This window comes from Bradyrhizobium sp. USDA 4011, assembly GCF_054063415.1.
The window spans coordinates 6,971,023-7,026,473 of sequence record NZ_JBSSGG010000001.1 but is presented as its reverse complement, the minus strand read 5'-3'; the positions used below and the strand labels follow the sequence as shown (position 1 = coordinate 7,026,473).

Here is a 55,451-nt window from a genome sequence, read left to right as displayed (position 1 = left end):
AAACTTTCCCAATAGAGCCGCGCCGACGATGCGGCCGTCTCGGTCAACCAGTACAGCATGACATTGTCGAGCAGTTCGTCGCGGCTCAGGATGTTTTCCGGATGCCCGTCACAGTCGGTCCAAGCCCAGAACTTTTCCAGGATCCAGGCCGCCTGCCCGCTCGGCGAGTCCGTCAGGGCGTAACCGAGCGTCTGCGGCCGGGTGGACTGCTGCTTGGAATAGCCGGAATCCCAGTCCGCGTAGTATTTGATGCCGTTGAGCGCACGGGTTTCCTCCGGCGTCGGCTGGCCCTCGACATTGGGCCGGGTCGACATCGCAAGCGTGATGTGAATGCCGGCGCAGTGCGCCGCATCCTGTCCGCCGATCGCGGTCGTGACCGCGGAGCCCCAGTCGCCGCCTTGCGCGAAATACCTGGCGTAGCCCAGCCGCTCCATCAGGACGGCCCAGGCCTTGGCGATCCGGTCGACGCCCCAGCCTGTCGCGGTCGGCTTTGCCGAGAAGCCGAAGCCCGGGAGTGACGGGCACACCACATGGAAGGCATCGGCCGCGCTGCCGCCATGCGCCGTCGGATCGGTCAGCGGTTCGATCACCTTGTGGAATTCGACCACCGATCCCGGCCAGCCATGGGTGATGAGCAATGGCCGTGCCTCGGGATGCCTCGAGCGGACATGGATGAAGTGGATGTCGAGCCCGTCGATTTCGGTCGTGAACTGGCTGAAGCGGTTGAGCTGCGCCTCGCGCTGCCGCCAATCATAGGTTTCGGCCCAATAGTGGCAGACGTCCTTGATCCATTGCAGCGGCGCGCCCTGGCTCCAGTCGTCGACCAGCTCGGCCTCGGGCCAGCGGGTCCGGCGCAACCGGGCGCGAAGATCCTCGAGGACATCGTCGCTGACGGCGATGCGAAACGGACTGATGGCGGTATTCATGGCGTCTCCCCGGGGCTCGACATCTGCCTGGGAAACATAGGGCCGGACCGCGAGCCGATCAAACCGCCAGGTAACGCTACTTGCCGAGCGCCGTCGCCAACAGCGCCTGCGCCTGTTTGGTGGCTTCGGCGAATGCCGGCTGTTCAGGGGCGTGCTGAACGAAGCAGCGCTTGAACGCGTCATCGCCCTGCTCGCGCAGATCGCCGAGTTTGTCGTAGGCCTTCTTGTCGATCCGCTTCTGACGCAGCTTCTCGTCCGCTTCGTCGGCCTTCTTGTTGTAGTCGGCGCGGATCGCGGCGCAGGCCGGCACCTGCACGGTGGGCTCGATCTCGCCATAGGCGATGTAGAGCTTGCCGTTGGCAAGCGCCGCGACAAACACCTCGTCGGCGGCCGCGGGGGTTGTGTCCTGGGTGCGGCCGGCGAGGAAGCCGTAAGTCAGGATGGCCGACGCCGGTTTGACGACCGGCAGCTCGTTGAAGTTGATCACCGCCGCATCGGTCGAAATCGCCTGCGTGTACAGGCCCTCGAACTTCAGGACCGGTTCGATCTGCTGCGGCACATTCTTGCTGCCCTTGTCCCACCACGCCTTGTGCTCGCGCAGCCAGCGCGTGAACAGGGCTTCGGAGGTGACGATGATATGGGCTTTCGGTTCGACGAAGCTGCCGTCGGCGCGCTTCTCACCGATCTTGCCGCCGTCCCTGCCGGTGTCGGCATCGAAGCGCAGGCCGTCCAGCATGCCGAACCCCATATCGCCTTTATACAGAGTGTCGAGGTTGAGCTGGGCGGGGGCAAAGCCAGGCCGGGCGGGCTGGGACAAGATCACGACCAGCTGCCCCTTCAGTTCGTCGCGCACGGCCGCTTCCGCCTTGTCGACGGCCTCGTCGATCTTGCCGTCCTTCTGCTGCTTGGCGAATTTGGCGATCGCCGCGTCGCGCGCGGCAATATAGCGGTCCTCGGGCGATGTGGCGCGGACCGGCGAAAGGACCAGGATCGTGGATAGGACGAGGGCAAGGCGGAAAATAAAATGCATGCCCTGTGGTCGCCCGCAGGGCATACAAGGTTCAAGGTCACGGGTACTACCAGCATATCCGTCGCCGGCAGGCCCTCTGCCGACGCCGGATCTCGTCAGGGCCGGCCGGTCGTGCCGCCCTGGTCAGGCTGCCTTGATCAGGCTGCCTTTGATTTCGCCACATGGGTAGCAATCGCGTCCATCAACGCCGGCGACAGGCAGTCATAGGGCTCGAGCCCAAGCTCCTTCAGCCGCGACCTGATCCCGGCCATATCGGCCGGCTTGACGCCGGACTCGATCACCGACGACACGAAGGCGGCAAATCCCGGAGCCGCCGAACCGGACTCCTGGAACAGTTCGGGATGGATGAAGTCGAGGCCATAGAACGGATGACCCTTGTTCTCGATCCGGCCGTACATGTGCGTGCCGCATCCGGTGCAGGCATGGCGCTGGATCACCGCGGCGGTATCTACGATCTTCAGCTTGTCGCCGTTCTCCAGCACGGTGACGTTTTCGCGCGGGACGACCGCAACCACCGAGAAGATGGCGCCCGGAGGCTTCCAGCATTTGGTGCAGCCACAGGCGTGGTTGTGGGCGACGTCGCCCTTGACCCCGACCTTGACCTTCTTGTCCGCGCATTTGCAGACCAGCGTACCGCCGGCAAAACTGCCGGAACCTTGCTTGACGCCATTGTCGACTGACGGGTGGATATGAACAGTCATTGACCTATCCTCCTAGTGCTTGGTGTTTTGATTTTAGAACACGACGACCGAACGGATCGATTTGCCCTCGTGCATCAGGTCGAAGCCCTTGTTGATCTCGTCGAGCTTCAGCACGTGGGTGATCATCGGATCGATCTGGATCTTTCCGTTCATGTACCAGTCGACGATCTTCGGCACGTCGGTGCGGCCGCGCGCGCCGCCGAACGCGGTACCCTTCCAGACCCGTCCGGTGACGAGCTGGAACGGCCTGGTTGCGATCTCCTTGCCGGATTCCGCGACGCCGATCACGACCGACACGCCCCAGCCGCGGTGGCAGGCTTCCAGCGCCTGGCGCATCACGTTGGTGTTGCCGGTGCAGTCGAAGGTGTAGTCGGCGCCGCCGTCGGTTAGGCCAACTAGGTGCTGCACGATATCGCCGCTCACCTTGGTCGGGTTGACGAAATGCGTCATGCCGAACTGGCGGCCCCAATTGTCCTTGGAGTCGTTGATATCGACGCCGATGATCTTGTCGGCGCCGACCATCTTGGCGCCCTGGATCACGTTGAGGCCGATGCCGCCGAGGCCGAACACGATGACGTTGGAGCCCGGCGTCACCTTGGCGGTGTTGACGACCGCCCCGACGCCGGTGGTGACGCCGCAGCCGATGTAGCAACTCTTGTCGAACGGCGCGTCCTCGCGGATCTTCGCCACCGCGATCTCGGGCAGCACCGTGAAGTTCGAGAAGGTCGAGCAGCCCATATAGTGGAAGACCGTCTTGCCCTTGTAGCTGAAGCGCGAGGTGCCGTCGGGCATCACGCCCTTGCCCTGGGTGGCGCGGATCGCGGTGCAGAGATTGGTCTTCTGGCTCAGACAGCTTTTGCACTGGCGGCATTCGGGCGTGTAGAGCGGGATCACGTGATCGCCAGGCTTCACCGACGTCACGCCGGCGCCGACATCGCGAACGATGCCGGCACCTTCGTGCCCGAGGATCGAGGGGAAGATGCCTTCGCTGTCGAAGCCGTCGAGCGTGTAGGCGTCGGTGTGGCAGATGCCCGTCGCCTTGATCTCGACAAGGACCTCGCCGGTCTTGGGGCCTTCCAGGTCGAGCTCGACGATCTCAAGCGGCTTCTTGGCTTCGAATGCGACTGCGGCGCGGGTCTTCATCTTGGTCTCCACAAAACATCAAACAGGTTTGTCATTCGCGCCGGTCACGCTCAGTTCTTGTTGCCCATGCAGGCGTCTTCCGCCTTTGCATAGGCTTCCGACTTGTCTTCGTGCTTGGCCGGCCGGACGCGCCCGACCGCATCATTGGCGCGGGCGCGCAGGTACACATAGAGGTCGTCCATGTAGCAGGCAACGTTCGGGTTATCGCCGAATGCCGGCATGACATTTTCCTGCGACGTCGATACGTTCTTGCGTCCGCTCGCGACCACGCCCATGAAGTCGGCATAGCTCATGGTCTTCAGCGAATCCTTCAAAGCCGGCGCGTAAGTCGAGCCCATGCCGTCGGGTCCGTGGCAGACGTGGCACTCCGAATGATAGCGGCGGTAGCCCGAGTAGGTGTACCAGTCCACCGTACCGTCGGACGCGACCTTGAAAGTCGGGTTCCCATCCTTGTCGAGCCACTTGCCGTCCTCGGACTTGACGGCGGTTGGATCCCCCACGTCCTCGGCGGAGGCAACTCCACCCATTGCCACGACGAAGATCGCGGCAGTCACAAACCAGATCTTACGCAAAAGCATATCCTCGCGTGCTGATTGAAGGCGGACCGGCGCATGGAGATCTCTCCATGCGCCGGAACGAGGGTTGCTCAGCTCACTGCGGCAGCGAGAACACGGTGAGCGTTCCGCCGAGCGCGGTATAGTTGCTCAGCGCGGCGTAGCCGCCGACTGCACCGAGGCCGGCCGTAGGATCGGTCAGACCGGCGGCGAGGCCGATGCCTGCCCAACCGCCAACACCCGACAGCACGGCGACATACTGCTTGCCGCCGTTTTCATAGGTGGTGACGTTGCCGATGATGCCGGACGGGGTCTTGAACTTGTAGAGCTCCTTGCCCGTCTTGGCGTCGACAGCCTTCAGGTAGCCCTCCAGCGTGCCGTAGAACACCACGCCGCCGGCGGTCGCGAGTGCACCCGACCAGACCGAGAACTGCTCCTTGTTCGACCACACGATCTTGCCGGTCTTGCCGTCCCAGGCGATGAAGTTGCCCATGTTGGTCTCACCCGGAGGCGGATACATCGACAGCGTCGCGCCGACATAGGGCTGACCTGCGGTGTAGCTCACCTTGAACGGCTCGTAGTCCATGCAGACGTGGTTGGTCGGCACGTAGAACAGCTGCGTATCCGGCGAGTAGGCCGCCGGCTGCTCGTCCTTCGAACCCAGCGCCGCCGGGCAGATGCCCTTGACGTTGTGGTCTTCGCCGGCCTTGTCGGTCGACGCTGCGTCAAGAACCTTCGGACGACCATAGGTCGGCGAGCTCTTGTTCATGTCGACGCCGGAGGTCCAGTTCACCTTCGGATCATACTTCTCGGCAACCAGCAGTTCGCCGGTGGCGCGATCAAGCGTGTAGCCGAGGCCGTTACGATCGAAGTGCGTCAGCAGCTTGCGCGCCTTGCCGTCGATGTTCTGATCCGAGAGGATCATTTCGTTGACGCCGTCATAGTCCCATTCGTCATGGGGCGTCATCTGATAGACCCACTTGGCAACGCCGGTATCCGGGTTACGCGCCCAGATCGTCATCGACCATTTGTTGTCGCCGGGACGCTGCTTCGGATTCCAGGTCGAGGGGTTGCCCGATCCGTAATAGACGAGGTTGAGCTCGGGATCGTAGGAGATCCAGCCCCAGGTCGCGCCGCCGCCGATCTTCCACTGATCGCCTTGCCACGTCTTCAGGCTCGAGTCCTTGCCGATCGGCTTGCCAAGCTCGGTGGTCTTGTCGTCGACCAGAAGCTGGTCATCCGGACCTTCTGAGTATCCGCGCCAGACCAGCTTGCCGGTCTTGAGATCGTAGGCCGTCATGTGGGCCTGAACGCCGAACTCGCCGCCGGAGATGCCGACCAGGACCTTGTCCTTGACGACCATCGGCGCCGAGGTACCGGTCGATCCCTTGCTCGGGTCGCCGTTCTTGACGCTCCACTCCACCTTGCCGGTCTTCGCATCGAGCGCAACCAGCGTGGTGTCGGCCTGATGCAGGATGATCTTGCCGTCACCATAGGCGACGCCGCGATTGACCGTGTCGCAGCACATCACCGGAATGACGTTCGGATCTTGCTTCGGTTCGTACTTCCAGACGATCTGGTTGTCCTTGGAAAGGTCAATAGCGTAGACCTTGTTCGGGAACGGCGTATGCACGTACATCATGTTGCCGATGATCAGCGGGCCGCCTTCATGACCGCGCAGCACGCCGGTCGAAAACGTCCACGCTACCTGCAACTTTCCGACGTTCTGAGCGTTGATTTGATTCAGCTTCGAATAGCGCTGATTGCTGTAGTCGCCGGTCGGCATCACCCAGTCTTTCGGGTTCTGCGACATCTTGTGGAGTTCGTCATTGGCATTGGCAGCTCCGGCGGCGAACACCGCCATTGCCCCAAGGCTGGTCGCGTAAAGCAGCTTGCGCATCGTGGATTTCCTCCCAGGTTCATGAACTCAAGGGTTTCCGCCGAAACGGCCCCACTTCTTCCATTTTGGTACCTCACTGGTAGTCCTATCGAACCGCGCTGACTTGCCCAGCAGCGAAGCGCCGTTTGCTCAGAAGCGAAGCATCGTCAGATTTTTGCGGTCGGGCCGCGAACTGGCAGGTAAGGCTGCTTCATGTTGCAGGGCATCAAACGTCTTCAGTGCTGTTCCAGCGTCGGAGTAGAACCGGCCCAAGGTTGCGCTTGACGCGCCCAGAACTAAGTCGGAGGATCACCCGACATTATCCGGGAAGAAGTCCCGCCGCCTCCCTAAGCTGTTCAGAATCAGGGAGAAGGCGCATCATCCCGGGCCAGATTTCAGCTCGGTGAGCAGTCACGTTGGGGATCGAATCGGTGGCTGGAAAGATGTCCGATACAGTCCATTCACTCAGCACGAACGGATTGACGCCCAAGCGGCAGATCCAGCGCTGGTCGGATGCGCTCACTGACCTGTGCGGTCAGTTCGACGTCGATGCGCTGGAAGGTTCCTCGCTCGAGGGCCGGATCAATTTCACGACGGTATCGCGATTGAAGCTGTGCCAGATCGAGGCAAGCCAGCATCGCATCGCCCATACCGTCTCGCGCATCAGGCTGAGCGAGCATCCCTACATCAAGATCGTTTTCCAGACCCACGGCGTCTCGCATTTCGAGCAGGACGGTCTGCACTTCGACATCATGCCGGGCGACTGCTTCGCCTACGACGTGTCGTGTCCGCACACCATCATCAGCCCGTCCCTGACGCGTCACGAGGTCGTCATCGTTCCGAAGGACCTGCTCAAGGAGCGTGGCTTCCAGCTCTCCAAGATGGCGCCATGCAAGCTGTCGGCGCGCAATGGCACCGGCCGCATCGCTTATGATTTCGTGCATGCCGCGTTCGGCGAGGCGCCCACGCTGACCCCGGTCAACGCCGTCGGCGTGGCCGATGCGCTGATCGACCTGCTGCTGCTGCCACTGCGCGAGACCGGCGCGATGTTCGACCGCGGCAGCGCCGAGGCGACCTATGTGCGGGCACAGGGCTTCATCCGCGAGCATCTGCGCGATCCCGATCTCTGCATCGACCGCATTTCCGCGGCGCTCGGCTGCTCGAAGCGCTATCTGCACATGCTGTTCAGCGATCGCGGCATGACGGTCAGCGACTACATCTGGAAGGCCCGGCTGCAAAATTGCCGACAGGAGCTGGAATCCCAGAACGGTAAGACCATCACGGACGTCGCGTTCTCCTGGGGCTTCTCAAGCTCATCGCATTTCAGCCGCGTATTCCGGAAGTATTTTGGCATCGCCCCTTCCTCCGTGCACAAGGGTCTGCACGGTGGCATGCCGGTCGATGTGGTACTGGAATAGCGTTTCGCTTGGCGTGCAGGCGCCACGCCATGCCGTCCATCAAGCTATCCTCAATCAAACTTTCCTCAATCAAAGCTTGGGCGCGCGGCCTGAAACGAGACAGCGTTGCGCTGTATCTCGCGTCGCGTGATCCGCGCGTACCGTGGTACGCAAAGGCCATCGCCGTCGCCATCGCGGCCTATGCGCTCTCGCCCATCGACCTGATTCCGGATTTCATCCCGGTCATCGGTTATCTCGACGATCTGATCCTACTGCCGCTCGGCATCTGGCTTGCGATCTCGCTCGTTCCGGATGAGGTAATGACCGAATGCCGCGCCAAGGCCAGTGCCGTCTTGCAGCGCCCGACCAGTCGAGCGGGAATGATCGCGATCATCGTGCTCTGGATGGCCGGTGCGCTCGCGCTGGCATGGACCGCCGTCACATACTGGCCGCGAATCGGGCCCTAAGCCTGCGTAGCCTTTGGCACCAGCGCCTCGACCGTCACGCCATCATCGCTGGAATTGATCTTGAGCGCGCCTCCGAGCGCGAGGATTCGCTCCTGCATACCAGTCAAACCGCGGCCGAGCCGGTGATCCCTGAGCAGACCGCGGCCGTTGTCTCGGACTCGCACCAGCGCGCAGCCGCGGCTGCCGCGCGGGCCGGTCTGCCGCTCCGCAGGCTCGATCGTGATATCGACTGCCGTTGCGCCGGCGTGGCGGAACACATTGGTGAGCGCTTCCTGGACGATGCGATAGATCGTCAGATCGGCCGTCTCGCTGGTCTCGCCGAGATCAGGCGATATGCTGCTCTGGATCTCCACCTCCGGGTGGGTCTCGCCCCACAGCCGCACCAGCGCGCCAAGCGCTTCCGCAAGCCCAAGCTCCGCCAATCCCACCGGCCGCAATCGCTCCAGGATGCGGCGAGTGAACTGCTGAAGCGCGTTGACCTGCTCGAGGATGGCGCTGCCGTGCTTGCGTAGCGCAGCAGGATCGGGCTTATCGACCTCCGACAGCCGCGTCAGTGCGCCGGCATGCGCGCGCAGCGCGAACAGATAGGGCCCGAACTCATCGTGCAATTCGCGCGCGATCTCCTTGCGTTCGGAATCCTGCAGCGAGACCGCGCGTTCGGCCAGCTGCCGCTTGCTGTCCACGGCCTCGCCAAGGGTCGCCGCCAAATGGTTCAGTTTGGCACAGATCGCAGCCAATTCAGGCGATCCGCCGGGCTCGACGCGTGCGTCGTAATCCCCGGCCTCGATACTGGTCATGGCCTGCGACAGCGCTTCCAGCGGCGCAAGTGCGCGGCCGACCACCAGCATGGTCACCAGCAGCAGCGCCACCGCGATCGCGGAGCCGACCTCGATCTGGGTGACGATGCCGTCCCAGATCTCAGCCATCTCATCGTCGGGATGCGAGGTGATGACCAGCGATTGCGGCTTGCCGTGAACCGAGATCGGCACCCGCACCGAAGTCTGCTCGGGATGAACCAGCGCGACGAACCACTCAGGCGGGGCGCGCGGATCGCCTGCCTCCTCCAGGCGCTCGGCAGACTTTGCGGTCGCGTCATCCTGTCGCGTGATGCTGACATGACGCAGCCGGCTCAGATCCTGGACGATCTGGTCGAGCCGCGCATCGGGATCCGGCGCCTCGTCGAGACCGGCTACCATCGTCGCAACAAACTCGCGCGCCAGGCGGATCACGCTCTGGTCCTCGGCCTGGACGCGCGGCCCCGCTTCCAGCACGAGGCGCGCAATATTGATACCCAGCCCAAGCGCCAGTATCAGCGCCAGCAGCAGGTTGATCCGTGCGCGCAAGGATAGCTTTTGCCACATGACGTTGCCCCCGACCGCGATCCCTCCTCCGAGAGGATCGTTGACAGCCAAATTTGCCCGGCTATCTAATCGCACCGTATCGCAATCTCGTGCGAGGTGCACAACCGGTCGGAACCGAGGTTTTCTTCGTGCAACTCGATGTAACGATGAGCTAGTCGAAGCAGGTCGCCGGAACAACGCCATGCGCATTCTGATCGTTGATGATCATCCCATCGTTGCCTCCGGTTGTCGCACCGTGTTCGCCGACGATCCCGAGATCGTCCTGCTGGAAGCTGCGGATGCCGAAAGCGGCGAACGGGCGTTCGTCGCGGAGAAGCCCGATCTCTGCGTGATCGACATCAACCTGCCGACGGTCTCCGGCTTCGAGCTGGCCCGCCGCATCCTGTCGCGCGATGCATCCGCGCGCCTCATCATGTTCAGCATGAACGACGACCCTGTGTTCGCCGCCCGCGCCATCGACATCGGCGCCAAGGGCTACGTCTCGAAAACCGGCGACCCCAACGATCTGGTGGAGGCCGTGCGCGAAGTTGGCAATGGCGGCGTCTATCTGCCGCCGGCGATCGCACGCAACGTCGCCTTTGCGCGGCCGGGCTTTGCGCAAAATCCGCTCTCCAAGCTGACCTCGCGCGAGATGGAGATCCTGCGCCTGCTCAGTTCCGGCAAGAGCCTGTCGGAGATCGCCTGGCTGGTGCATTCGTCCTACAAGACGGTCGCGAACACGTCATCGATCATGCGCCAGAAGCTTGGCGTGCGCACCTCGGCAGAGCTGGTACGCCTCGCGATCGAGAGTGGCGTCGGCTGACGTCGCGCTCCAACACAGAGGATTATGGCAATGCAGACGGTTTCCCAGAACAAGTCGCATGGCGGCACGCAAGGCGTATACCGGCACCCAAGCCGCGAGACCAAGACCGATATGACCTTCTCGGTGTTCGTCCCGGATCATGCGGCCGGCGCCAAGCTGCCTGTCGTCACCTATCTGTCGGGCCTGACCTGCACGCACGCCAACGTCACCGAGAAGGGCGAATTCCGGCAGGCATGTGCCGAGCTCGGCCTGATCTTCGTCGCACCCGACACCAGCCCGCGCGGCGAAGGCGTCCCCGGCGATCCCGCCAATGCCTACGATTTTGGCCTCGGCGCGGGCTTCTATGTCGATGCGACCGAGCAGCCGTTCGCGACCAATTACCGGATGTGGAGCTACGTCACCGAGGAATTGCCAAAACTGATCGCCGAGCAATTCCCGGTCGACACGGCGCGGCAATCGATTCTCGGTCACTCCATGGGCGGCCATGGCGCACTGACGGTGGCGCTGCGCTATCCCGATCGCTATCGCGCGGCCAGCGCGTTTGCGCCGATCGTGGCGCCATCGCAGGTGCCGTGGGGCAACAAGGCGCTGGGCGGCTATCTCGGCAGCAACAAGCAGGCGTGGCGCAAGCACGACGCGGTCGCGCTGATCGAGGACGGCGCCCGCTTCTCCGATCTGCTGGTCGACTATGGCGATGCCGACGGCTTTCTCACTGAACAGCTGCGGCCCGAGCTCCTGAAGGCGGCTTGCGAGAAGGCCAACATCCTCCTCACCTTGCGGCGTCAGCCCGGCTACGACCACAGCTATTACTTCATCTCGACCTTCATGGCCGATCACCTGCGCTGGCACGCCGCACGGTTGAAGGCGTGAGCCAATCCCTCCCCGTCATCCTGAGGAGCGCGTAGCGCGTCTCGAAGGATGCACGGCCCGGCTGGTAGCCGATTCATCCTTCGAGGCTCGCCGAAGAGGCTCGCACCTCCAGCGACAAAGGCGAAGCCTTTGCGCGGGGATGACGGTCGCACATTTGCACCCGCAGCTACCGCGCTTGCGGCGCGCCGTAGTTCGGCGCGAGCAGGCGGTTGCGCACGAGGTAGTCGGTGGCGCGCGACCAGGATTCGTCGGTATTGCCGCGCATGTCGGCGCTCGCTGCTGCCACCAATTGCCCGGTATGCACGTCGCGCAGATAGAGATTGATGTTGAGAATCAGGTTGGAGACCTTCTGCACCACGCCCGTCATCGCGAGATCGGCGCCCAGCTCGCCGGCCAGTTTCACGTCGCATCCGCCGCAGGCCTGAAGATTGCTGCCGTGCGCCGCAGCATTGACGGGCGCGATGTCGATCACGTGGAACTTGCCGGAAGCCGCGAGCTCCTTGCGGACCTGATCGCCGGTGCGCAGCAGCCGCGCCTGTTCGTCGGTCCGCGGCCCGTCGACCTCCCCTTGAAGGCTGGTGTCGATCATCTCGAGGTCGAACACCGCGAGCTTGGGCGGTTCGGCGCGCGCCGCCGCAGCCATCAGCAGCAAAGATATGACGAAGACAAACTCTGATCTCATGATTGTGAACCAATCGAAATTTGGTACCGCGCAACGACAAAAAGCGGGGTTGCAAGCCAGGCCAATTCCGGCATCTTGCACGTCAACGCATGGCCCAGAAAAGCGGAAGCCGCTTTTCGACAATGCCATGCCGAGTGAAGAATGACTACGGGAGGAGTTATGTTCCGATGGCTGGTCGGCACGATCGCGCTCAGCATGGTGACGACCGGAGCGCTGGCGGCTGATCCCGTCGAGGTCCATATCGGCTATCTCAGCCATGCCGGCATCAAGTCGACGCTCTCGCTGGTCGAGCAACCGGCCGACAATGACGGCATCGCCGGCGCACGCCTTGCGATCGAAGACAACAATACGACCGGGAAATTCCTCAACCAGCGCTTCGTGCTTGATGAAGTCAAGGTCAAGGACAGCGACGATGTCGCCAAGGTCGCGACCGATCTCGCCGGCCGCAACGACTATATCATCACCGACCTGCCCGCCGACGCCCTGCTCAAGGTCGCCGACGCGCTGCGCGATCGCGGCACCCTGCTGCTCAATGCGGGCGCGATCGACGATCGGCTGCGCGAGCAGGACTGCCGTGCCAATGTCATCCATGTCGCACCGACCCGCTCGATGCTGGCGGACGCGCTTGGCCAGTATCTGGTGTGGAAGCAGTGGAAGCGCTGGCTGCTGGTGACTGGCTCGCATGATCAGGACAAGCTCTACGCCGACGCGCTGCGCCGCGCCGCGACGCGCTTCGGCGCCAAGATCGTCCAGGAACGGACATTCGAGGACACCGGCGGCGCGCGCCGCACCGACTCTGGCGTGACGCTGATCCAGCGTCAGATGCCGGTGTTCACGCAGCAGGCGCCGGCTTACGACGTGCTGGTCGCTGCCGACGAGAGCGAGGTGTTCGCGAACTATCTACCTTACCGGACCTGGGACCCGCGCCCCGTGGCCGGCTCGGCGGGCCTAGTGCCGACCAGCTGGGACGCCGCGCATGACCAATGGGGCGCGGTCCAGATCCAGAACCGCTTCGTCAAGCTGAACATGCGTCGCATGACGGCGCTCGACATGCAGGCCTGGACGGCGGCGCGCATGATCGGCGAAGCCACCTCCCGCACCAATTCTGGGGATCCCCAAAAGGTTATCGCCTTCCTCAAGGGCAAGGATTTCTCGATCGCGGCCTTCAAGGGCACGCGATTGACCCTGCGCGACTGGAATCTGCAGCTCCGCCAACCGGTCCTGCTGGCCGATGGTCGTATGGTCGTTTCGGTCTCCCCGCAGGAAGGTTTCCTGCATCAGGTCTCCGAGCTCGACACACTCGGTGTTGACCGGCCTGAAACGAAGTGCAAGCTGCAGTGAGGGAGATGAAACGCATGTGGCGCCGCTGTCTGTTGACCGGGATGCTCGTTTGGCTTGCCGCGACACCGGCGTCCGCCTTCGTTGCCTACGTCTCCAACGAGAAGGGCAACACCGTCACGGTGATCGACACCGACAGCTGGACGGTGACCAAGACCATCAAGGTCGGCCAGCGGCCGCGCGGCATCGAGTTCTCGCGCGACGGCAAGTTCGTGATGGTTGCGGTCGGCGATGACGACACGATCCAGGTGATCGATACCAAGACCCAGGAAATCGTCGACACCCTGCCCTCCGGCCCCGACCCCGAATTGTTCACCCAGGATGCCGCCGGCAAGATCATGTATGTCGCCAACGAGAACGACAACACGGTCACCGTGATCGATCTCGAGAAGCGCGCCCGGCTCGGCGACATCCAGGTCGGCGTCGAGCCGGAGGGCATGACGATCAGCCCGGACGGCAAGATCCTGATCAACACCTCCGAAACCACCAACATGGCGCATTTCATCGACACGGCGACGCGCCAGATCGTCGCCAACGTGCTGGTCGATTCGCGGCCGCGCTTCGCCCAGTTCAAGCGCGACGGCTCCGAATTGTGGGTTTCCTCCGAGATCGGCGGCACGGTGTCGATCATCGATCCGGTCAAGCGCGAGGTGACCGGCAAGATCACCTTCGAAATCCCGGGGCTGCGCAACGAGGCGATCCAACCCGTCGGCATCGGCATGACCAAGGACGGCAAGACCGCGTTCGTTGCGCTCGGCCCCGCCAACCGGATCGCGGTGGTCGACGGCGCAACCCACAAGGTCCTCAAATATCTCCTGGTCGGCCAGCGGGTCTGGCACATGGATTTCACGCCGGACGAAAAATATCTGATGGTCACCAACGGGGTCTCCAACGATGTCTCGGTGATCGACGTCGCGGCCCAGAAGGTGATCAAGACCATTCAGGTCGGCGAACTGCCCTGGGGGATCACGATCGCGCAGCCATGACCGCAACCGACGCCCATATCGCGAGCCAGCACTCTCCGGATGCAGCCCCTGCGGCCGTGCAGCCGGCGCTGTCGATCGGCAATGTCAGCCACAGCTACGGTCCGCGGCGCGCCTTGATCGACGTCAACTTCACGGTTCAGCCTGCAAGCTTCACCGCGTTGCTGGGCCTCAATGGCGCTGGCAAGAGCACGTTGTTCTCGCTGGTGACGCGGCTGTTCGGCATCCAGAACGGCCAGATCAGCATCTTCGGCCACGACATCAGCCGAACGCCAGGTGAAGCGCTGCGGCTGATGGGCGTCGTGTTCCAGCCGCGCACGCTCGATCTCGATCTCTCGCTGACACAGAACCTGCTGTATCACGCCGCGCTGCACGGCATCTCGCGGCGCGAGGCGCGGCTGCGCAGCGCCGAGGTGCTCGGCCGCATCGGGCTTGCCGACCGCGCCACGAGCAAGGTGCGCGATCTCTCGGGCGGCCAGATGCGACGGCTCGAGATCGCCCGCGCGCTGCTGCATCGGCCGCGGCTGCTGCTGCTCGACGAGGCCACCGTCGGGCTCGACGTCAAGGCGCGCGCCGACATTCTTGGCCATGTCCGCCAGCTCGTCACCGAACAGGGCATCGGCGTACTCTGGGCGACACATCTGTTCGACGAGATCATGCCGGGCGACGACCTTGTGGTGCTGCATCAGGGCCGGATGCTGGCGCACGGCCCGATGTCGCGCGTGATCGCGGACGCCGGCGCCCAGGACGTCAACACCGCATTCATGCGCCTGACCGGAACGGCAACCCTTACCGGAAAACCACCAGCATGAGCAGCACGACGGTCACGCCTGAGCGAAGCGGCTTCTCGGTGTCGGAATACTTCGTCTGCCTGAACGGCATCGTATGGCGCGAGGCACTGCGCTTCCTGCATCAGCGCGAGCGCTTCGTCTCGGCGCTGGTCCGGCCACTGGTCTGGCTGTTCATCTTCGCGGCCGGCTTCCGTCAGGTGCTCGGCATCTCGATCATCCCGCCCTATGAGACCTACATCCTCTACGAGGTCTATATCGCGCCCGGCCTGATGGCGATGATCCAGCTCTTCAACGGCATGCAATCGTCGCTGTCGATGGTCTATGACCGCGAGATGGGCAACATGCGCACGCTGCTGGTCAGCCCGCTACCGCGCGGCTATCTCCTGTTCTGCAAACTACTCGCCGGCACGGCGGTGTCGCTGCTCCAGGTCTATGCCTTCCTGCTGATTGCTTGGTTCTGGGACATTACGCCGCCGACCCTCGGCTACCTCACCGTGCTTCCGGCGCTGGTGCTGTCGGGCCTGATGCTCGGCGCACTGGGCATGCTGATCTCGGCCAGCATCAAGCAACTGGAGAATTTCGCCGGCGTGATGAACTTTGTCATCTTCCCGATGTTCTTTGCATCGTCGGCTTTGTACCCGCTCTGGCGCGTGCAAGAAGGCAGCCCGATGCTGTATTATGTCTGCCAGTGCAATCCGTTCACGCATGCGGTGGAACTGATCCGGTTTGCGCTCTACGGCAAGATGAACTGGGTTTCGCTCGCGGTGGTCGGCGGCTGCACGGTGGTGTTCATGATCGGCGCGATCCTGGCCTACGATCCATCGCGCGGCCTGGTGCGCCGTGGACCGGGCGGAGGCGAGGCATGACAGGCTTGCGGCCAGCACTCGGCGCGCTGCTCGCGATGGTTCTGTCGAACCAGGTCGCGTTCGCTACCGACCCGCGTTACCCGGACTGGCCGTGCGCCCAGGCCAAGGTGCCCGAGATCTCGCTCGCCGCGGTCTGGGCCGGGCCACCGCTCGGCGATGCCGAAACCAAGTGGAGGGACGATCCGAAGATCAGCCAACTTGCGACCAAGCTCGCGGCGCGCCGGATTCCGCTCGAGGATGCGCAGAAGGAGATCACCGAGTTCCTGTCGGCCGCCGCGGCCGACAAGACCAATGCGGGAAAGCTGCTGTTCGCGGGGTTGTTCGACACGCTCAACGGTCAGCGGGCCTCGGTCATGAACGGGCTGGAGCGCGTGATGCGCAAGCAGCGCGAGGCCGCGGAAAAGATCCGCACCGATACCGTCGCGCTGCAGGCGCTGCAGGATGCCACGCCGCCGGACCGGGCCAAGGTCGACGAGCTCGGCAATCAGCTGATCTGGGAGACGCGGATATTCGAGGACCGCGGGCGCGTGGTGAAATTCGTCTGCGAGGTGCCGACCATCATCGATCAGCGGCTGTTTGCGCTCGGCCGCACCATCCAGCAGGAGCTGGATTAGGCCTGCGACCGATCGCCCGCCGCGATTACCACCGGGCCACCGGAACAAACTGCCCTGCCCGCTCGTTGTCTCCAACTATATCTGAAGTTGGGAGACCTCGATGAGAGCAGCCAAGATCGTCATGACCAGCCTCGCCGCTGCGAGCCTGATCACCACAGCGGCTTTGGCCCAGCAATCCATGTCGGGAATGGTCACCAAGATTGACCGACTGAGTGGAACCATCTCGATTCAGCAGACGCAAACCGGCACGGTGGGCGCGGCCGGCGGCGCCATTCAGGAATACAAGGTGCCTAAGGGACAGTCGCTGGAGGCCTTCCACGCCGGCGACAAGGTGACGTTCACCACGACGGACAGCGACGGCGGCAAGACCATCAACAAGCTCGACAAGCAGAAGTAATTCGCTGGAGATTTTCCTGGCCGCGTGAGGGCGGGCTCACTGCTCGCTCTCGCGCGGTTCGGGCTCCGCATCCGCCAACGGCAGATTGGCGCGTCCCCACCCGTCGGTTCCCTCCGGATACCACGCCACATTGCGGTAGCCGTAGGAGAGCACGCGCTTGGCGGCGTTCCACGACATCCAGCAGTTCTCCTGGCAGTAGACCACTAGCAATTTGGCCTTGTCGTCGCCGGAGGCGCGGACCAGGCCGCGACGCATATAGTCCTCGGTCGATGCGGCGAGCTTGCCGTAGCCGGTGTCGGGCAGCCAGATGCTGCCGGGAATGTCGCGATGCGGCCGCTCGCGCCACACCGTGCCGGCCGGCAGATTAGGCTTCGGCGCGCGCGGCAGCACGTCGACGAAGGCGCCGGACTTGTCGCGCCAGATTTCTGCCGCTTCCGCGGTCGTGAGCACCCGTGCGCCGGCAAGCGTTTCCGGCACCGGCGTGCGATAATCCTCGGTGCGGTACCCCTCGGGCTCGGCCGGGTGGTCCTGCGCGCGGACATGCGAAGCGGCGAGCAATATCACCGCAAGCATTGCCGCGAGCCTGATCATGGCGATTTGGTCGCGGTCTCGGGCCCGATCGGACCGTCGTTCTCGTCAAGTAGCGGAACGCCGAAGTCGAGCAGGATCTTGTTGATCGTCGGCTGGTTCTCCTGGATCAGGCGATTGAGCTGCCGCTTCCAGCTCTGATCGGACGCCCGCACGCCCATGCCGATGCGATAGACCAGCTTGGGTCCCGCGGTCTCCTTGACCAGCGGCGTGACATGCAGCGGCGGGTTCGCCTTCTTGGCATAGAAGCCCGCCATCGGCCCCCACAGGATGCCGGCGTCGATCTCGCCCTTCTCAAGGTCGTTCATCATCGCCTCGGCCGAGGAATCGTAGCGCGTGTCGATCATCAGCGGATAAGGCTTCGCATTGCTCATCAAGCCGTTGATGGCCATGTTGGTCGCGGGCGGCGTTCCGGCGACGATGCCGATATGCTTGCCCTTCAGCCGCTCGTCCTCGAGCGTCGTGACTTGATCCAGTCCACTGTCCGGCTTGGCGACGATCGCATAGGCCGTGCGGTAATACGGATTGGTTCCTTGCGCGAGGTCGTCGCCTTGCGGAAAGCCCATGATCACGTCGCAGCGATGCGAGCCGAGCGTGACCCGCACGAAGCCGGTCGCCTGCGGGAAATACATGTAATCCAGCTTCTTTTGCAGCTTCTCGGCGAACAGCTCGCCGATCTTGTTCTCGAAGCCCTCGCCCTTGTCATTCGAGAACGGCAGGTTGCGCGGATCGGCGCAGATGCGCAGCACCTTGGGATCGACCAGCTCGATGGAGAGTTCGCCCTGCTCATTGACCTGCGCACGCGCGACGTCGCCCCCGGCGAAACAGACGATGAAGCCGGCAAGCGCAAGCAGAAGAGGACGGCATCCGATAACTCTCATTGCGCGGTCTCCTCTTGATCGGACAGATTGCCGCCATTCACCAATTGCCCGGCGCAACATGACGTGCAACAGGGATAATGATCGCGACGGTGCCGCGTTGCTTGTTGCAACGCAAACTGAAGCGCGACGGCATCGATCGCGCGTCCCGGAAAAACTGAGGCGGAAACATGGCTCATGGCGGTTCGGTGCTTGCGCTGCTCCTGATGCTTTGGGCGCCGACCATAGCGCGAGCTCAAGAGGCGGAATTGCCTGTGAGCGAAGTCGCCCCCGGAATATTCGTTCACACCGGGGTCACTGCATTGATGACACGCGACAACCAAGGCGCCATCGCCAATGTCGGCTTCGTGGTCGGCGAAAGCGCCATTGCCGTCATCGACACCGGCGGCAGTGTCCGCGAAGGGCGGCAATTGCTCGCCGCGGTGCGCAGCCATAGCGACAAGCCGATCCACTATGTGATCAATACCCACGCGCATCCGGATCATAGCTTCGGCAACGCGGCTTTCGTGGCTGACGGGACCAGCTTCGTCGGCCACAAGGCCCTGCCCCGCGCGCTGGCGACGCGCGGGCAATTCTATCTCGACGGCTTTCGCCGGACCATGGGCGATGCGTTGATCGACGAGGTCCGCATCATTCCGCCGACGGTGCTGGTCGCGGACACGCTGAAGCTCGACCTCGGCGGACGGACCCTTACCCTGAAGGCATGGCCACCCGCCCACAGCGACAACGACCTCACCGCGTTCGATGAGCGCACCGGTACCCTGTTCGCTGGCGATCTGGTGTTCCTTGAGCATATTCCGGTGGTCGACGGCAGCCTCAAGGGCTGGCTGCGTGCGCTCGACGATCTCCAGGCTATTCCTGCCGAGCGCGTGGTTCCCGGTCACGGACCCGTGAGTGCGTGGCCTGCAGCGCTTGCCGACGAGCGTCGTTATCTTGAGACGCTGGCCGCGGACGTCCGCGCGCTGGTCGCAGGCGGCAAGCCGATCACGGCCGCTGCGGAGCATGCCGCGGCAGCCGAGCGGCCGCGCTGGCAATTGTTTGATGATTACAACGCCCGCAACGCAACTGCAGCATTCTCGGAAATTGAATGGGAGTAGCTGTTCGTCCTATAATGAGGCGGCTGCATAGGATCTGGCGAACATGACTGGACATCGCGCCCGCCTGCTTTGCATCGCCAGCCTTCTTGCGATCGCGCTGGGTACGCCCTCTGCGCCCGCGGCGGAGATCTATGATCCCTGGCCCGGCCTCGTCCAGGACATCTTCAGCAATCGTCCGATGAATGACGGCAACGATATCATCGGCATCGAGATGCCGGCGCGCGCGGAAGACGCGGCAATCGTTCCGGTGACGCTGCGCACCAAGCTGCAGCCCAGCGATAGCCGCCGCGTCGTCGCGATCACGCTTGTGATCGACGAGAATCCGGCGCCGATGGCCGCGAAGTTCACGTTGGGGCCGGACGCCAACGTTACCGAGATCTCGACCCGCGTTCGCGTCAACAACTACACCAATGTGCACGCCGTCGCGGAGCTCAGCGACGGCAAGCTCTATGTCAGCAAGGTGTATGTGAAAGCTTCCGGCGGCTGCTCGGCACCGGCCGGCAAGAACGTCGAGGAAGCGAAGAACCGGCTCGGCCAGATGCGTTACCGGCAATTCACAAAGTCCGAACAAGGGCCGGCGACGAGCACAAGGGAAGCCCAGATCATGATCGGGCATCCGAATAGTTCAGGCCTGCAGATGGACCAAGTCACGCAGCTCTATATCCCGGCCTTCTTTGTCAATGAGCTGCACATCTGGCAGGACGACAGTCCGGTGCTTACGATGGAGGGGGGGATCTCGATTTCCGAGGACCCCAACATTCGCTTCACTTATGTCTCGAATGGCGCCAAGCACTTCCGTGCCGAGGCCAAGGACACCGACGGGCACGTCTTCGACCACGAATGGAAGGTCGAGAACCCCGGCACCTGACGCGTTCGCGATCTCACGATCAACGCTAGAAACACCTCACTTCGGCCTCGGCCTGCGCACGCCTGAGGTCGTTGAGCGCGTTGGCGGCCTGCTCGGACGAGCGGAACTGGCCGCCCAAATTGCCGCGCACCTGCGCCATGCTCAGCACGGTCTCTGCGGTGACGTAGCGATCATAGGGGATGATCGAGGCGACCACATCGATCGAGCAGGAACATTGTTCGATCGACTGCCGGGATTCGCCATTGGACTTCATGCAGCCGAACACATATTCGGCCCGCGCCGAGGTCGGATAGTCATTGATCTCCTGGGCCTGCACGCTGACGGCCGTCCCGGCGAGCGCCAGGACGGCGACAATCGGTCGTAGCATGCCAGCTCCTGCCATGGTCCTGCTTCCTCTTCTCTTTCCGCAAGCTATGCTATGGATGTTGATCAGAAAAGAAAACATTCGGGGAAGTGGCTCAAGAAACGATGATCATCTCTGTACGCACGGTGTTGGCTGCGGCAGTTCTGGCGGTCATGCAGTTCGGCACCTCGTGCAACGCGGAGACTATCCACGTTGCAGCGCAGAAGACCGGAACGCTTGCCTGGGAACTGGCCGTCATTCGCTCCCATGGTCTCGACAAGAAGGCCAATCTGTCGATCGATGTCGTCGAGCTCGCCAGCCCCGAGGCCGGCAAGATCGCCCTGCGCTCCGGCTCGGCCGACGTCATGGTATCCGATTGGCCCTGGGTGTCGCGCGAACGCTCGCTCGGCGCCAAACTGCAATTCTATCCCTATTCAAGCGCGCTGGGGGCCGTGATGGTCCCGGCCGCCTCGCCGCTCACGACGCTGGCGGACCTCAAGGGGCGCAAGCTCGCCGTTGCCGGCGGTGCGATCGACAAGAACTGGCTGCTGCTGCAGGCTGCACTGAAGCAGGACGGCGTCGACCTGAAGTCGCAAGCGACCGTTGTCTACGGCGCGCCGCCACTGCTGGCCGCCAAGGCCCTCGGCGGCGAGATGGACGCGACGCTCAACTACTGGAATTTCTGCGCCGCGCTTGAAGCCAAGGGCTTTCGCCGGCTCGCCGGCATGGAGGAGGTCCTGCAAAAGCTCGGCAGCAAGGGCCGCATCGCGATGATCGGCTACGTGTTCGACGAAGCTTGGGCGAACGCCAACAAAGATCTGGTGGCCCGCTTCATCGCCGTGACGCGCGCCGCGAAGGAAATTCTGGCAACCTCGGATGCCGAATGGGACACGATTGCACCGCTGACCGGTGCGCAGGATGCGGCGACGCTGCGCGCTTATCGCGACCGCTACCGCGAGGGCATCCCACGCCGTCCGATCGCCGACGAAGAGGCTGATGCTCGCGTGCTCTACCGGGTGCTGGCGCAGCTCGGCGGACGCGATCTCGTCGGCACCGCGACCGAGCTCGATCCCGGCACGTTCTATCAAGCGATTCCGGGAGACTAGCGGTGCTGCGCCTCCTGTCATTCGCGCTGTTCATCGCGACCTGGTGGATTGCCTCGCTCTTGATCGGCGAAGCGAAGCTGCCGGCGCCGCCGGCGGTGCTGTCGGTCCTCATAGCCGAAGCCCGATCGGGCGCGCTGTTCGTCAATCTCGGCGCAACGCTGGCGCGTGTCGCGCTGGCCTTCACCCTCGCCATGGCGCTCGGCTCGGCGATCGGCTATCTGATGGGCCGCGTGTCGCTTGCCAATCGCCTTGGCGACCCTTGGCTGATCCTGCTGCTCAATTTGCCGGCGCTGGTCGTCATCGTGCTGGCCTATATCTGGGCCGGGCTGACCGAGGTCGCCGCGATCACGGCCATCGCCATCAACAAGCTGCCGACCGCCGTCGTCACCCTGCGCGAGGGGGCCCGCGCGCTCGACCCCGCGCTCGACGAGATGGCAACGGCCTTTGCCTTGCCGCGCGGCCGCGCCTTCCGGCATGTGGTCCTGCCACAGCTTGCGCCCTACATCGCGGCCGGTGCGCGCTCCGGGCTGTCGCTGGTTTGGAAGATCGTGCTGGTGGCCGAATATCTCGGCCGCCCCAACGGCGTCGGCTTCGAGATCGGGGTCGCCTTCCAGCTGTTCGACATCCCGTTGCTGCTCGCCTACTCGCTGAGCTTTGCCGGCGTCGTGCTCGTCATCGAGACCCTGCTGGTGCAGCCGTTTGAAACCAGGCTAACGCGGTGGCGGCTCCGTGCAGCTTGAGGTCAGTATCACAGGCAAGAGTTTCCAGAGCGCGGCCGGAAAGCGGCACGACGTGCTCGACAATGTCACCTTCACGTTGAACGCCGGCGAGGTTGGCGTGCTGTTCGGACCGTCGGGCTGCGGCAAGAGCACCTTGCTGCGGATTCTCGCCGGGCTCGACGCTAACTACCAGGGCCATGTCGCGCGCTCCCCCGGCATGCGCCTCGGCATGGTGTTTCAGGAGCCGCGGCTGTTGCCCTGGCGCACCGTGGAGGAGAACGTGCGGCTCGCCGCACCGCATGTTGACGACGGCACGCTGTCGACACTGTTCGATGTGCTCGAATTGAGCGTGCACCGCAACCATTTTCCCGGCGAGCTGTCGCTCGGCCTCGCCCGCCGCGTCGCGCTCGCCCGCGCCTTCGCCATCGAGCCGGATTTCCTCATCCTCGACGAGCCGCTGGCCTCGCTCGACACTGCACTTGCGGGGCGGCTGCGCGACCAGATCGCCACGCTGGTGGCCAGCCGGAAGATGATGACGCTGCTGGTCACCCACGATCTCGACGACGCAGTCCGCCTCGGCGACCGGCTGTTCTTCCTGTCGCCGCGACCGGCCCGAATCCTTCACGTCGAGACCATCGCCGCGCCGCGCGCGACGCGCGGCGAGCCGGAGATCGATGAAATCAAGCGGCGGCTCTCGCGGTTGGACCTTGCAAATATGTGAGAGGCCGTCATCCTTGGACGAAAGCGTAAGGGAGAGGTTGGATGGCGCGTGCTTTGATTGCTGTTGGTGTTGCGTTGCTTGTCCTGCCGGCGACTGCGCTTGCCCAAAGCAAGGGCAAAGGCATCCGGCTGTGGAATCTGACCAGCGCCACGATTTCGAGCTTCGAGCTGTCGCCGGCGGGCAAGAACGAGTGGGGTCCGAACCAGACGCTCAACGACAAAGACAAGGAAGTCGACCACGACGAGCGCTTGCGGATCACCGGCGTCGAGCCCGGCCGCTACGATGCCAAGGTCGGCTACAGCGGCGCCAGGCAGTGCTTTGTTCGCGACATCGAGATCAAGGCCGATGCGGTGTTTTCGGTGTCCGACAAGGATCTGAAGGACTGCAACAAATAGGAGCTAGCCCGCCGGCGGGCTGCCGTCCGTGCCGGCGCGATCGTTGGTGTGCGGATATTCGCAGCGCCATCGCACCGCCGTCCATTTCGGATGTTCGCCGACCCATTGCGCGATGTAAGGCGGCGCGGCCATGGCGCATTGCTGCAGCGAACCGTTCCAGTTGAACACCAGATGCTGCTCCTCGCAGGTGGCGGGCGACAGCACGGCACATACAGTGACGATCAGATCAATCGGGTTCATGCGCGATCCCTGGGCGTGCTCACGAAATAAATAGCACGACGGGATACGTGGTCAGCCAGCTCAGGGTTTCACAGGCCCGTGACAGGATGTGGGAACCCGGCTCTAGAAGTTCAGACCGTACACTAGCCGCGCCTGGTGGCGCTCGAAATTGACCAGGTCGAGGGCGGCATTGCTGCCGGCCCGCTGCCCCCAAGCCTGGACGCTCCAGGTCGCAGTCAGGCGCGAGCGCTCCGAGAGCTGGAAATAGGCGGTCGGACCGATGAACAGCGCCTGCCCGGACAGCTCGTCCAGGCCAATCCCCTCATACTTCCTGAAATAGCGCGCTTCGCCGCCGATCAGGATATCCGGCCTCACCTTGGCCATCAGGCCAAACGCGACGCCAATCGTGGCATCTTGCTCTGCTGCGCCGGTGCGCGGCATCCGCGTCCATTCCGGCTCATAGCTGACGTTGAGGGCAGCCACCGCAAGATTCGGGATCAACTCACGGTCGAACGCCACCGTGAGTTCGGTCCCGTAGCCGCGGACGGCCGCAACCGTCGTCTCGTCGACGCGGCCGGCGCGTGTCTCCAACGCGACCGTCATGCCGAAGGGCGCCGCCTCGCGATCGAGGAAGCGGTAGCGGAAATCGACCGAGACGCTCTGCCACGACAATTGACGGCGATCGTCAAAGCCCGGGACGCGGTTGATATCGTACGCGCTGAACGACGTGCCGAGCTCGACACGAAAATTTGGCGCCGGAACGAGCTCAAGTTCCATTTCCTGATTGAGCGCGCGATAGCGGCCGCCATCCTTGGCAAAGCGCCCGGTGCTCTGGCTCTGGAATTCCCGTTCGCCGACGTCGCCCACATCGGAGCCGATCATGAAGCCGAAGATGTGCTCGGTATCAAACCCCTCGGCGCAGGCGCCGAGCGGCGGCACCGCTGCGACACCGGCAATCGCCGCGCACAGCACGCCCACCCAACGCCCTCGCTTGATTTCGAAGCTCATCGTCCCCGGACCACCACCTCAAGCCGCACTGTAGGACAAAGCACGACGGCCCGCCAATCGCGCAGGTGGTCTCGATTTCAACGTGTCGTGGGAACGATCTGCGCGAAATTGTAGCGGCAGCATCGCTGCCGCGAAAGGCGCCTGCCGCGGCTCGATGCAGCAAGCTGCACGAGCCGGGCAGGCTGTCTCGCGTTACTTGTCTCGGATTACTTGCGCGCCGCGCAGGCGTACATGTTGATTTCCATGCCGACCGGCACTTCGACGATCTTCGGTGTTTTCCAGGCCATTTCCTTCTCCCAAGTCTAAGTTGGCGCGAGCCTTGCGCCGCGCGGCAAGCTAGGGCTGGCTGTTCCAGGGCGCAAGCCGGCCGGGTAAGGACCCGACTTCGCTGCTGGACATGCCGAAACGGACGACGGCTCGCTGACGTCCGCCCGGCATTGAAACGGCTGGGAAATCCCGACGCTGATCTGTCAGGCATTTTCCGGCTGCCGGGCGGCGACGCACGAATAAGCAAACCCGATTGCGCCGTCCGCGTCTTGCCCAAGAGCGAAATCGCAACTTTTTTTGTTATGCGCGAAGATCCGGCGTCAATAGGCAGAATCCGCCCGGCACAAATCGCTGGCACGGACCTATTTGAGCAGGCGCAGCAGCGCCCGGCCGGCGCGCGACTTCAACTCCTTCGCATCCAGCGTTCCGTCATGGTCGGGATCGGCGGCCTTGAACCGCTGCTCCACGACCGCGAGATATTCGTCGAGCGTCAGGGTGCCGTCATGATCCGGATCCGCCTTCGCCAGTTCTTTCGCGGTCAGCCGTCCACGCAATTCGCGGATGTCGAGCGTGCCATCATGATCGGGATCGAGCTTCGCGAACAGGTTGGCGGCAGCTTTCTTGGCTTCGGCAAGGTCGACCGTGCCGTCATTGTCGGGATCGAGCATCTTGAGCGCGCTGCGACCACCCGATGCGGCCAGAGCGGGGCCTGACAGGACGGCAACAGCCAAGATCAAAGCAAGTGATCGGCGCGAAATCATCATCGGTCTCCCTTGAGTGCCGCTCCGGCAAGGATACGGAGCGTGCCCTGCGATTGAAGCTACCATAGCAGCTTCGACGAGGCTTCCTACAGCCAGAGCAACCGGTGAGGCCTGTCGGGTTTCGGGTGGAAAGGGACTGCCTCACGGATCATCTCTGACGTTCGGCAAATGCCATTGCACCGGAACGAGCGAGGTGACCCATGAGCGACATTTGCAAGACCACGTTGGGCTGCCTCGTTGCGCTCGGTCTGACGGCACCTGCGACCGCGCAGAACAGGGCCCCTGCCCCATCGGCAGAGGCTGTCCAGCAGCGCACGCTCACTGGCAAGGAGCGGCTCGGACGCAAATGGACCGACGAGCAGCGCATCGACAATTGCAATGTGCCGCCGGACAAGCGAGGCACCAAGCCACGTCCGAGCGCCTGTCGGCATGCGCCGTCGAGCTGACCGAACCGTTCGCGCTGCGGCATAGCGGCGAGTCACACCTGGCGTTGTGTATTCCATGCCACGGTAAGCTACGGGCGCATCAGCAAAAACCTGAAGCTTTCGACCGGCCTCCGGAGGCTGGCCGGGGTTCGTTCACGTTTTCGTATTGACCCGTTTTGGTTTCAGGGGGATGGTTCCGTCCGCAACGTCAGGAATAGGCGTGCGGAAAAGGTTCATTGGGAGGATATGATGAGACGCATTGCGCTGGTCGCAAGCCTCGTGATTCTTGCATCCTATGGTGCAAGCGCTCAGACCAACGAGCAGTTGGTCAAGGGTGCGACTGATACATCGAACGTTCTCAATTACGGAATGGGCTACAATCTTCAGCGGTTCTCGACGCTGAACCAGATCAACAAGGACACCGTCAAAAATCTGGTCCCGGTCTGGAATTACAGCTTGAACGACGACCGCAGCGAGGAATCGCAGCCGCTCGTCTACCAGGGCGTCCTTTACGTCACTACCCACAATGCCACGATGGCGATCGACGCCAAGACCGGCAAGCAGATATGGAAGACCAAGGTCGAATACCCCGCCGAGACGCCGCGCATCGTCTGCTGCGGCATCATCAATCGCGGCGCGGCTCTGTATGACGGCAAGCTGTTCCGCACCACCCTCGACGCCAATGTGATCGCGCTCGATGCCAAGACCGGCAAGGAGCTGTGGCGCGAAAAGGCTGCGGACATCAAGGAAGGCTACTCGATGACGGTGGCGCCGCTGGTCGCCGACGGCGTCGTGATCACCGGCATCTCGGGCGCCGAATTCGGCACCCGCGGCTTTATCGACGGCTGGGATCCGGCGACCGGCAAGCGCCTCTGGCGCACCTACTCGATCCCGACCCCGGACGAGCCCGGCGGCGACACCTGGAAGGGCGACACCTGGAAGCTGGGCGGCGGATCGACCTGGATCACCGGCTCCTATGATGCCGAACTGAATACCGTGTATTGGGGCATCGGCAATCCCGGACCGTTCAACTCGGCGGTGCGTCCGGGCGACAACCTCTATACCTGCTCGGTGCTCGCGCTCGATCCGAAGACCGGCAAGATCAAGTGGCACTACCAGTTCTCGCCGAACAATCCGTTCGACTATGACGCGGTGGCCGAGATGGTGCTCGCCGACATGAATGTCGAGGGTAAGCCGACCAAGGTGCTGATGGATGCCAACCGCAACGGCTTCTTCTACGTGCTCGATCGGACCAACGGGAAGCTGCTCGCGGCCAATCCTTATGTGAACGTCAACTGGGCCACCGGCATCGACATGAAGACCGGCCGCCCGATCGAGACCGACGTCGCCAAAGATGCACGTGACGGCAAGAAGGTCACGGTCTACCCGTCGATCCTCGGCGGCAAGAACTGGGAGCCGATGTCGTTCAATCCGCAGACCGGTCTCGCCTACGCCAACACGCTCGCCTTCGGCGGCAAGTACAAGGCCGAGCCGGTGACGTTCAAGCAGGGCGAGTGGTATCTCGGCATGGACCTCACCGATCCCTGGGAATGGGGCACCGGACCGCGCGGCCATCTCAAGGCGATCGATCCGATGACCGGCAAGGCGAAGTGGGAAGCGCCGAGCGACATTCCGCGCTTCTCCGGCGTCCTCTCCACGGCCGGCGGCGTGGTGTTCACCGGTCAGCTGACCGGCGAATTCGAGGCGTTCGACGCTGACACCGGCAAGAAGCTCTGGCAGTTCCAGACCGGTTCGGGCATCGAAGGACAACCCGTGACCTGGCAGCAGGACGGCGTGCAGTACGTCGCCGTCACCTCGGGCTATGGCGGCGTCTATTCGCTGTTCTCGGGCGACGAGCGGCTTGCCAAGGTCCCGCCCGGCGGCTCGCTGTGGGTTTTCGCGGTCAAGAACTGAGCGCGGAGCACTCGTGACTGAAAGAGTAACCCTGTTGACGGCGGCGATCTTCGCCGCCGTCGCGGCGGCCTTGATCACCTTGATCCCGGCAGCCGCACAGCAAGCCAGTGCAATCGACCTTCAGGGTCAGGCCGACCAGGGCAAGGTCACCTACGCCAAGAACTGCTCGCATTGCCATGGGCCCCAACATGGTGAACTCCGGCACAATCACGCCGGACTTGCGCGCGTTTCCCGACGACAAGACGCGCTTCGTTACCACTGTGAAGCAAGGCAAGAACGGCAAGATGCCGCCCTGGGCCGACATTCTGAGCGAGCAGGAGATCGCCGACGTCTGGGCCTTCCTGTCGAGCCGGAGGACCCCATGAGAGCGCCTATGAGAGCGCTGCTGGCGGCCGCCGCGACAGCCTTGCTTCTCGCCATGACGGCGGCAACGCATGCCACCGACGCGCCGCTCAAAGTATGCCTCGACGAGGATCTCCCGCCGTTGTCGGCTCATCATCGCGGCAAGCCGGATACCGGCTTCGACGTCGCGCTCGCGCAAGTGATCGCCGAGCGGCTCGGACGGCCGCTCAAGATCCAGTGGTTCGAGAGCAAGCTCGATGAGGATTCGAGCCCCGCGCTGGAGGCCAATGCGTTGCTGTCGGACGGGCGATGCTCGCTGGTCGGCGGCTACGCCCTCACCACCGACTCGCTGAAGGCGCCCGGTGTCGCGACTGCCAAGCTGCCGGACTTCGATGGCGCCACGCGCGACGATCGCCGCCGGCGGATTCCGATCGGGGTGCTGGCGCCAAGCCAGCCCTACATCTATTCGCCGATGACCGTCGTGCTCGGCCCCAAGGCCAAGGACCGGGTCAAGGACCGCAAGATCACCGATATCGGCGATCTTGCCGGCCTTCGCCTGACGATCGAAAGCGGTACGCTGGGCGATGCCATTCTGATGACCTTCGACAAGGGAAAGCTGATCGAAGACATCACCCACCTCGTTCCCGGGCGCAGCGACCTGCTGGGAGAGCTCGAACGCGGTGAATTCGACGCCACCCTGCTCGACCTGCGCCGGTTCGACGCCTACCGTGCTGATCATCCCGACACCAAGATCACCGCCTCCGGCTATTACTATCCGATCGGCGCCAACCGCGGTTACGTCGCTCTCGAGACCGACAAGGCGCTGCTTGAGGCTGTCAACAAGGTGCTGTCCGACCTGCAAGCCAAGGGCACCATCGCCGAGCTTGGCAAGACGGCAGGCCTGACCTGGCTTCCCCCGCGCGAGCCGATCATCCTCGGCGACGTCTGGCTGAAGATCCTGAACCGCTGATGCCGGCGACAGGCTGCTATCGCAGGTAGCTCGCCAGGTTCATGCTCTGGATCTTGGCGATCGCCGAATAGGATGCCGTCAGCTGCGCCTGATAGGTCGAAAGCTGTGCCGTTACCGCCGCGACGTCGACGCTGGTGAGGTTGGTCGACAGGGTCTTGGCGAAATTCTGGTAGTCGCTCTGGTTCGTGCTGGAGGTCTCGATCTGCGACGCCGAGGTCGAAAGCTTTGCCTGCACCGTGGACGTTGCATCCAATGCATTGCTGGCGAGGTCGAGTGCCTGCGAGATATCGCTAGACGACAACGTCGTGCTGTTGCCGACGTATTTCAACAGCCGCATGACCTGCTCGAAGGCAGGATTGTCGGCGGTGACGCCATAGGGAACCGACTGGCTGTCCGAAACGCGCACCGACGCGATCTCGCTGTCACCCTTGTAGTAGCTGGTGTCCGATGTCGTCAGCGAGCCCGTGCCGCTGTCATAGCCCGACAGATCCACAGGCGCAGTATCGGTGCGGGCGCCGCTGAAGACGTATTCGCCGTCATACTGGGTGTTGAGCAGCCCCTGCATCTGCGAGATCGCCTGCTGGGCATAGTTGATCACCGATGCCGTCGCCGTGCTGCTGCCGGTCGTGGCGGCGCTGAGCTGGGTCCGAAGCTGCGTGATAATATCGGTCACCGAGCCGACCGCCGAATACATTGCCTGCACCTTGTTGTCGGCGAGATTGCTGGCATCGATATAGGACTGGGCGCGCGTCACCGAGACCTGCAAATTGATCACGCGCCCGGCGCCTGAGCCGTAGCCGCCGAAATCCTCGGATTGCAGCCCGGAGGACTCCTGCACCTGCTCATTGGCCATCGCCGACTGCACACGCAGCGCGCTTGATATCATCTGCTCCGATTGCGCGAAGGTGGCAACACGCATCATCATGACAACGCCCTCACACTCAGGCTGCGGTCATCGCGGTCATCAGCGCCGAGAACATGGCGTTGATGGCCGTGATGATCTGGGACGCGGCAGCGTATTTGTTCTGTAACGCACTCAGATTCGCGCTTTCCTGGTCAATATTGACGCCGGACTGCGACGACAGCGAGCTCGCATAGGTCGACTGCGCGGTTTGCTTGGATGTGTAGGTTGCCGACGCCTGGCTCGCCTTGCCGGCGACGTTGGCAACGATAGCTGCCGCATAGTCGGTGAAAGAGCCGGTGGTGGCGCCCAGCCCACCCGCCATGGCGAAATTGGTCGACCCCGTCAGCGCGATCGAGAGCGCATTCACCACCGTCGCCGAGCCCGACGACAGCACCGAGTTTCCGACTGTCAGCGTGGACGACGCATCGAGTGTCGCCGTCGGCAGCGCCGCCGTGCCGCTCGGGATGTCGCTTCGTACCGCGATGTTGGAGGCGTTGGTCCCCGTGATCAGGTCGTTGAGCCCGAAATACTGCGAAAATCCCTCACCGCCGACCGAACTCGTCATCTGGTTGATGGCGATGCCATTGCCCGACCCGGTCGCCGAGATCGACAAATGTCCGTTGGCATCAACCGATGCCGAGACGCCTGGGATGGTGTTGATCTTGGCGGCAAGAGCGCCCACCGTGGAATATGCCGATAGATCGATATCCTGATACGATACGAGATTCCCGCTCTTGTCGGCGACAGCGATACGCACCGTGCCGGTGCCCGCGAACGATGTCGAATTGCTGACAGTCGCCGTACCGGTCAAGCTCGCTGGCGGCGGCATTGATGTGCCCCGGTTCGATACTGCATTCACGCTCGAGGCCAGCTGCTGGGCAAGCTCGTCGAGCTGCGACTGCGCGGCCGGCAGGGTCTGGTCGCGCAGGGCAATCAGGGCGCTGACCTTACCGGAGGAGATCTGCGAGGTGATGTCGACCCCGTTGACGGTGATACCGCTGAATCCGCTCGACGATCCCGCGCTATACGTCGTCGATGCCGTGACACTGGGCAGCGCCGTGTAGCTCAGCGGGTGTGCCGTGCTGTCGACCAGCGCCTGCCCGGAGCCGGTATAGACCTGCAGATCACCGCTCGACGTGGTGAAATAGCTCACATTCATTTGCGAGGCGAGGTCCTGCAGCGCGCCGTTGCGCTGGTCCTCGAGATCGGCGGTCGACTGGCCCGCAGCCGCTTCCTGCTTGATCTGCTTGTTGAGGTCGGAGATCTGCTGCAGATCGGAATTGATGTCGGTGACCGCCGAGGCGATGTCCTGGTCGGCGTTGGAGCGCAGCTTCTGGATGCCGCTCGAGGCTTGCTGCAGCTGATTGGTGACCGCAGCGAGCGCGCTGACGGCGTTCGATTGCAGCGAAGCGCTGCTCGGCGTGCCCGCGAGCGAGGACAGCGCCGACTCGAATGCCGCGATCGTGTTTGCCAGCGAGGTACCCGTCGTGGAGCTGTCGCCGCTCGACGTGCTGCCATAGAGCTGCTGGAGCTCGGTCAGATAACTGTTGTTGGTGTCGGCGGCGCCGAGATCGGAATCGGCTCCGACGAGCGACTTCAGGAGCAGCTTGTCGACCGCGCTGGTGATCCCCGAGATCGTGACGCCGGTGCCGACACCACTGGTGACGCTGCTGCTCTGGTTGGCGGTCTTCTCGGTATAGCCCTTGGTATCGGCATTGGAGATGTTGGCCGAGGCCACGCTGATCTGCACCTGCGTGGCTGACAGCCCGCTGAATGCGATGCTTCGTGCGATATCGAGCGACGACACGACCCACTCCTTCCGGCGCCGGCGCGATCAGGCCCGCACGTTGGTGCCATAGGACATCGCGGATGTGACGCGACGGCCACCGGCCCCGTAAGGCGAGACGTTGGCGATCTGCTCGCGGATCGCCTGCATGATCGCCTCGATCCTGCGGTTGCTGGCATCGATCGCCGCGCGCAGCCGCATCACGTTCTCGTCCATCGCGACCCGAAGCTTCAGGATCCGATCCATCAGCTGCTCGCGCAGCACGCGATCCTGGACGTTGAGGTTGGCGGTCTTGCCGACGGCCTCCGCCACGCACTGCTCGAACAGCGTGGCGAGGCGGTTCTTATCGTCGACCTGCTTCAGCCGCGAGGCCGGCAGGCCCTTGGCGAGCTCGACGTTCTCCTCGTTCACGATCTCGATCAGATTGTCGATCAGAGCGATCAACGACCTGGCGCGCTCGTCATTGCCCGCGGGATTGATCTTGATGTTGCGTTCCGGTGTCATGTCATCGCTCCCGTTCAAGCTAGTGTCCGCGACGCAGGGCGCGAACCGACTGTGCGCTGCGCCCATACGCGGTGATTGCCGTTACCCGGACCGAGGCCCGGTTGATTTCCTGGTCGAGCCGCGCGCACTCGCGCATCAGCAGGTCTCGTAATGTTTCGACGTCGTCGAGCAACGCAGTGAGTTGCGCCCGATCGTTCGGCCGAACCGAGGCCGCCCTCGCCTTCAGCCGCTGAAGCCTGACCAGCAGGCGGTCATTCTTCTTTCCGGTCATCATCGCGACACCGCCGAAATCAGCGTGTCGAACATCTTGTTGACGGTGGTGATGACCTGCGACGCCGCAGAATAGGCCTGCTGCGCCGAGATCATGTTGGAGAACTGACCGCTGGTGTCGGTGGTGCTCGATTCCAGCTCGCTGCCGTAGATCGTGCCGGCGCCGTTGGCCCCCGAGGTCTGCAGCGTGGCGTTGCCGGAGGCTGCCGTCGCGGAGTACAGGCCGTCGCTGGCCGCGCTCAGTCCGTTGGGGTCGCTGAAGGTCGCAACCGCGATCTTGTAGATCGCGATGGTCTGCCCGTTGGAGTAGGTCGCATCGACCACGCCGCCCTTGCCGATCGCGATGCTGCTCAGCTTGCCGTAAGGCAGGCCGTCCGACGTGATGCTCGTGAGGTCGACGGAAGGCATGGCCTGGCCCGACGAATATTGCGTGAGACCGTCGGTCTTGCCGGCCGTGCCGAGATTGAGCGTGATCGCTGTACCATTAGCGGTGGAGCTGTCGGCCGCGCCGTCCTTCCAGCCGGTGATCGAGATGGTCGGCGGGCTCGGCACCGTCGAGGCGAGCGAACCGTCGGGATTGAAGGTGATCGCCACCGTATCGGTGATCGCGTTGGCGCTGGCCGTGCTGGAGTCCGACGCGAGCTTAGGCTGCTCGAAGCTCGCCTGCCAGGCATTATCTGCGGTCTTCTTCCAGTCGATCTGGATCGTGCTCGCCGTACCAAGCGAATCGTAGACCGTCATCGAGCTGTTGAACGTCGCGCCGATGGCAGCATCGGCCGGCAGGTTTGCCGCGACCGTGGTCTTGGTGGTCGCGCTGCCGCTGGTGGAGGCGACCTGCGTGTTGATCGGCCCGAGACTCGCGGCGGAAGCATTGCCGATGATGTTGCCTTGCGCGTCGGTGCGCCAGCCCTCGAGATAGTTTCCGTTGTTGACGAGATAACCCGAGTTGTCGGTGGTGAACGCACCGTTGCGCGTATAGGATGTGGTGCCGCCGGTCGTCGCATTGGTGGTGACGAAGAAACCGCTGCCCTGGATCGCAACGTCGGTGGCGTTGGTGGTCGCGGCGAGCAATCCCTGCTGAGTGATGTTAGCGCGGCCGGACACCGTGACGCCGCCGGATGTGTACGAGGTGGCGCTGTTCGACGCAGTCACCAGATCTTCGAACATCGCCGACGTGGTCTTGTACCCCGTGGTATCGGCGTTCGAGATGTTGTCGGAAATCATTGCCAGCGATTGGCTCTGCGAGTTGAGCGCCGAGATCGCCGAGGAAAGTGCACCAGTAAGACTCATGACAATACTCCGGAAGCAATCAGGACGTGACGCCGATGATGTTGGCGGCGCTGACGGGGACACCGTTCACGAGCAGCGAGGGCGTCGAGCCGGAGGCATCGATCCCGGTCACCGTTCCCGTCATCGTGGTGTAGCTGAGCAGCGAGTTTCCGGCGGAGTCGGTCGCGGTCACCTGGATCGTGTACTGGCCGCCGTTGCTGAGCTGAGTGCCGTTCGTGGTCTGGCCGTTCCAGGTGAAGGTGTTGGAGCCGGCATTGCCGGTCCCCTTGCCGCTCCACACCGTGTTGCCCGAGGAGTCCTGGATCGCGATCGCGACGTTGGAAGCGGCCGAGGTGAGCGAGTAGCCGAAGGTCGCGGAGCCGTTGGTCAGCTCCGCCGTGTTGGTCTTCGCCTCGACGGTGTGGCCGATATAGTTGACCGAGTTGAGCGTCACGAGGCTCGAGAACGAGCTCGCGAGCGACGTCATGCTGGCGTTGGTCGACTGCTGCTCGGTGAAGTTGGCGTACGAGGTGAGCTGATTGATGAAGTCGGTCGTGCTGGTGGCGTTCAGCGGATCCTGGTTTTGCAGTTCGCTGACCAGCAGGTTGAGGAAATCGGTCGAGCTCATCCCCATCGACGCGCCGCTTGACGAACTCGACGACGAGCTCGAGGCGGCGGAGGCTGCAGCAGAGGTTGCCGAGGAAACGGTCATGACAAGGCTCTCTTCGTCGCGGGCTAGGCGACGGAACGCGGTGAAACATTGGGATCGTGATGTCGTTCGCAGATAGAACGGACGACGCGGCGATTTCAGGCGCGGATTCATCCGCTCGGAATCACTTGATTAATCGGCAGAATTTGCCGTGTCGGTCGCGGCCCGGAGGCGCGCAAATGCGCGCGCAAGCCGACCCGCCGCGGAAGGGCGCGGAGTGTTGCAAAAGGAATTGCGGAGAGATTAGCGCGAGAGGCTGATCGGCAGATCCGGCTCGGCGAGCATCAGTGCCTGCGGCGCCAGCGCGGGCAACAGGCAGAGGGCCAGCAGCAGCGCCGGCAGCACCTTGCCTTGCTGCGCGGCATCGCCTGGAGCTTGGGCATCGTTCGGCTGCTCCTCAGACGGGGCCGGCTCCGGAGCCGCCACTTCGGGCAGTTCGTCCTGGGGCAGTTTCGCCGCCACGGTGACGATGCGGTCGACCAGACCCTTGGGTGCACGAACCGGCGGCGCCGTGAGCGCCCGGCGCACCGCGCTCGCCTGCTCATAGAGCGTCCGCGCCTCAGCCGAGGATGCGAGCAGCTGGACCGCGGCAAGACGTTGATCATCGGGCCAGCGGGACAGATCCTCCCCCAGCCGGTCGATCAGGTCTTCGAATGTCGCAACGTCCATCCCGCGCGCAGATCCAGCCTCGTCGCCAAGGCTGTCATAAAGCATTCGCGGGACGGCGGAAATCAATTTCCGCCGCCGTAGCGTCAGGTCCAGCATGGTGCTCACCGAGCGGCCTTTTTCCCCAACAGGACGCCCGCCCGAGCGCCCTGCCCCCTCCCGGCGAAACGGGGTTCGCCGGCCGATTCGCCCGCTCAGCGGCCGGCTGCTGATTCGAGCGTCTTCTCGAGTGTCCTGGCTTTGGCGGCCTTGCCGGCGGTCGCCTCGACGAACTTCCAGGCGTCGCGGAGTTCCGTCAGGCTGGCAATGATGCGCCGGAAATTCTCCCTGGCGTGCGGCCGGCCGTAGGAGCGCAGGCACGCCATGATCAGCGCGTTGTAGGTCCGGAACAGGCGATCGGCCATCGCGCCGCCGCGGGTGACGTCGAGATGGTGGCTCAGGCCGCGCAGGATCGCGGTCGCCCGCGTCAGATAGGTATGCCCTTCCTCGAAGCGCTTCGCCTCGTGCGCATCCAGCGCCTTCTGAAGCAACGTGATGGCGCCATCGCACAGCATCACCACCGCCTTCAGCGGCGGGACCGCCACCGCGGCGGATCGATAGGCATTGTTGGCAAGGTAGGCCGTAGCATTCTGGGTCATTATTTACTCGATGATGCGTTCAGGAGGGCACTCAGGTAGCCCAGCGTGTTGTTGGCCGTTTCGATGGCAGCCTGATAGTTGGCGTATTGCGTTTGCAGCTGCGTCTGGTAGGTCGCCGCGTCGCTCTGGATGGTGTTGACTTGGGTCTGCATGTCGTCGTCGGTGGACTGCAGGTTGCTGATCAGCGTCTGCAACGACCCGGAGCTCGCGGAACTGGTCTGTGCGATCTGGTAGATCTGCGACGCAAGACCGGAGGTCGAGGTCACCTTGATCGATTGCGACGTCGAGCCGGTATAGTTGAAGGCCATCCCGGCATAGATCGTCCCGGCATTGCCGATGATCGTGTTGCCGACGACCGAAAAGCCGGAACTGTCGCCGCCGACGGAGGCCCCGCTCAGCGTGCCAGACGAGTCCACGGTCAGGTCGAGCGTGAACGATCGCGGTGATGTGCCCGTGTTGACCACGCTGAGCTGACTGGACGACGTCGTCGTCTGCGCCGACAACAGCGAAGTCACGCCGGCGAGATTCTGCGTCAGCACGGTCGACAGCGTGCCGTTATTGAGCTGCAGCTCGTTGTTCTGGTTGAATGACAGGCCGAGATCGGCCATCGTCATGCTGCCGACGGACCCGCTCAGCACCTGCTGCAGCTGGGTCATGATGTCCCGCATCGTGCTGTCGCCGAACAGCACCGCGCTCGACGACGCCGTGCCGTCGGAATTCTGCGCGGACTGCGCGATGACCTGGTCGCGAAACGCGTTGTAGTTCGTCACGAAAGTCTGCAGCGCCGACGTGATCTGGCTGGTATCGGTCTGGATGCTGATATTCAGACTGGTGCCGCTCGGCGTCGGCTGCAACAGGTCGAAGGTGACGCCGGACAGAACGTCGGAAATATCGTTGGTGTTGCGAGTCAGCGAGATACCGTCGAGCGTGAATTGCGCTGCTTGCGATTTCTGGAGCACATTCGTGAACGCCCCAGTCGTGTCGGTGACGCCAAGCTTGTTCAGGATGTCGTCGCCCGAGGTCGACGAATAGGTGATGTCGGCAGCGTCCTGGGTCCCCGTCAACACCATCTCGTAAGACCCGCTCGACACCTGAACGATCGACGCCTGCACATTGGTGGTCGAGCTCTGCGCATTGATGGTGTCGACGATGTCCTGCATCGACATGCCGCTGGTGATTGTGATCGCCGAGCTGTTGCCGCCGGCCAGACCCAGCGAAAACGTGCCTGCGAGGCCCAGCGCGGTGGACGAGCTCGACTGCGAGGAGCCGATCACCTTCTGCGCAGTCGCGAGCTGGCTGATCTGAAGAGTGTGATCGCCGGTTGGCGAGCCACTGTTGACGCTCATGTTGAGCGCGGAGGAAGCGCTGACGTCGCCGGTCGACGAGATCGTTGCCGAGCGTGTGGCGAACGCGTTGGTGGCAAGCGGGTTGACGATCGACGTGCTCAGCGACTCCAGCCCGGTGGCCAGCGTCGAGAGCTCTGTCTGCAAGCTCGTATAGGCCGTGACCTTGGCCTGGTTTGCCGTGATCTTCGTGGTAATCGATGTTGCCTGCGCCAGCTTGGCGTTGACTTCGGCCTGGATCAGCTCGGACCAGTTGATGCTGCTCGAGTTGGTCGTGCCGGTGGTCGTCACGGTGCTCGCCGAACTCGGCGAGGTGGCCGTTCCCGAAGTCGCGCCGCTTACAGTCATGTCAACACGTCCACCGCAACAGGGATCGGGCCGGCCTCAGGCCGGCCCGATCAGTCTTCAATTAGCCGAGCAGCTTCAGCAGATACTGCGGCATCTGGTTCGCCGCGGTTTCGGCCGAGACCGCAGCCTGGGTCTTCACTTCGGCCGAAGACAGCGTCGCCTGCTCGGCGGCGATATCGACGTCCTTGATCGCCGAGTTGGCCGACTGCAGGTTCTGGGTCTGGGTCGAGATCGAGTCCGCGCTGAAGTTGAAGCGGGATTCCTGGGCGCCGATGTCGGCACGGGCGGCCGACACGCTGTCGATCGCGGTGTCGAGCGCCGACAGGGCGCTGGTGGCGCCGGACAGGGTGGAGACGTCGAGCGAGGTCACGCCCAAGGAGGACGCGGTCAGGCTCGTGAGCGTGATCGTGATGGTGTCGGTCGCGGTCGAGCCGACCAGCACGGCGACGCCCGACGAGAACACGCTCGAGCCATCGAGCAGGCTCTGGCTGCTGTAGCGGGTGCCGGTGGCGATCGAGTCGATTTCGCCCTTGAGCTGCGTGAATTCCGAGTTGATATAGGCGCGGCTGGAGTCGGTCACGGTGCCCGAGGCGGACTCCGAGGACAGCGACTTCATGCGGGCGAGAATGTCGGAGATGTTGGACGCGCCGCCGTCGGCGGTCTGCAGGATCGAGGTCGCCTGCGAAGCGTTGGTCGCGGCCTGCTGCAGGGTGGTGATGTCGGAAGAGATGCGGGTCGAGATCGCGAGACCGGCGGCGTCGTCGGACGCCGAGGTGATGCGCGAGCCGCTCGACAGCTTCGACAGCGCGCTGCTTTCCTGCATGGAGTTGATGTTGAGGTAACGGACCGCGGAGTTGGCTGCTGTGTTGGTGGAAATTGCGGGCATGAGTAGCTCCTGTGCTGATGGGGCATGGCATGCCGCATCGTGAAAGTGAGAGGTGACGCGGATCCAGCCCCCGTCCGCCCGATCAAACGGGTCGGCGGTCGGTGGTCAGGCGCGAAATCTTCAGAAGCTGGAATTTATGGTTAGCAGTCGGTAAACGCGCCGCGCAGGTCACGCTCGTGCCGCTTGAGCATTTCGCGCAGCTGTTGCCGCCCGCGCTTCAACAGCGATTCGACTGCGGCGACCGTCGTATCCATCACCTCGGCGATCTCGCCGTTGCTCATGTTCTCGTGATAGGAGAGGATCACCGCGACGCGCTGCTGCTCGGGCAGCCGCTGCATCGCGACCTCCAGAAGATTGCCGATCTCGTTGCGCTCGATGACGGTAGAGGCATCGAGCTGGGTGTCGGCCACTTCGGGCACGACATCGACATTCTCGGTGCGCGGCTTGCGGCGCAGGTCGATGCAGCGGTTGCTGACGACGCGATACAGCCAGGTCGAGAACTTGGCGCGACCATGCTGCCAGCGGCCGCGATGCGTCCACACCTTCAGCATGGTGTCCTGCACCACGTCCTCGGCGTCGGCGGCGTTGCCGACGATGCGCAGCGCGATCGCGTAGGCGCGATCGACATGACGTTCGACGAGAGCGCGGAACGCCGCCTCGTCGCCGGCGGCGAGACGGTCGAGCAATTCCTTGTCTTCGTCCTGGATCTCGACGGTGTCGAGCGGACCCACATCCGCGACCGTGGGGACTTCGCTCCAGGGGGCAGCCGCTTCGACCGGCGCGACCGCGGCCGTCGAGGCCTCGATCTCGGCCGCTGCCGTCATATCAAGCGCGTAACTCATGCCCCGCTCTCCAACCCGCGCCGCTGGCACACATCCCATGCGGCTTCTGAGCGTTGAACGAAGGGGTCAAGCAAACCAGGCGAAGTTTTTTCGTTATTTTTCAAATGCTTAGCTGGATGTTTTTGCCGACCGCCCGGCAAAAGCTGCCGCCGCGCTGGCGCGCAGGCAAAAGTTCGACGGGATTTGGAGCAGTCGTTCAGCATCGCCTCGCATTCCCGCGGGAGAGATCGTCGCGCCGGAAAACGCTGTTGTCACATCGACTAACGCTACGCGAACACGTGCATGCGCGGAGCATGCGAGTGATCCATTGCCGCGTGGTCGTCATCTTGCATTCGACGATTGCGACTAGGCAAATTTTTCCGAATCACTGTTTCGACGTTATCGGATTTTTTGAATCTGTCAGTCGCGAAGCGCGCGTTTTCGAATCCCGCATCGACTTTTTTGAACCGACGCGCCTGATTTGTCTCATGCGCGCGTTGAACGCATGAGGACTGGCGGGAATCTTGCGCATGATGATCGTGACGGTCGACGCGACGCGTCGAGCGCAGAATGTTTCTGCATGTTCATTCGATGTTTTCGATACATTTCTGTTGCGCGCCTGCACGACGCCAGATGGCGTATTTGAAAGGGTTTTTCAGCTTTCTCGCATTGCTGAAAACTTTCCAAGTATGTCCAACATTTTCGTTCAGCATCGAATCCAGGCGGAGACGCGCGCGCGCAAGCTGGCGTTGGAGCGCAACGGCTCCACTGAAGTAAGCATCGACGACATCTATAAATACTTTCCGTTCAGGCTGTTCGGCCTGAACCGCGATGCGTTGCAGGATCTCGCACGGACCGAGTTCGAAGCCGAGATTGCGTTGTGCCGCGTCAATCCGGAAATGCTCGAGCAATATCTGGACATGAAGCGCGGCAATCTTCGCGTCGGCTTCATCTCCGACACCTATTGGAGCACCGAGCAGCTCGCGCAGCTGTTGCGGACCTGCAGCCCCGGGCTGACCTGGGATTTCCTGTATGCGTCCTGCGATCACGGCAGCAGCAAGAGCGAAGCGCTGTTCGAGACCTATCTCGCCCAGCAAGGCATCGATGCGGCAAGCTCGTTCCATATCGGCGACAACCACAACGCCGACATCAAGGGCGCGCGCCGTCACGGCATCCGCCCGCGCTACTATCCGCAGGCCAGCGCAGCGCTGGCGTCCAAGTTTCAGCGTGAAACGGCGATCTTCGAGCTGCTGTGCCCCGATCAGCCGTCGCGGCTCGATGACGGCGCCCGCACGTTGCGACGCGCGGTGACGGCACGTAGCGCAGAGCATTCTCCCGCTTTCAACCTCGGTGTGACCGTGCTCGGTCCGGTGATGGCGGCGTTCGACGCCTTCATCGAAGCACAGCGCGCTGCGCTGGCGCGCGAGGGCGCGCGCGTTGCGATCGGATTTCTCGGCCGCGACGGTTTGCTGCCCTATCGCGTCTGGCAGGCAAGCCATGGCGAGACCGGCGCCTATGTCGAGGTCAATCGCCGTGTCAGCCTGGTCGGATCCGCCGATACGCTCGAACCTCTCAGTGAGCTGCTGAGCCGGGTCGTCAAGATCGACGCGGCCACCTTTGTCGATATCGTCAAGGTGCAGCCTCCAGCGGTGATGAAGTTCTTCGCGCAATATCCCGACGGCATTGCGAGCGGCCGCGAACTCGCCGACGCCCTGCCCGATCTGATGGACCCGCGCGAGATCACCGACATCGCTGCCGGTGTCCGCACGCGCCTGCTCGCTTATCTTCGGGCGAAGATCGCGGATTTCGATGGCTGCACCGACCTCATCCTCGTCGATCTCGGCTATTCCGCCAGCGTGCAGAAGTCGCTGCGGCGGATCTTCGATCGCGAAGGCATTCGCATCCGCTTGCATGGCGCCTACCTGCTGACGCTTGACGATGCCTTCGATGACATCGCCGACACCGACACCGCGGAAGGCCTGATCTCGGATCGCATCGTCACGCCGCACGTCAAGCGCATGCTGATCCGCAACGTCGCATTGCTGGAGCAGCTTTGCTGTTCCGATCAAGGATCGGCGCGCGATTATCGCGGCGGAGAGGTGTTGCGCGAGGGCGATCAGCGCCCGGCCACGCAACTGGCGCTGGCGAACGAGGTGCAGTCCGGGACGCTGGCCTATGCGTCGCGCGCCCGCGAGCTGGCACCGCACTATGCATTGCAGCCCGACGCCGATCCCGTCGTTGCGGCACGCTGGGCCGCCGCCGTGCTCGGGCGCCTGCTGCTGCTGCCCGACGACGATGAACTCGTGCTGCTCGGCGGCATCAAGCATGACGTCAACCTCGGCACCCAGGCGCTCGCGCCGCTGCTCGACGCCGGCTTCATCAATGATTGCATCGTCGCCCGCGGCCTCTCGACCGCATGCACGGCGCCGGCGCCGCCGATGTGGCTGGCCGGCAGCTTTGCCGCATTGTCGCCGTCGCACGCCTATCTCTACACATTGTTCGGCGCCAATCGCCTGCCCGCGAACGTGTTCGGCGAGGCGCAATGCGGGACGCTGCAAGTCGGCCTGTTCGGGCCGGACGGCCAGGCGTCGCTGGAAGCCGTCAGCGTCTATCATACCGGGCTCGGCGACCTCCGCCTGCGGATTCCATTGTCGCGCCGCATGGCGGTCGCGACCATCGCGCTGCCACTGGCAAAGCTCACCCGCGCCGGGATGCTCCACGGCATCACGGTCCAGTACGGCGAGAGCGCCGCGAAGGCGGCGGAGAGTTCGAACGTGAAGGCGATCGCCGAGGGACGGCTGATCGATGCCGGCCTCGAGCGGAGCGGCCGTCAGTTCCGTGCCACCACCGAGGACGGCATGCTGCTGATCCCGGTCGACGGCTTCGAGGACGATGTTGCGATCTACACCGTCGCGCTGACCGCCCTCGACCATGACCGCATCCTGGCGGTCGAGGACCGCGACGGTAACCGGGCCCCCTCGGCCACGCTGAGCTGGCGCGGCGCCAACAGTGCGCAGGCAACCAATGGCAAATGATTTGTCCGCCTGATCTGGCCGCCCCGCTCGTAGAAGGTTAACGAGGGGTAGTGCGGGCATGATTTCGGCTGACACGGTGCAAGCGGACGACTTGCAGACGAATTTCGACCAATTGCTGGCGGCGAACGGCGTCCGGATGAGCGCCACGCAGCGCCGGCGGCTCGCATGGCTGTCCGAACGGCTCGGACGCGCGACCATCCACCAGGCCGGTTCCGTGCCGGGGCGGGACCATGGCGTCATCATCCTCGTCGAGCCGCCGAGCGGCCCCGCCGCCGAAATGCTCTATCGGGCGCTTCGCGCCGATTGTGCGGTCGTTGTCCCCTTCGGCGAAAATCCCGCGTTCGATTTCCTGAAGTCCAAGCTGACCGACTTCGGGACGATCGGGCCGAGCTTCGATGGCCCGCACGAGATGTGGTGGGGCGGCCTCAACTGGCGCCCGATCGCCCCCGCGGAAGGCTCCCGCTCCGACTCAGCGCTGCGCGTGGTCTCCTGCTATCCCCGCGCCTGCGGCGAGGATCATGCCCGCGCGCTCCGCGAGAAGCTGGCCGAATTCGAGATCGCCTGCGACATCGTGCCGATCGACACCGCTGATGGCGAGCACATGCGCGCGTCCGAGAAGTCTGCCTTCATGCTGCGGATGTGGCAGGAGCACCGCGAGCCGCTGCTCTTCGTCGAGGCCGATGCGACGCTCAGCGAACCGCCATTGCTGCCGTCGTCCCTCGCATGCGACATTGCGCTCCACAAGTGGAACCGGTGGGAGATGTCGGCGCGCACTTTGTATCTCGGCCGCACCCCGGCCGCCGAAGCGCTGCTGCGCAACTGGCATCACATCGCGACCGCCTATCCCGCGGTCTGGGAGGGCTACCTGCTCGACCAGGCCTGGAGCCTGACGTCGTCGCAAATGGCGCTCGACACCGCCTGGCTGCCACGCTCGTACCATGCGCCCGCCGAAGACGCCGGCACGCCCCGCCACACCACAATCGTCCACGATCTGCCGACCGATAACAGCGACCTTGGGCCCGATGCCGAATTCGGCGTCACGATGCGGGCCGCGCGGCGCGCCAGCCGCAGCGGCGGCCGCGACGCCATGATCGTGATCAGGTCGCAGGTAGCCTCGAACAACGCGATCACCGTGATCATGCGCGATATCGCGACCAGCGACGCACGCGAAATGGCTGCCAGCATCGAGGCTGTCACCGGCGCGTTCGCCGCCGATTGCGGAGGGTTCGGCCGGCTCGAACTCGCGCTCTGCCCCTGGCAGGACGATATCCGCGCGGCAAAATCGGCAGCCGCCGGCGCGAACAACCGGATCATCGAGATTGCGCCCTGGCAGGCATTGCCGGCCGATCTGTTCCGCTCCGTGGGTCAGTCCCGCGATGCCGGCAGCGTCCTCGTCATGGCCGGGCAGCGCGGCTGATCAACAGTACAATAACCAGGCAAGAGAAGGACATCGACATCATGAAGACCATCATCCTTCTCACCGGCGTCGCCAACCAGCAATTCGCGCTCACCGAGCTGTTGAAGGCGCACAATCCGGCGCTATCGTTCCGCTGCGCGGTGACGGCCGAGGACCTCGCGGCGATCGAGCCCGAGGTGTTGCACGAGGCCCGGCTGCTGGCGTTCACCACCAGCGTCATCGTGCCTGAAAGCATCCTGGCGGCGCTCGGCCATGGCGCCTACAATTTCCACCCCGGCCCGCCGCAATATCCCGGCTGGGCGCCGGCGCATTTCGCGCTCTATGACGGTGCCCGCACGTTCGGCGCGACCGCGCATGTGATGGCCGCGCGGGTCGATTCCGGTCCGATCGTCGGGGTCGAGTCCTTCATCATTCCCGACAAGATCAGCGTGCGCGGGCTCGAGCAGATTGCCTATGTGCGGCTTGCCCATCTGTTCTGGCGGATGTCGCGCGAACTCGCCCGCGATCCCTCACCGCTGCAGGAACTGGAGATCGCCTGGTGCGGCATCAAGAGCACCCGCCAAATGTACCGCGACATGTGCGAGCTTCCCGCCGGCATCAGTGCCGGCGAGCTGGCCCGCCGAATCCGCGCCTTCCACGACGACTTCCGCGCTATCCCGCTAACCATCTCCGTGCACGGCATCCGCTTCCAGCTGGCGACGACCGCCATGCAGACACCCGAGGCACCGCAGGTGGCATCGCCGCCGCTCGCGGCGGCGTCTTGAAGGGCGACGAGACCAGGTTGAAGCGTCATCACGCTTGATCCTTTCGGAACGCCGCTTCGCACTTCTCCGGGTCATGCTCTAATGCCGCCAGGGTTCACCCTGTGGATCGGCAAGCATCCCGTTCAGGAGCGCTTCGGCCCGATGCAGCAGCGGCTTCGTTCCACTGCTCGATGCAATCGCAATTGCCGCGCGCAATTTGTGCAGAATGGAAGTCCTGTCGTTCTCATTAGACGCCGGCGACACCGCCGCCTCTCCGAACAACGCCTCGGCCTCCAGACCGGAAAAGCCCTGCTGCCGCGCGGTATTTCGCGCCTCTCGCAGCATGTTCAAGGCGGTTGGCGCATCGCCGAGCCGGCTCAGAGCCAGTGCCAGATAGATCGAGGTACGCAGCACGATCGAGGTATAGCTCACCGACCTGGCTACCTCTCGGGCTTCGACGAGCGTAGCCCGCGCGTCAGCGAGACGTCCCTGTTCCAGATAGGCAATACCAAGATGGCAGGTGATGACAGGCACGAAGAGGCGAATTCCATATTTTTGCGTAATGGCAAAAGCGTCCTCCAGAACCGCCGCTGCTTCGCCAGGATTACCCCGGCCGAGCGCCAGACAACCACCGCTGTAGCCGGCGCCAACGCGATCAAACGGCCTGTTGCTCTCATTGGCGATTGCCGTGGCGCGCTGATGAAACTCGGCCCCCATATCAATCTCTCCCAAGGTGGTGTGGGTCACGCTTTTCATCATGCAGCACAGCAGCTCCAGGGTTTTCGGCGTCGTCCCGGGCGGCGCGCTGGCATCCGGCCCGGATAGGCGGAGGCAAGCCTGTCCCAGCATTTGCTCCGCGTCACGATAGCGCCCGGCAATGAAATAGGCCTGGCCCAGGCTGTACTGAGCCAGGTTGAGCCAACCCGGATTGCCCCACTCTCCCGCCAGACGGGCAACCTCCTCGCCGGTTTCGATCGCCTCGACCGGGGTGCCGTAGAAGTTCTGCGCCCCCGACCTGACCGCCATCGCCGCGACCTTCCGCCCGATATCGTCGATCGCGTTGGCGCGCTCCTCCGCGTCTCTTCCGAGATCGAACCATTCGGCGACCTTGCCTGCGCTCATGAAGGCCGTGCGCGCCTCGATGCGAAGGTCGACCGCATCCGCTTCGCGCGAGCGAGCGAACGGCGTCTTGTCGAGTGCGGTCATCGCGATCTCAAAGTAGTTGGCTGCGTCGGCAAATGCCGATCGTGCCAGGCTCTTCCGCGCGGCAGTTCTGCCGTAGCTGAAAGCTTTCTGCCAGTCCTTCGCTCGCATTGCGTGATAGCAGAGCCTGCTGGGCTCATCATGCGAGCTTCCATTGCCCTCCAACGTCGCAAGAATGCGTGCGTGGACGCCTTCACGCACTTTTTCGACCATCGAGTCGTAGATGACCTGGCGGACCATTTCGTGCGGAAACTCGAGCACTCGATCCGGCTCGATATCGATCTTCACCAGAAACTCCGAGCGGTCGAGAACCGCCAGGCAGCGCTGCAGCACGGGCTCAGGGAGGCCGGACGCCTCGCGCAAGATAACTTCCGTCGAGCGTGGGCCTAGCGCTGCCGCGATCTGCAACAGGGAGCGCTCCTCCCTCGATACCCGATCCAGACGCGCTGCGATGACTCCCTGGATACTGCTCGGGATACCAAGCTCGCCGACCGGACGCGCCAGCGCCAGATCGCCCCAATGCCCCCGCAGAATCCCGCTGTCCTTGAGACCCCGGCAGACCTCTTCAATGAAGAGTGGCACGCTGGCCGTATGAAGCACGACGCGGCTCTTCAGATCGGCCATGTTCGCGGACCGCCCCAAGATATCGTCCAGCATTTCCCGTCCGGCATCCTCGGCGAGCGACCGCAACGCGGCGATCTCGGCGTTGCAGCGCGCGATCCAGTCCGGAATGCCGTTGGGTCTGCTGGTCAACAACACCAGAAGGCTAGGTATCTGTAGCGACGCGAGCGCAGCGACAACGGCCTCGCTGGCGCGATCGATCCAGTGCAGATCCTCGACGAGGATCACCGTGCGCTGGCGGACGACTAGGCCCTCGAGAATCGCGCAGCTCGCGTCGCTGATCGCGCGGCCGCGCGCGTGTGGCTCCAGCTCGCCCCACTCTGGGTCCGATATCGGACGATCCAGCACCGCATTGATGGCGGAACGCGCTATCCCGGTCAGATCCGTCGGAGGCTCGGTCTGGATATCGGCGTCCGCCGCAGTCCCTTCGAGCATCGACAGCATGAGCGCCTTCAGCGCGCTGAACGGTGCACCTTGAAGATTCGGACTGCACTCTGCGTGGACCGGACGCCAGCCCTCGCGCTTGAGCTCGTCGACAAACTCATGCACGAGCCGCGACTTTCCGATGCCGGGATCGCCAATCAAGAGCGCCGTCCGCCGGCTCGCCCCGGCATTTTGAGCCAGCTGCCTGAGCAACCCGGTCTCGTCCACGCGGTTGACAAACCGTGCAACGCTTCGCGCCCTGCGTACCCGCCAACTGGAGACATTGGTTGCGCCGGTCACACGGTAGATCGGCACAGGATCGCTGAACCCTTTGAGTCGTTTGCGACCCAAATAGTCGAACTGGACATTGCCATCGGCGAGATGCTGACAAGCCTCGGACGCGTAGATCTGATTCGGTCCGGCGACCGCTTCGAGGCGCGCCGCAAGATGCTGCGCTGCCCCTCCGATCTCATAGACCTTGGAATATTCGCTGGCGACCATGTAGGTCACCACGCGCCCCGAATGGAGCCCCACCCGAACCTGGAGCGCCGGATCGCCCAAGCCCCCGATACGTCGGACGAGTTCGATCGCGGCATGGCAAGCAAGCGGCGCGTGGTTGTCGTCAGCAATCGGGGCACCAAATACCGCGGCGAGCCCATCCCCCAATTCCTTGCTGACGATGCCGCCAAACTGGCGCACTGCGCCGCGCATGGCAGCCAGGGCCGGCTCCAGGCGGGAGACCGCCTCTTCCGGATCCAGGTCCGCTACGAGCCCCGTGGAATCGACCACGTCGGCGCGAAGGATGGTTACAAATCGCTGTTCACTGTCGGGATCGAGGCGCTTTGCTACGGCGGCACCGCATTGGGCGCACCAATTGTCGTCCGCTCCGATCGTCGATTGGCATGCGAAGCAAAGCATTCCTGCTCTCAAAGGCTGCTGCGGTCTCGCCAACTCAGCATCCCGGTGAGCAGCTTAGAGTAGAGATTACCCATCGGGGCATGCTTATCAATCCGGACGTGTTGTCCGTCTGCCTCCGCGTCAACGCGAGAGGTTGCTAAACTGGACGAGATACAGTCTTGAGTGGTAGGTCGAAGCGCGAGAAATCAGACGGCGCGACTTGAGCCGTACGACCGATTTCGTTCGACGTCCCCGCGTTGCATAACTTATGTATAGCCAGAGCAAGCTAAAGTTGTAATGAAAGGGAAATCCTAATGGGCGGAAGAGTATACAATAACCAGCAATTCAAAGATCATATCAACGCGCATTACTATCCTTTGCAGAACATGGTCAAAAGCGTCGCTATACTTAAGGCGTCGGATCTTATCGACATCGAGACGCTGGAATATGGCCAATACCAGCCGATCCTGTCGCCCAGGCACCAGTGGCCGGGCGGGAGCGGCAAGCTGTGGCAGAAGGAGATGGGCAAGGCGCGCCTGGACCTCGCCACTCAAGCGAACACCGCAGCCCTCTCCAAGGACGAGGCCGGCGTCGTGCCGCTGACGAAATGCGCGCTGCTGGATGCCGCCGTCCGCAAATGCTTCAACTCCGAACCGCCGATCCCGATGAAGATCGACGTGAAGGAGAAAGACAAGAATGCGCCGAACGCCGATCGGCATGACATTCTGCTGACCTGGGAACACGCCAATGGCGACAATCAGCCGCCGACGCTCCTCCTGCTGACGATGGTCTGCCCGGCCTGATCCCGGATCACAGGCGGCACTTTCCGCACGACGGTATTGCACCCCGCGCGGCTGCCTGATGGCAGCCGCATCAGCCTTGGCGTGCCGGCGGTGCCCTGGTGATCTATGACGCGGGGCGGCGCTGCTGCAACAGCGCCCTGACCGCACGCTCCGCGGCGCGAGCGGAGCCGAAATAGTCGCCGTCGAGACCATCGAAGGCGCGATCCGAGGAGAAGAAGCAGAAGCCTCGGGCGTCGCTGACAACGATACCCGCGGATCGATCCGATACTTCGATGACGTAAGCTTGGGAGCTTTGGCCTGGGGACACGCGTGCTCGATCGCCGGATGACGGCGCTCCTGTCTGATTGTCGGGTGCTTGGGATTTCTCTTAAGCGATCAACAACAGACGCCGGTCGCCGCCGAGACGCAGCGATGCGGCATGCGGCTTCGCATGTCGCACATCAAGCTGCAGTGGTGATGTCTCATGGCGGCGGCCTTGAACAACGCGGGATATCGCGCATCAATATCCGGCCGAACCGCGCGGCGGTCAATGAAATGACCGACCAAAGATGATCGCCCGGCGCGATGCCTCATTCGCGCCGGCCTGGAAAACAGCACAGTTTTGGTAATGACGGTTGCGGTCCGCCGAATTGGCCGACCTCGGCCGGGCACCATGCGTCCTGGTGGCCGGCCGCGATCGCTCAGGGCAGGATCGGCGGGTGATAGGTGAAGGTCGCCATCAGGATCGCGGCCAGCAGCATCACGATCGGGAAGTGGATGAAGAATTGCACCGACGTATACCCGATCAGATCCTTCGACTTCAGGCCGAGGATGCCGAGCAGCGGCAGCATCCAGAACGGGTTGATGAAGTTCGGCAGCGTCTCGGCGATGTTGTAGACCATCACCGTCCAGCCAAGATGCGCGCCAATATCGTTGGCCGCCTTCATGATATAGGGCGCCTCGATGATCCACTTGCCGCCGGCCGACGGCACGAAGAAGCCGAGCAGCGCCGAATAGAACCCGACCAGGAATGAGAACACGGTGGAATTGCTGGAGGCGCCGACGAACCAGTGCGCGATCGTGTCCGACAACGTCGTGCCGCTGCTGTTCGGCACCTTGGTCAGGATCTGCGCGATGCCGGCATAGAACGGAAACTGCAGCAGTACGCCGGAGACACTCGGCATCGCTTTCGAGAAGGACTCGATCAGGCTGCGCGGCCGCCAGTGCAGCACGATGCCGAGAATGAGGAAGACGAAATTGTAGGTGTTGAGCCCCGACAGCGTGATCAGCGGATTGCCCGACTGGAACGTCTGCCACAGCCAACCGGCGGCAAGCAGGGCGATCAGGATCGTCAGCAGCGGACTGAATTCCAGCCAGTCGCCCGGACGAGCCGGCTTCCTGGTCTCGATGCGATCGTCGCCGAGCGCAACGCCGAGATCTTCCGCCGTCTTCGCCTGCTCGGGTGCTGGCGTCGTGAAATAGCAGATCGCCGCCGACACGACGCTCACCATCGCGACGGTGACCATGTTCTGCCAGGTCAGAATGGTTTCCGAGAAGCCGATCACGCCGGTGATCGGCAGAAGCGATGCCGGAATGCTGCCGGCATTGGCCTGGAGCTGCGCGGCGGACGACGTGATGCCGAGGGTGAAGCCGCAACCGAGCCCGAGATAGCCGGCCGCGCCGGCTGCGCGATAATCGAGCCGGATATCCGTGCGCCGCGCGATCTCCCGCACCAGGAGGCCGGAGAAGATCAGGCTCAAGCCCCAGTTCAGCAGCGAGAGAAAGATGCTCAGCATCCCAACGAACATCACCGCGCCGCGCCCGGTCTTCGGCACGCTCGCGAGCCGCGCCAGCACGGCCGCAACCGGCGGAGACATCGCCACGACATAACCGCCGATCGCAACCAGGGCCATCTGCATCGTGAAGGGAATCAGATTCCAGAAGCCGTCGCCAAAGGCGCGGCTGACGGCGAGCGGCGAACCGCCATGCAGGATCGCGCCTGCAGCAACCGCGATTACGGCGATCAGGACGAAGACATACGCATCCGGAAACCAGCGCTCGGCGAACGCCACCAGGGCCTGCGAAAAACGCGCCATGATGTTATCAGCGACAGGCTTTCGCAGGCTCACGGTTTGGTCGTGCGTTGCATTCGTCATCAATCTGATCCTCTTCCGGTGATGCGGTTAGCCTTCAATCGTGATTGGTCATCAAAGCGCGAGCGTGAGGTCGGTGAGCGGCACGGCCTGGCAGGCGAAGCACTGCCCCCCGCTCCCGTCGACCGGGCCGAGATGGGTGAATTCCCCATCGACCACCTCGACCGCGCAGCTTTCGCACTGGCCGACACGGCAGCCGCTCGGCAGCGCGACGCCCGCGGCACTTGCGGCGTCGAGCAGCGTCCCCTGCTCCGGTCCCCAGGAAAAGCTCTGCTTGCTGCCCGCAAGCCGGATGGTTCGCGGCGCAAGGTCGCTTGGCACCGACGGCGGCGAGACGAAGCTTTCGGCGAAGATATCGAACCGCGGGATACCGAGCGCCACTGCAGCCTCGATCTGCGCCGCGACGAAATCCGGCGAGCCGCAGATGTAGACCAGCGGCCGGCGCGCCAACAGCGGCTTGACCTGTTCGAGATCGAGCCGCCCCTTGCGCAACGACTGCGAAGCGACCGGATCCCGCGCGAGCGGTGCGGAATAGAACGTCACCCGCGTCAGCCCCGGCGTGCTGGCTTCCAGTTCCGCCAGCCGTTGCGCGAACGGATGCTCGCGGCTGCTGCGGCAGCCGTGGAGCAGCAGGACGTCGGCGACGCGATCTTGTGGCGCTGTGTGTTGCAGCGTCTCGATATGGCTGATGAACGGCGTGATGCCGATGCCGGCAGCGAGGAAGACCAGCGGCCGCGGTCCCTTCAATGGCGGCGTGAAGATGCCGCCCGGCGGCTCTAGCAGAACCTGGTCTCCAACGGCAAGACCATGCAGACGATCCGGCATGAAGAACGGCGCATCGCCGCCCCGCGCTTCGCCGAGGAAACGTCCTTTCACCGCAATCGATAGCGCTTGCGGCAGGTTGCCCGATCCGGTCAGCGAGTAGGCCCGCGTCTCCGCTGTGCCCGGCAGCGAGATCATCACATGCTGGCCCGGCAGGAAGTCGGGCAGCGGACCGCCGTCAAGCGGCAGCAGGCCGAGGGCGATGACGTTATCGGCTTCGACCCTGCGCTCGCCAACCACGAACCGCCGCTGGCCGCTCCAGACGCCGCGGCTGGCCACGCCGTCGCGCCTGATATCGCAGACGATCGCACGCAGCGGGACGGAGCCGCTGACCGGGTCGCGCGCATCGTCGTGCAGCACCGCGTTGATGTTGCGCGTGAGGGCGCCTGCCGCAGCCGAGCGATCGCGGCCGAGCGGCGGACAATCCTCCCACCAGCCGAACTCGGCGACGACGACCCGCGCGTCGAGCGCCGCATTGAGGCGCACCTTCAGGCGCACGGCACCGCCTTGCGTTTCCACCACGGCCCAGTCGCCCTCTACCAATCCGCGCCGCTCGGCGAGCCGCGGGCTGATCTCGACGGCCGGATCGGGCGACTTTCGCCGCAGCGAGGCGACATGCCGCCACGAGGAGTGAATGAACCAGCCGCTCTTGGCGGTGGAGAGCACGAGCGGAAAGCGTTCGTCTGCCGCTGCCGTGAGCGGGCTGCCGACCGGTTCGACATGATCGGGCAACGGGTCATGCCCGTGTCCCAGCATCAGTTCCGAATAGATCTCGACACGGCGTGTCGGCGTCGCAAAGCCCGCAGCCGTTCCGTCCTCGCGCGTGACGGCGTATTTTTCATTGCGGAAGACCTGCGGGAAGCGACGTCCTTCCGGATGTTCGCGCAGATCCTCGATACCAATCCCGAGCGGCGCCAGCTGATAATTCCAGCCGGCCTTGATGTCTCCGCCGAAGAACAAGCTCCCCATGCCGAGCTTGAGCGCAAGCGCGGCGGCGATCTCGTAATCGGCCTTCACTGCACCGATCGGCTCGACCATGCGCGGGCGAAACTGCACGGTCTCGACGGCTTGCTGCGTGATCTCGAACCCGATCTTGAGCGCGTCGCGCTCCCACGGCGTGCTGGCCGGCAGGACGAAGTCGGCGCTCTCCGCGGTCGGGTTCATGAACATGTCGATATGAACCTGGAATTCCAGCGCCTTCAGCGCCGCACGGTTGCGTTCGGAATGGCCCTGCGAGACGACGAAGTTGGTGCCGAAGGCGACCAGCGCGCGCACGCGGTAAGGTTCGCCCTCGAGCACGGCGCGGCTGAAATCGCGCGCCGTGATCCAGCCCTTCGCGGGCGGGCCGAGCGGCAGTTCGGCAAGGCCCAGCGCCTTGGCCTGCTGCTCCGGCGAAAGGATGTTGTAGTCGTTGAGAGGACGTGTCGGCGGCGGCACCGGCCAGCGGTTGCCGCCGGGCCGATCGCATGCGCCGGTCAGCGCATAGAGCGACGCGATCGCGCGCTCGATCGCGGTGGCGTTGGTGTGCTGACCGACCCCGGTCCAGGAGTGATAGGCGAGCCGCGGCCGGGCGGCTAGCAGCGCATTGAATGCGTCGATATCCTCGACGCACAACCAGGTCAGTTCCGCCACGCGCGCCGGCGTATAGGGCGCGGCGCGCTCGGCCAGCAATTCCAACGCGGTTGCCGCCGAAATCATCCGGCCGTCGCGTGCACGGATCGACAGCGCGCCGCGAAGCCGGCCGCCGCGCTCCGGCGCGTATCGGGTGTCGCAAGCCACCGGCGACCCCGACGCATCGAGACGCACGAAAGCCTCAGGCGTGCCATCCGCCCACAACGCGTCGGCGCGCAGGAAGCGTCCGGTCGCGCGATCGACCAGCAGCGATCCATTGGTCCACCCGTCGACGAAATCCGCATCGAAGCTGCCGGTCGCGATGAGATGACGGATCGCGCCCATCGCAAGCGCTCCATCGGCGCCGGGGCGAATGCGCAACCAGAGATCGGCCTGCTGACCCGATCCGTTCGGCTTGGGATCGACGACGACGACCTTGGCGCCGCGCCGCCGCGCGTCAGCGATCCGCGTCGCCTGGGCGAGCCAGGTGCGGGCGGGATTGTGGCCCCACAACATGATCGCATCGGCATTGTCGTAATCGGGAAAGCCGATGCCGCGACCGAAGGTCAGCGCGTGCGCATAGTCCTTGTGCCAGCCGCAGATCTCGACCGCGTAGATCAGGTTGGGACTGCCAAAGCCGCGGATGAAGCGCTCGACCCACTCAAAGCTGTCGACCATCGGCGTGCCGCTCGGCGTGGTGACGCCGAACGCCACCGCCTCGGCGCCGCTCTCGGCGCGGATCCTGCCGAGCCGGTCGGCGATCTCGGTCAAAGCCTCGTCCCAGGACACCTCGATCCAGCCCGGATCGGCTCCATCGCGCGGCCGGGTCCGTTTGAGCGGCACGGTCAGACGGCGCGGGCTGGCGACGATTTCAGGGGCGGCACGGCCCTTGGCGCAGAGCGCGCCACCGGTCGGGTGGTTATTAAGCACCTCTACGCCGACAACGCGTCCGTCCTCGACCACGGTGACAGCCCCGCAGCGCGAGCGACAAAGCGTGCAATAGCCGGGTAGCCGCTGTTTCACCGCCGTCTCATGTTCAAGTCAACCACTGTGACGCATTTTTGTAATGCGTTACACATTTACGTCATACGCTACCGGCCGCGTCAAGGCTAAGTAATAATCAGGGACGAATCGGAGCTCCCGGGCGAGAGGCACCCATGGACCAGAATTTGCGCGAAAAGGTGCTGCAGCGGGTGCGCGCCGAGATCATTTCCGGGCAGAGCCCCCCCGGCACGATGTATTCGGTGCCGTCACTCGCGGCGAGCCTTGGCGTCTCCTCGACGCCGGTGCGCGAAGCGCTGCTCGAGCTCAGCCGCGGCGGCTTGGTCGAGCCGATGCGCAACCGCGGCTTCAAGGTCGTGGAGCCGTCGCTGACCGAGCTGCGTAATTTGTTCGACATGCGCGAGGTGCTGGAGTTGCACGCCGCCATGCTGGTCGCCGCCAATCCTCCAAAGGATCTACCAGTCGTGCGCGGCTGGGCCGACCAGATCGCCAAGGCCGTCGAGACCGACGACGTCCAGCTCTATCTGGAAGCCGATCGCAACTATCATCGCGAGTTCATCGCAGCCGCCGGCAACGAGCTCTTGACCGACATGGTGATGGGCCTGCGCGACAAGATGCGGCTCTACGGCATCAGCTCACGCGCCGGCCTCGAGCGGCAGCAGGCCTCGGTGCCCGAGCACTACCGGCTGATCGAGCTCGCGCTCGCCGGCGAGACCGAGGCGCTGCCGAACCTGCTTCGCAGCCACATTCGCTCATGGGAGCCGATCTTCGTCGAGGCATTGATGCGCTCGAAAGAATACGCGCGCGAGCCGCTGCGACAGGCGCGCGGGTAACGCGCGGAGCGAAGTAGACAGCCGGCCGCGGTGACCGGCTAGTCCAGAATGCTTTTGTAGTGCTCCGAAAAGACATCGCGGCCGATGATCAGCCGCATCACTTCGGAGCTTCCCGCCAGGATCCGATTGACGCGCGCGTCGGTGAACATGCGGCTGATCGGATACTCATCCATATAGCCTGCGCCGCCGTGCAGCTGGACGCCGAGATCAAGCATCTTCCACTCGACTTCCGATGACATCATCTTGGCCTTGGCGCCCATATTGCTGGTCAGGCGCCCCGCATTGTGTTCGGCCACGCAGTGATCGACATAGACCTGCACGAGATCGATTTCGGCATCCATTT

56 protein-coding genes and 1 pseudogene (2 of these 57 only partly in view) are annotated in these 55,451 nt (G+C 63.7%); 27 read left to right on the top strand and 30 right to left on the bottom strand.

Annotated elements, in window-relative coordinates; genetic code table 11:
- The 6 genes from ACVW1C_RS33055 to xoxF5 all read right to left on the bottom strand — a co-directional run.
- Nucleotides 1-926, bottom strand: partial view of an epoxide hydrolase family protein gene (locus ACVW1C_RS33055; protein WP_456761846.1) — the 5' portion only. The gene continues 217 nt to the left of window position 1, outside the view; only the first 926 of its 1,143 coding nucleotides appear in the window; the start codon lies at nt 924-926; its stop codon lies beyond the left edge, outside the window.
- Nucleotides 927-1,002: 76 nt separating this feature from the next.
- On the bottom strand, nt 1,003-1,956 hold the full coding sequence (locus tag ACVW1C_RS33050) for a hypothetical protein (RefSeq protein ID WP_456761845.1): 954 nt from the start codon (nt 1,954-1,956) through the stop codon (nt 1,003-1,005).
- Nucleotides 1,957-2,093: 137 nt separating this feature from the next.
- Entirely contained in the window at nt 2,094-2,657 is a 564-nt protein-coding gene (gene gfa / locus ACVW1C_RS33045) for an S-(hydroxymethyl)glutathione synthase (protein WP_456761844.1), read from the bottom strand.
- A 33-nt stretch (nt 2,658-2,690) separates the two neighbouring features.
- Nucleotides 2,691-3,800 carry an S-(hydroxymethyl)glutathione dehydrogenase/class III alcohol dehydrogenase gene (locus ACVW1C_RS33040; RefSeq protein WP_456761843.1) on the bottom strand — a complete coding sequence of 370 codons (1,110 nt, stop codon included), beginning with the start codon at nt 3,798-3,800 and terminating at the stop codon, nt 2,691-2,693.
- A 50-nt stretch (nt 3,801-3,850) separates the two neighbouring features.
- A complete protein-coding gene (locus ACVW1C_RS33035) occupies nt 3,851-4,327 on the bottom strand; it encodes a c-type cytochrome, methanol metabolism-related (RefSeq protein ID WP_456763237.1) in 477 nt (158 codons plus the stop codon).
- A gap of 124 nt (nt 4,328-4,451) precedes the next feature.
- On the bottom strand, nt 4,452-6,254 hold the full coding sequence (xoxF5, locus tag ACVW1C_RS33030; protein WP_456761842.1) for a lanthanide-dependent methanol dehydrogenase XoxF5: 1,803 nt from the start codon (nt 6,252-6,254) through the stop codon (nt 4,452-4,454).
- Between the two features lie 422 nt (nt 6,255-6,676).
- Between xoxF5 and ACVW1C_RS33025 the strand changes: the two genes are divergently transcribed.
- Both ACVW1C_RS33025 and ACVW1C_RS33020 read left to right on the top strand, forming a co-directional pair.
- Nucleotides 6,677-7,651 (top strand): helix-turn-helix domain-containing protein, encoded by a 975-nt coding sequence (locus tag ACVW1C_RS33025; RefSeq protein WP_092125863.1) that lies wholly within the window; start codon nt 6,677-6,679, stop codon nt 7,649-7,651.
- A 29-nt stretch (nt 7,652-7,680) separates the two neighbouring features.
- A complete protein-coding gene (locus ACVW1C_RS33020; RefSeq protein ID WP_456761841.1) occupies nt 7,681-8,097 on the top strand; it encodes a YkvA family protein in 417 nt (138 codons plus the stop codon).
- On the opposite strand, the gene ACVW1C_RS33015 is transcribed toward ACVW1C_RS33020, so the two are convergent.
- Entirely contained in the window at nt 8,094-9,458 is a 1,365-nt protein-coding gene (locus ACVW1C_RS33015; protein WP_456761840.1) for a histidine kinase, read from the bottom strand. The genes ACVW1C_RS33020 and ACVW1C_RS33015 overlap by 4 nt on opposite strands.
- 181 nt (nt 9,459-9,639) lie before the next feature.
- Between ACVW1C_RS33015 and ACVW1C_RS33010 the strand changes: the two genes are divergently transcribed.
- Both ACVW1C_RS33010 and fghA read left to right on the top strand, forming a co-directional pair.
- Nucleotides 9,640-10,260 carry a response regulator gene (locus ACVW1C_RS33010; protein WP_456761839.1) on the top strand — a complete coding sequence of 207 codons (621 nt, stop codon included), beginning with the start codon at nt 9,640-9,642 and terminating at the stop codon, nt 10,258-10,260.
- A 24-nt stretch (nt 10,261-10,284) separates the two neighbouring features.
- The gene (gene fghA / locus ACVW1C_RS33005; protein WP_456761838.1) at nt 10,285-11,130 is read left to right on the top strand and encodes an S-formylglutathione hydrolase; all 846 of its coding nucleotides are present in this window, start codon (nt 10,285-10,287) and stop codon (nt 11,128-11,130) included.
- A gap of 166 nt (nt 11,131-11,296) precedes the next feature.
- On the opposite strand, the gene ACVW1C_RS33000 is transcribed toward fghA, so the two are convergent.
- Nucleotides 11,297-11,773, bottom strand: coding sequence for a DUF3280 domain-containing protein (locus tag ACVW1C_RS33000; RefSeq protein WP_456761837.1), 477 nt, complete (start codon nt 11,771-11,773; stop codon nt 11,297-11,299).
- Between the two features lie 198 nt (nt 11,774-11,971).
- On the opposite strand from ACVW1C_RS33000, the gene ACVW1C_RS32995 reads away from it, so the two are divergent.
- From ACVW1C_RS32995 to ACVW1C_RS32970, 6 genes are all read left to right on the top strand, one after another.
- Entirely contained in the window at nt 11,972-13,153 is a 1,182-nt protein-coding gene (locus tag ACVW1C_RS32995) for an ABC transporter substrate-binding protein (RefSeq protein WP_456761836.1), read from the top strand.
- Nucleotides 13,154-13,158: 5 nt separating this feature from the next.
- Complete coding sequence (locus ACVW1C_RS32990) at nt 13,159-14,136, top strand: YVTN family beta-propeller repeat protein (RefSeq protein ID WP_456761835.1); 978 nt, start codon at nt 13,159-13,161, stop codon at nt 14,134-14,136.
- Complete coding sequence (locus ACVW1C_RS32985) at nt 14,133-14,945, top strand: ABC transporter ATP-binding protein (protein WP_456761834.1); 813 nt, start codon at nt 14,133-14,135, stop codon at nt 14,943-14,945. Before ACVW1C_RS32990 ends, ACVW1C_RS32985 begins: the two co-directional genes overlap by 4 nt.
- Nucleotides 14,942-15,790 carry an ABC transporter permease gene (locus tag ACVW1C_RS32980; protein ID WP_456761833.1) on the top strand — a complete coding sequence of 283 codons (849 nt, stop codon included), beginning with the start codon at nt 14,942-14,944 and terminating at the stop codon, nt 15,788-15,790. Before ACVW1C_RS32985 ends, ACVW1C_RS32980 begins: the two co-directional genes overlap by 4 nt.
- Nucleotides 15,787-16,404 carry a hypothetical protein gene (locus ACVW1C_RS32975; RefSeq protein WP_456761832.1) on the top strand — a complete coding sequence of 206 codons (618 nt, stop codon included), beginning with the start codon at nt 15,787-15,789 and terminating at the stop codon, nt 16,402-16,404. Before ACVW1C_RS32980 ends, ACVW1C_RS32975 begins: the two co-directional genes overlap by 4 nt.
- A 100-nt stretch (nt 16,405-16,504) precedes the next feature.
- Entirely contained in the window at nt 16,505-16,801 is a 297-nt protein-coding gene (locus tag ACVW1C_RS32970; protein WP_456761831.1) for a copper-binding protein, read from the top strand.
- A 36-nt stretch (nt 16,802-16,837) separates the two neighbouring features.
- Here ACVW1C_RS32970 and ACVW1C_RS32965 read toward each other — a convergent pair whose 3' ends face one another.
- Both ACVW1C_RS32965 and ACVW1C_RS32960 read right to left on the bottom strand, forming a co-directional pair.
- Complete coding sequence (locus ACVW1C_RS32965; protein ID WP_456761830.1) at nt 16,838-17,392, bottom strand: PQQ-dependent catabolism-associated CXXCW motif protein; 555 nt, start codon at nt 17,390-17,392, stop codon at nt 16,838-16,840.
- Entirely contained in the window at nt 17,389-18,270 is an 882-nt protein-coding gene (locus tag ACVW1C_RS32960) for a substrate-binding domain-containing protein (protein WP_456761829.1), read from the bottom strand. Before ACVW1C_RS32960 ends, ACVW1C_RS32965 begins: the two co-directional genes overlap by 4 nt.
- Before the next feature lie 203 nt (nt 18,271-18,473).
- Here ACVW1C_RS32960 and ACVW1C_RS32955 point away from each other — a divergent pair, with 203 nt between their 5' ends.
- The gene (locus ACVW1C_RS32955) at nt 18,474-19,364 is read left to right on the top strand and encodes a quinoprotein relay system zinc metallohydrolase 2 (protein WP_456763236.1); all 891 of its coding nucleotides are present in this window, start codon (nt 18,474-18,476) and stop codon (nt 19,362-19,364) included.
- Between the two features lie 43 nt (nt 19,365-19,407).
- Entirely contained in the window at nt 19,408-20,232 is an 825-nt protein-coding gene (locus ACVW1C_RS32950; RefSeq protein ID WP_456761828.1) for a quinoprotein dehydrogenase-associated SoxYZ-like carrier, read from the top strand.
- A gap of 25 nt (nt 20,233-20,257) precedes the next feature.
- Here the strand turns inward: ACVW1C_RS32950 and ACVW1C_RS32945 are convergent, their stop codons facing one another.
- On the bottom strand, nt 20,258-20,599 hold the full coding sequence (locus ACVW1C_RS32945) for a hypothetical protein (protein WP_456761827.1): 342 nt from the start codon (nt 20,597-20,599) through the stop codon (nt 20,258-20,260).
- Between the two features lie 149 nt (nt 20,600-20,748).
- On the opposite strand from ACVW1C_RS32945, the gene ACVW1C_RS32940 reads away from it, so the two are divergent.
- Genes ACVW1C_RS32940 through ACVW1C_RS32925 form a run of 4 tightly spaced genes read left to right on the top strand, consistent with a single transcriptional unit; the run spans nt 20,749 to nt 23,516 of the window.
- Complete coding sequence (locus tag ACVW1C_RS32940; RefSeq protein ID WP_456763235.1) at nt 20,749-21,681, top strand: ABC transporter substrate-binding protein; 933 nt, start codon at nt 20,749-20,751, stop codon at nt 21,679-21,681.
- 2 nt (nt 21,682-21,683) lie between these two features.
- Nucleotides 21,684-22,421: an ABC transporter permease gene (locus tag ACVW1C_RS32935; RefSeq protein ID WP_456761826.1), complete on the top strand. Its 738-nt coding sequence runs from the start codon at nt 21,684-21,686 to the stop codon at nt 22,419-22,421.
- Nucleotides 22,411-23,121 carry an ABC transporter ATP-binding protein gene (locus tag ACVW1C_RS32930; RefSeq protein ID WP_456761825.1) on the top strand — a complete coding sequence of 237 codons (711 nt, stop codon included), beginning with the start codon at nt 22,411-22,413 and terminating at the stop codon, nt 23,119-23,121. Before ACVW1C_RS32935 ends, ACVW1C_RS32930 begins: the two co-directional genes overlap by 11 nt.
- 41 nt (nt 23,122-23,162) lie before the next feature.
- Nucleotides 23,163-23,516: a hypothetical protein gene (locus ACVW1C_RS32925; RefSeq protein ID WP_456761824.1), complete on the top strand. Its 354-nt coding sequence runs from the start codon at nt 23,163-23,165 to the stop codon at nt 23,514-23,516.
- A gap of 3 nt (nt 23,517-23,519) precedes the next feature.
- Here ACVW1C_RS32925 and ACVW1C_RS32920 read toward each other — a convergent pair whose 3' ends face one another.
- The 4 genes from ACVW1C_RS32920 to ACVW1C_RS32905 all read right to left on the bottom strand — a co-directional run bounded on the left by ACVW1C_RS32920 (nt 23,520) and on the right by ACVW1C_RS32905 (nt 25,771).
- Nucleotides 23,520-23,756, bottom strand: a complete 237-nt coding sequence (locus ACVW1C_RS32920; RefSeq protein ID WP_456761823.1) for a hypothetical protein — start codon at nt 23,754-23,756, stop codon at nt 23,520-23,522.
- A 102-nt stretch (nt 23,757-23,858) separates the two neighbouring features.
- Nucleotides 23,859-24,743, bottom strand: coding sequence for a hypothetical protein (locus ACVW1C_RS32915; RefSeq protein WP_456761822.1), 885 nt, complete (start codon nt 24,741-24,743; stop codon nt 23,859-23,861).
- A gap of 206 nt (nt 24,744-24,949) precedes the next feature.
- Nucleotides 24,950-25,030: a pyrroloquinoline quinone precursor peptide PqqA gene (gene pqqA, locus ACVW1C_RS32910; protein ID WP_009031067.1), complete on the bottom strand. Its 81-nt coding sequence runs from the start codon at nt 25,028-25,030 to the stop codon at nt 24,950-24,952.
- 342 nt (nt 25,031-25,372) lie between these two features.
- A complete protein-coding gene (locus tag ACVW1C_RS32905) occupies nt 25,373-25,771 on the bottom strand; it encodes an EF-hand domain-containing protein (protein WP_456761821.1) in 399 nt (132 codons plus the stop codon).
- 200 nt (nt 25,772-25,971) lie between these two features.
- Here ACVW1C_RS32905 and ACVW1C_RS32900 point away from each other — a divergent pair, with 200 nt between their 5' ends.
- From ACVW1C_RS32900 to ACVW1C_RS32885, 4 genes and pseudogenes are all read left to right on the top strand, one after another.
- The gene (locus tag ACVW1C_RS32900) at nt 25,972-26,217 is read left to right on the top strand and encodes a hypothetical protein (RefSeq protein WP_456761820.1); all 246 of its coding nucleotides are present in this window, start codon (nt 25,972-25,974) and stop codon (nt 26,215-26,217) included.
- Between the two features lie 228 nt (nt 26,218-26,445).
- Nucleotides 26,446-28,110 carry a methanol/ethanol family PQQ-dependent dehydrogenase gene (locus tag ACVW1C_RS32895; protein ID WP_456761819.1) on the top strand — a complete coding sequence of 555 codons (1,665 nt, stop codon included), beginning with the start codon at nt 26,446-26,448 and terminating at the stop codon, nt 28,108-28,110.
- A 13-nt stretch (nt 28,111-28,123) separates the two neighbouring features.
- Nucleotides 28,124-28,475, top strand: a pseudogene (locus tag ACVW1C_RS32890) (c-type cytochrome).
- Nucleotides 28,476-28,483: 8 nt separating this feature from the next.
- Nucleotides 28,484-29,422 (top strand): substrate-binding periplasmic protein, encoded by a 939-nt coding sequence (locus ACVW1C_RS32885; protein ID WP_456761818.1) that lies wholly within the window; start codon nt 28,484-28,486, stop codon nt 29,420-29,422.
- A gap of 16 nt (nt 29,423-29,438) precedes the next feature.
- On the opposite strand, the gene ACVW1C_RS32880 is transcribed toward ACVW1C_RS32885, so the two are convergent.
- The 11 genes from ACVW1C_RS32880 to ACVW1C_RS32830 all read right to left on the bottom strand — a co-directional run bounded on the left by ACVW1C_RS32880 (nt 29,439) and on the right by ACVW1C_RS32830 (nt 39,587).
- Nucleotides 29,439-30,347 (bottom strand): flagellin, encoded by a 909-nt coding sequence (locus ACVW1C_RS32880; RefSeq protein ID WP_456761817.1) that lies wholly within the window; start codon nt 30,345-30,347, stop codon nt 29,439-29,441.
- A gap of 16 nt (nt 30,348-30,363) precedes the next feature.
- Nucleotides 30,364-32,133: a flagellar hook-associated protein FlgK gene (gene flgK, locus ACVW1C_RS32875; RefSeq protein WP_456761816.1), complete on the bottom strand. Its 1,770-nt coding sequence runs from the start codon at nt 32,131-32,133 to the stop codon at nt 30,364-30,366.
- 27 nt (nt 32,134-32,160) lie between these two features.
- On the bottom strand, nt 32,161-32,616 hold the full coding sequence (locus tag ACVW1C_RS32870; protein WP_456761815.1) for a flagellar protein FlgN: 456 nt from the start codon (nt 32,614-32,616) through the stop codon (nt 32,161-32,163).
- A 19-nt stretch (nt 32,617-32,635) separates the two neighbouring features.
- Nucleotides 32,636-32,887 (bottom strand): hypothetical protein, encoded by a 252-nt coding sequence (locus ACVW1C_RS32865; protein ID WP_456761814.1) that lies wholly within the window; start codon nt 32,885-32,887, stop codon nt 32,636-32,638.
- Entirely contained in the window at nt 32,887-34,176 is a 1,290-nt protein-coding gene (gene flgE, locus ACVW1C_RS32860) for a flagellar hook protein FlgE (RefSeq protein ID WP_456761813.1), read from the bottom strand. Before flgE ends, ACVW1C_RS32865 begins: the two co-directional genes overlap by 1 nt.
- A 19-nt stretch (nt 34,177-34,195) precedes the next feature.
- Nucleotides 34,196-34,867, bottom strand: a complete 672-nt coding sequence (locus tag ACVW1C_RS32855; protein WP_456761812.1) for a flagellar hook assembly protein FlgD — start codon at nt 34,865-34,867, stop codon at nt 34,196-34,198.
- A 240-nt stretch (nt 34,868-35,107) separates the two neighbouring features.
- Nucleotides 35,108-35,629 carry a hypothetical protein gene (locus ACVW1C_RS32850; RefSeq protein ID WP_456761811.1) on the bottom strand — a complete coding sequence of 174 codons (522 nt, stop codon included), beginning with the start codon at nt 35,627-35,629 and terminating at the stop codon, nt 35,108-35,110.
- Between the two features lie 95 nt (nt 35,630-35,724).
- A complete protein-coding gene (locus ACVW1C_RS32845; protein WP_456761810.1) occupies nt 35,725-36,168 on the bottom strand; it encodes a flagellar export chaperone FliS in 444 nt (147 codons plus the stop codon).
- Nucleotides 36,168-37,859 carry a flagellar filament capping protein FliD gene (gene fliD / locus ACVW1C_RS32840; RefSeq protein ID WP_456761809.1) on the bottom strand — a complete coding sequence of 564 codons (1,692 nt, stop codon included), beginning with the start codon at nt 37,857-37,859 and terminating at the stop codon, nt 36,168-36,170. Before fliD ends, ACVW1C_RS32845 begins: the two co-directional genes overlap by 1 nt.
- 61 nt (nt 37,860-37,920) lie before the next feature.
- Nucleotides 37,921-38,745 carry a flagellin gene (locus ACVW1C_RS32835; protein WP_456761808.1) on the bottom strand — a complete coding sequence of 275 codons (825 nt, stop codon included), beginning with the start codon at nt 38,743-38,745 and terminating at the stop codon, nt 37,921-37,923.
- A 140-nt stretch (nt 38,746-38,885) separates the two neighbouring features.
- Nucleotides 38,886-39,587 (bottom strand): RNA polymerase sigma factor, encoded by a 702-nt coding sequence (locus ACVW1C_RS32830; RefSeq protein ID WP_456761807.1) that lies wholly within the window; start codon nt 39,585-39,587, stop codon nt 38,886-38,888.
- Nucleotides 39,588-39,640: 53 nt separating this feature from the next.
- Here ACVW1C_RS32830 and ACVW1C_RS32825 point away from each other — a divergent pair, with 53 nt between their 5' ends.
- From ACVW1C_RS32825 to ACVW1C_RS32810, 4 genes are all read left to right on the top strand, one after another.
- Complete coding sequence (locus tag ACVW1C_RS32825) at nt 39,641-40,075, top strand: hypothetical protein (protein ID WP_456761806.1); 435 nt, start codon at nt 39,641-39,643, stop codon at nt 40,073-40,075.
- A gap of 180 nt (nt 40,076-40,255) precedes the next feature.
- Complete coding sequence (locus ACVW1C_RS32820) at nt 40,256-42,601, top strand: hypothetical protein (protein ID WP_456761805.1); 2,346 nt, start codon at nt 40,256-40,258, stop codon at nt 42,599-42,601.
- 58 nt (nt 42,602-42,659) lie between these two features.
- Complete coding sequence (locus ACVW1C_RS32815; protein WP_456761804.1) at nt 42,660-44,018, top strand: hypothetical protein; 1,359 nt, start codon at nt 42,660-42,662, stop codon at nt 44,016-44,018.
- Between the two features lie 38 nt (nt 44,019-44,056).
- Entirely contained in the window at nt 44,057-44,782 is a 726-nt protein-coding gene (locus tag ACVW1C_RS32810) for a formyltransferase family protein (RefSeq protein ID WP_456763234.1), read from the top strand.
- Between the two features lie 78 nt (nt 44,783-44,860).
- Here ACVW1C_RS32810 and ACVW1C_RS32805 read toward each other — a convergent pair whose 3' ends face one another.
- Nucleotides 44,861-47,926, bottom strand: coding sequence for an ATP-binding protein (locus ACVW1C_RS32805; protein WP_456761803.1), 3,066 nt, complete (start codon nt 47,924-47,926; stop codon nt 44,861-44,863).
- A gap of 293 nt (nt 47,927-48,219) precedes the next feature.
- Between ACVW1C_RS32805 and ACVW1C_RS32800 the strand changes: the two genes are divergently transcribed.
- Entirely contained in the window at nt 48,220-48,708 is a 489-nt protein-coding gene (locus ACVW1C_RS32800; RefSeq protein ID WP_456761802.1) for a hypothetical protein, read from the top strand.
- A 324-nt stretch (nt 48,709-49,032) separates the two neighbouring features.
- Nucleotides 49,033-49,260 carry a hypothetical protein gene (locus ACVW1C_RS32795; RefSeq protein ID WP_456761801.1) on the top strand — a complete coding sequence of 76 codons (228 nt, stop codon included), beginning with the start codon at nt 49,033-49,035 and terminating at the stop codon, nt 49,258-49,260.
- A 128-nt stretch (nt 49,261-49,388) separates the two neighbouring features.
- Here ACVW1C_RS32795 and ACVW1C_RS32790 read toward each other — a convergent pair whose 3' ends face one another.
- Nucleotides 49,389-50,783: a short-chain fatty acid transporter gene (locus tag ACVW1C_RS32790; RefSeq protein WP_456761800.1), complete on the bottom strand. Its 1,395-nt coding sequence runs from the start codon at nt 50,781-50,783 to the stop codon at nt 49,389-49,391.
- Between the two features lie 111 nt (nt 50,784-50,894).
- Nucleotides 50,895-54,296, bottom strand: a complete 3,402-nt coding sequence (locus ACVW1C_RS32785) for a molybdopterin-dependent oxidoreductase (RefSeq protein ID WP_456761799.1) — start codon at nt 54,294-54,296, stop codon at nt 50,895-50,897.
- A 134-nt stretch (nt 54,297-54,430) separates the two neighbouring features.
- Here ACVW1C_RS32785 and ACVW1C_RS32780 point away from each other — a divergent pair, with 134 nt between their 5' ends.
- Nucleotides 54,431-55,108: a GntR family transcriptional regulator gene (locus ACVW1C_RS32780; RefSeq protein ID WP_456761798.1), complete on the top strand. Its 678-nt coding sequence runs from the start codon at nt 54,431-54,433 to the stop codon at nt 55,106-55,108.
- Between the two features lie 38 nt (nt 55,109-55,146).
- Here ACVW1C_RS32780 and ACVW1C_RS32775 read toward each other — a convergent pair whose 3' ends face one another.
- Nucleotides 55,147-55,451, bottom strand: partial view of an acyl-CoA dehydrogenase family protein gene (locus ACVW1C_RS32775; protein WP_456761797.1) — the final stretch only. It continues 856 nt past the right edge of the window; only the last 305 of its 1,161 coding nucleotides appear in the window; the start codon falls outside the window, past its right edge; its stop codon occupies nt 55,147-55,149.

Bases quoted from the DNA above. Each gene is read 5' to 3' on its own strand.
- ACVW1C_RS32915 (WP_456761822.1), bottom strand. From the start codon at position 24,743: ATGAGCTTCGAAATCAAGCGAGGGCGTTGGGTGGGCGTGCTGTGCGCG.
- ACVW1C_RS32990 (WP_456761835.1), top strand. From the start codon at position 13,159: ATGAAACGCATGTGGCGCCGCTGTCTGTTGACCGGGATGCTCGTTTGG.
- ACVW1C_RS33010 (WP_456761839.1), top strand. From the start codon at position 9,640: ATGCGCATTCTGATCGTTGATGATCATCCCATCGTTGCCTCCGGTTGT.
- ACVW1C_RS33035 (WP_456763237.1), bottom strand. From the start codon at position 4,327: ATGGGTGGAGTTGCCTCCGCCGAGGACGTGGGGGATCCAACCGCCGTC.
- xoxF5 (WP_456761842.1), bottom strand. From the start codon at position 6,254: ATGCGCAAGCTGCTTTACGCGACCAGCCTTGGGGCAATGGCGGTGTTC.
- gfa (WP_456761844.1), bottom strand. From the start codon at position 2,657: ATGACTGTTCATATCCACCCGTCAGTCGACAATGGCGTCAAGCAAGGT.
- flgE (WP_456761813.1), bottom strand. From the start codon at position 34,176: ATGAGTCTTACTGGTGCACTTTCCTCGGCGATCTCGGCGCTCAACTCG.
- ACVW1C_RS32920 (WP_456761823.1), bottom strand. From the start codon at position 23,756: ATGAACCCGATTGATCTGATCGTCACTGTATGTGCCGTGCTGTCGCCC.
- ACVW1C_RS33000 (WP_456761837.1), bottom strand. From the start codon at position 11,773: ATGGCTGCGGCGGCGCGCGCCGAACCGCCCAAGCTCGCGGTGTTCGAC.
- ACVW1C_RS32835 (WP_456761808.1), bottom strand. From the start codon at position 38,745: ATGCCCGCAATTTCCACCAACACAGCAGCCAACTCCGCGGTCCGTTAC.
- ACVW1C_RS32805 (WP_456761803.1), bottom strand. From the start codon at position 47,926: ATGCTTTGCTTCGCATGCCAATCGACGATCGGAGCGGACGACAATTGG.
- ACVW1C_RS32980 (WP_456761833.1), top strand. From the start codon at position 14,942: ATGAGCAGCACGACGGTCACGCCTGAGCGAAGCGGCTTCTCGGTGTCG.
- fliD (WP_456761809.1), bottom strand. From the start codon at position 37,859: ATGACTGTAAGCGGCGCGACTTCGGGAACGGCCACCTCGCCGAGTTCG.
- ACVW1C_RS32945 (WP_456761827.1), bottom strand. From the start codon at position 20,599: ATGCTACGACCGATTGTCGCCGTCCTGGCGCTCGCCGGGACGGCCGTC.
- ACVW1C_RS32800 (WP_456761802.1), top strand. From the start codon at position 48,220: ATGGGCGGAAGAGTATACAATAACCAGCAATTCAAAGATCATATCAAC.
- ACVW1C_RS32975 (WP_456761832.1), top strand. From the start codon at position 15,787: ATGACAGGCTTGCGGCCAGCACTCGGCGCGCTGCTCGCGATGGTTCTG.
- ACVW1C_RS32845 (WP_456761810.1), bottom strand. From the start codon at position 36,168: ATGACCCAGAATGCTACGGCCTACCTTGCCAACAATGCCTATCGATCC.
- ACVW1C_RS32815 (WP_456761804.1), top strand. From the start codon at position 42,660: ATGATTTCGGCTGACACGGTGCAAGCGGACGACTTGCAGACGAATTTC.
- ACVW1C_RS32795 (WP_456761801.1), top strand. From the start codon at position 49,033: ATGACGGCGCTCCTGTCTGATTGTCGGGTGCTTGGGATTTCTCTTAAG.
- ACVW1C_RS33050 (WP_456761845.1), bottom strand. From the start codon at position 1,956: ATGCATTTTATTTTCCGCCTTGCCCTCGTCCTATCCACGATCCTGGTC.
- ACVW1C_RS33015 (WP_456761840.1), bottom strand. From the start codon at position 9,458: ATGTGGCAAAAGCTATCCTTGCGCGCACGGATCAACCTGCTGCTGGCG.
- ACVW1C_RS33040 (WP_456761843.1), bottom strand. From the start codon at position 3,800: ATGAAGACCCGCGCCGCAGTCGCATTCGAAGCCAAGAAGCCGCTTGAG.
- ACVW1C_RS33020 (WP_456761841.1), top strand. From the start codon at position 7,681: ATGCCGTCCATCAAGCTATCCTCAATCAAACTTTCCTCAATCAAAGCT.
- ACVW1C_RS32905 (WP_456761821.1), bottom strand. From the start codon at position 25,771: ATGATTTCGCGCCGATCACTTGCTTTGATCTTGGCTGTTGCCGTCCTG.
- ACVW1C_RS32790 (WP_456761800.1), bottom strand. From the start codon at position 50,783: ATGGCGCGTTTTTCGCAGGCCCTGGTGGCGTTCGCCGAGCGCTGGTTT.
- ACVW1C_RS32965 (WP_456761830.1), bottom strand. From the start codon at position 17,392: ATGATCAGGCTCGCGGCAATGCTTGCGGTGATATTGCTCGCCGCTTCG.
- ACVW1C_RS32850 (WP_456761811.1), bottom strand. From the start codon at position 35,629: ATGCTGGACCTGACGCTACGGCGGCGGAAATTGATTTCCGCCGTCCCG.
- ACVW1C_RS32955 (WP_456763236.1), top strand. From the start codon at position 18,474: ATGCTTTGGGCGCCGACCATAGCGCGAGCTCAAGAGGCGGAATTGCCT.
- ACVW1C_RS32820 (WP_456761805.1), top strand. From the start codon at position 40,256: ATGTCCAACATTTTCGTTCAGCATCGAATCCAGGCGGAGACGCGCGCG.
- ACVW1C_RS32895 (WP_456761819.1), top strand. From the start codon at position 26,446: ATGAGACGCATTGCGCTGGTCGCAAGCCTCGTGATTCTTGCATCCTAT.
- ACVW1C_RS32865 (WP_456761814.1), bottom strand. From the start codon at position 32,887: ATGACCGGAAAGAAGAATGACCGCCTGCTGGTCAGGCTTCAGCGGCTG.
- ACVW1C_RS32780 (WP_456761798.1), top strand. From the start codon at position 54,431: ATGGACCAGAATTTGCGCGAAAAGGTGCTGCAGCGGGTGCGCGCCGAG.
- ACVW1C_RS32880 (WP_456761817.1), bottom strand. From the start codon at position 30,347: ATGATGATGCGTGTTGCCACCTTCGCGCAATCGGAGCAGATGATATCA.
- ACVW1C_RS32870 (WP_456761815.1), bottom strand. From the start codon at position 32,616: ATGACACCGGAACGCAACATCAAGATCAATCCCGCGGGCAATGACGAG.
- ACVW1C_RS32830 (WP_456761807.1), bottom strand. From the start codon at position 39,587: ATGAGTTACGCGCTTGATATGACGGCAGCGGCCGAGATCGAGGCCTCG.
- ACVW1C_RS32855 (WP_456761812.1), bottom strand. From the start codon at position 34,867: ATGACCGTTTCCTCGGCAACCTCTGCTGCAGCCTCCGCCGCCTCGAGC.
- ACVW1C_RS32960 (WP_456761829.1), bottom strand. From the start codon at position 18,270: ATGAGAGTTATCGGATGCCGTCCTCTTCTGCTTGCGCTTGCCGGCTTC.
- pqqA (WP_009031067.1), bottom strand. From the start codon at position 25,030: ATGGCCTGGAAAACACCGAAGATCGTCGAAGTGCCGGTCGGCATGGAA.
- ACVW1C_RS32995 (WP_456761836.1), top strand. From the start codon at position 11,972: ATGTTCCGATGGCTGGTCGGCACGATCGCGCTCAGCATGGTGACGACC.
- fghA (WP_456761838.1), top strand. From the start codon at position 10,285: ATGGCAATGCAGACGGTTTCCCAGAACAAGTCGCATGGCGGCACGCAA.
- ACVW1C_RS32940 (WP_456763235.1), top strand. From the start codon at position 20,749: ATGCAGTTCGGCACCTCGTGCAACGCGGAGACTATCCACGTTGCAGCG.
- ACVW1C_RS32900 (WP_456761820.1), top strand. From the start codon at position 25,972: ATGAGCGACATTTGCAAGACCACGTTGGGCTGCCTCGTTGCGCTCGGT.
- ACVW1C_RS33025 (WP_092125863.1), top strand. From the start codon at position 6,677: ATGTCCGATACAGTCCATTCACTCAGCACGAACGGATTGACGCCCAAG.
- ACVW1C_RS32950 (WP_456761828.1), top strand. From the start codon at position 19,408: ATGACTGGACATCGCGCCCGCCTGCTTTGCATCGCCAGCCTTCTTGCG.
- ACVW1C_RS32885 (WP_456761818.1), top strand. From the start codon at position 28,484: ATGAGAGCGCTGCTGGCGGCCGCCGCGACAGCCTTGCTTCTCGCCATG.
- ACVW1C_RS32925 (WP_456761824.1), top strand. From the start codon at position 23,163: ATGGCGCGTGCTTTGATTGCTGTTGGTGTTGCGTTGCTTGTCCTGCCG.
- ACVW1C_RS32970 (WP_456761831.1), top strand. From the start codon at position 16,505: ATGAGAGCAGCCAAGATCGTCATGACCAGCCTCGCCGCTGCGAGCCTG.
- ACVW1C_RS32985 (WP_456761834.1), top strand. From the start codon at position 14,133: ATGACCGCAACCGACGCCCATATCGCGAGCCAGCACTCTCCGGATGCA.